We start from the raw sequence: 55,916 nt of genomic DNA on the forward strand, positions 1-55,916 counted from the left end.
GAATGGATTTTCGTTGAGCTGATTGGCGTACATCCATAGAATCTGGAATTTTTCCCATCGCGGACCTGGACGTTGGTATTCGGCCTTCTGCGCTTTTTATCGGAATGGCAGGATGGTTTTCAGGGCGGATTCGCCGGAGCCGGTCAGGCGGACGGCCCGGCCGGAACCGATCCGGGTCAGCCAGCCTCGGGTGAACAACGCGGCGCACAGGCGGGCGCCGGCCACCCCGGCCAGGTGAGGGCGGCGTTCGGTCCAGTCCAGACAGGAGCGGGCCGGTGGGCGCCGGCCGGCGGTCAGTGAGTCCACGCCGAGTTCGGTGGCGAACCAGGCGCGACCGGCTGCCGTCACCGCGAAACCACTCGAATGATCCAGCAGACCGTTCCCGATCATCGCATCGGTGATCTGCACGCCGAGTCGGCCGGCCAGGTGGTCGTAGCAGGTCCGGGCCCGCCGCAGCGCCTCGTCCGCGGTGGCCGCGCGCAGTCCACGGACCGGTTCCCGGCGTGCGTCAGGAGCACCGGCTGGTCCGGTGTGGCCTGGTTCCGGGGGAGTGGGCAGGCCTCCGGCCAGGTCTTCGAGTAGTTGGGCGACGGCCGGGCCGGTCAGGCGGACGTATCGGTGCCGGCCCTGACGTTCCTCCACCAGCAGTCCGCTATTGATCAGGCGGTTCAGGTGTTCGGTGGCGGTGGAGCGGGCTACGCCGGTGTGGACGGCCAGCTCGCCGGCGGTCCAGGCGCGACCGTCCAGCAGGGCCAGGCACATCGCGGCCCGGGTCCGGTCGGCCAGCAGGCCGGCCAACGTCGCCAGGTCGTCCGCTGCGGTCACCGGCTCACCTCGAGTTCTGTGCAGTAGCTCCCGCGCGGCTGCGCCGTGGCCCGTCATCCGAACCTCGCCTCGCTCCCACGCGATCCACGAACCTACCGGCGGGTCGGTTCGGCGAAGACCGAACAATCGCGGCCGTACGGTCGCCGCATGCTCGAAATCACCGACCCCGCTGCCGTGCGTGCCGTTCTGAACGATCCCGCGTTCGTGCCGCCGCCGGTGCCGCCCGCCTCGACCGGGATCGGGTGGTTGCGGGCCACCGTCGGCCGGTTCGCGGGCGGTGCGGTCCACGCCCGGCGGCGCGCTCTCCAAGTCGCCGTCCTCGACGGGATTCCGCCGGCCGTGCTGCGGGACGGTCCGCCGGCGCATCCGGTGGCGACACTGGCCCGGGCCATGGGCGCTTCTGATGTGCCGGTGGATCAGGTTCGGGAGGTGGCGCGGGCCTACCAGCCGGGCACCGGTGACGACACCCGAGCCGATGTCGCGGTGGAAGCCCTGGTCCGGGTCTTCGGCGGGGTTCACGACGAGGCGACCGCGGCCCGGATCGGCATCCTGGTGCAGGCGTGCGACGCGACCGCCACCCTGATCGAGCGGGCCCGGGAACGGGCGGTCGGTGACGTGCTGCGCGACGATCCGCCGGTGCCGGCCACCAAACGGCAGGCGGGCCCGGGGGCGGCACTGGACGTCGAGGCCGGAACGGTGGTCCGGGTCCGGTTGGCCGGCGACCTGGCGTTCGGCGCGGGTCCACGCCGCTGCCCGGGCCGGGAGCACGCGCTGGCCCTGGTGGACGCCGCCGCTCCCCGGGCCACCTGAGACATCGACCCCGGCCACGCCGGCCCGGCTGGGATCCGGCCACGCCGGCCCGGCTGGGATCCGGCCACGCCGGCCCGGCTGGGGCCGGCCACGCCGGCCCGGGTCAGATCCTGGCGCGCCTACGTCGGAGCGCCACGCTCGCGACAGCGCCCACCGCGAGTGCGATCAGGGCCCAGGGGCTGGCCGCGGCGGCCTAGGGGACGGGGAGACCGCCCCGGGCGCCAGGGCCGTTCACCTGCGGAGGAATGGATTCGATCATGATCGTGAGTATGACGGGGGAGGTCCAGGCGGCCGCGGTGTGACCGAGGCTCCGTCATCGGACCGGGCTCGGGGCCGCCGCGCGGGGCCGTCGTCGCCGTCGCTGGTACCGGTGCGGAGTTAGGGATCCAGCGCGGCGCTGAGCGTCGGGAACGTGCGCTCGGCGGCATTCCGGATCTCGGTGCGGACGGTGTCGGCGGGTTCACCGAGTGAGATGCGGCGCCGGATCTCGGCGTGCAAGGCCCGGTCCACGCCCGCGATCACCGCCGCGGTGGCCCGGGGTGCCAGCTGATCCGCGGTGCCCAGGACCACCCGCTGTACCAGCTCGGCCTGTTCGATTCCGGTTGTCGGCCCAAGCCCGCGGCCGCCATCTACCAGGGGCTGATCAGGGAGCTGAGTGTGGCGCCGGCACCGCGGAGACCATGGGAGAGCACTGTCGCAGCCCGGCCGCGACGGCGACGCCACCAGCGTGTTCACGCGGGCGGTCCGCCCAACGTAAGTGACGATATCAATGGTAATCGGCTCTTCTGGGACTTAAACACTTTTTGTCATATCCACGCGTCCCCTGACGGGTGTCCCTCCGGGCAGACAGCGGACTCACAGGAAGTGTGTAGTTTTCGCACGTAGCCTCCAGGGTCAGTGCGGCCAGGGGACGGTCGCCGGCTCGGAACGAGAGGGACGATCGCTGCATGGGTGGCATCACCGACTGGATCACCGAATGGGTCTTTCGACTGGTCGATGCACTCGGCGCGATAGGCGTCGGTCTGCTGCTCTTCCTGGAGACCGTGATCCCGCCGATCCCGTCCGAGCTGATCCTGCCGCTGGCCGGGTTCCACGCGCGCGACGGTGACATGAACGTCTTCGCCGTCTGGGTCACCGCCACCATCGGTGCGGTGTCCGGCGCGGTCGTCCTCTACTACGTGGGCGCCCTGCTCGGCTACGACCGGCTGCACCAGCTGGCCGGCAAGCGCTGGTTCGTGCTGGCCACCCGGGCGGACGTGGAGCGTGGTTACGCGCTGTTCGAGAAATACGGCACGTGGCTGGTTCTGGTCGCCCGGTGCATTCCGATCATCCGGAGCCTGATCTCGCTGCCGGCCGGTGTGGCCCGGATGCCGCTGGTCAAGTTCATCATCTTCACCACGATCGGCAGTGGCATCTGGAACGCCGCGCTGATCGGTGCGGGTTACGCGCTCGCCGACAACTGGGACCGGGTGGAGGGCTACCTCAGCCCGTTCAGCAAGGTGGTGCTGGCGCTCGGCATCATCTTCGTGATCTTCCTGGTGGTGCGCCGGGTGCTGGCCCGCAAGCGGGCGCTGGCCGAGGGTGTGGACCCGGCCGAGGCGGACGTGGACGGCCACGTGGCCGCCGACTTCGACGGGCTGGGCAGCCCGAACCACTACCCGACCCACCCGACCCACCCGGCTCGCGGCGTGGCCCGGGTGTCCGACCGCGAGCACTGAGCGAGAGTCCCCGGCCGGGATCGTGGCGGTCCCGGCCGGGGGATCAGAGCTGGGCGTTCAGGCCCGCTCCCGCAGCCTGCCGTCCAGCCAGATCCGTGCCTCGTCCAGCAGGGCGGCCGCGAGCGGGGTGGTGGCGGCCCAGTTCTCGAACCCGTGTGCGGCTCCGGGCACGATCGTCAGGGTGGTGTCCACGCCGGCGGTGCGCAGCCGGCCGGCGTACTCCACGATCTCGTCGTGGAACAGCTCGATGTCACCGGCGTACAACCAGGCCGGGGGAAGCCCGGTCAGGTCGGCGCGGCGGGCCGGCACCGCGTAGGCGGGCACCTCCGCAGCCCCGGCCGTCTGCCCCAGGTAGGAGGTCCAGCCGAACCGGTTCGACCGGTTGTTCCAGACGAAGTGGTCCAGTTCGTCGAGTTCGCGGCGGGCGGCGGTCCGGTCGTCGAGCATCGGTGCGAACAGCCACTGCGGGACCGGTTCCGGCCCGCCCGTGTCGTGCAGCCGCTGGACCAGGCTCGCGGCGATGCCCCCACCCGCGCTCTCCCCGCCGACGGCCACCCGGTCCGGGTCCACACCGAGGCCGGCGGCGTTCACCCGCATCCACTTCCACACCGCCGACACGTCGTCGAGGGCGGCGGGGTACGGCGATTCGGGAGCCAGCCGGTACTCGGCGGACACCACCCGCTCACCACCACGACCTCCCGGCTGCCCATCGGATGACGGCGCGGGAAGTAAGGCCGTCGATGAGACGGTCACCGCTGCGGGGGCTTCGGGCTCCCTAGAATCGGGGCATGGGTATCGACTTCGCCCCATCGGAACGGTCGGGTTTGGGGATCGAGTGGGAGGTTGCCTGCGTCGATCGGCGCAGTGGCGAGCTCACCGCCGCAGCCCCGGAGCTGATCTCCCGGATCGGCGCCACCAGCACATTTCCGCGTGTGACCAACGAGCTGCTGACCAACACCGTCGAGATCATCAGCGCGCCGCACCGGCGGGTCCGGGACGCGGTCGGGGATCTCACCCGGCTCGCTGAGCGGGCCACCACCCTGGCCGAACCGATGGGTGTCGATCTGTTGTCGTCCGGCACCCACCCGTTCAGTCAATGGTTCCGCCAGCAGGTCACGCCGGGGAAGCCGCGGTACGACACCCTGATCGACCGTACCCGCTGGTGGGGCCGGCAGATGATGATCTGGGGCGTGCACGTGCACGTCGGGGTCGAGGATCGCCGCAAGGTGCTGCCGATCATCGACGGACTGCTCACCTGGCTGCCGCACTTCCAGGCGCTCAGCGCGTCCAGCCCGTTCTGGGCGGGGGAGACCACCGGGTACGCCTCCAACCGCGCGCTGATGTTCCAGCAACTGCCGACCGCGGGGCTGCCGCCGCAGTTCAGCGACTGGGCCCAGTTCGAGGGGATGGTGGCCGACCTGATGCACACCGGGGTGATCGAGGAACTCAACGAGCTGCGCTGGGACATCCGCCCGTCGCCGTCGTGGGGCACGATCGAGGTGCGCACCTTCGACGGCATCCCGACGGTCCGGGAGATCGCCGCGCTGGCCGCCCTGACCCAGTGCCTGGTCGAGCATCTGTCCCGGGAGCTGGACGCCGGCCGGGAGGTGCCCCGGATGCAACCGTGGTTCGTCCGGGAGAACAAGTGGCGGGCCGCCCGGTACGGCATGGACGCGATCATCATCCGTAACGCCGCCGGTGACGAGCAACTGGTCACCAAGGATCTGGAGGAGCTGCTGCTGTCGCTGGCGCCGATCGCCGAGTCGCTGGACTGTGCCGCCGAGTTGGACTCTCTGCGGGAGATCGTCACCCATGGCGCCAGCTACCAGCGGCAGTTACGGGCCGCCGCGGCCAGCGACGGCAGCCTCAAGGCGGTGGTGTCCTCTCTGGTCCGGGAGATGCGCGACGATCTGGGCCGGGGCCGGTGAGCCCCACGACATCGATCCGTCGGCGAATCGGTCTGACACCGACCTTGCACGCTTCCGGCGGCCGGCCTCCAGTACCTTGATCGCTTCGAGCACATATTGATCATGGGGAGATCCTTTGCGACTGACTCGTACCGCGTTTCTGCTCGCCGGGCTGACCGCGGCCACCGGCGCGATCGTGCTCCCGGCCTCACCGGCGTCGGCGGCGATCACGGTGACCGCCCCGGTGGCCATCGCTCCCGGGCTGGGCCTGAGAACCGTGAACGGCACTGGAGCCCAGCTGAAGGTGCAGGTCTTCGAGGCGGACCTGACCACGCCGACGCTGGGGGTCAGATACCTGTCCGGGGCGACCGTAAGCCGCAGCACCGCGCAGGTGTCCACGATGGCGGCGGCCGCCAAGGCGGTGGCCGCGGTCAACGGCGACTTCTGGGACGGCAACGTCGACGGCCACACCGACGCGCCGAACGGCATGGCCATCAGTGACGGGACGCTGCGCAGCGGGCGTGCCCTGACCACCGGCGACTACCACGGGGTGGCGGCCTTCACGCCCAGCGGCACCGGGACGCTGGCCGAATACGTGAAGCTGTATCTGAAGGCGAGCGTCACACCGGCCGGTGGGGCGCCGATCGCCGCGGACCAGCTCAACGCGCCGCTGCTGATCAAGAACGGCGTCGGTATCTACTCCGAACTGTGGGGCAGCGCCGACCGGGCGGTCACCACCTCGGGATCCACGCCGGTCCGTGAAGTGGTCATCACCAACGGCGTGGTGACCAAGGTGAACAACAGCGCCGGTGGTGCCGTGGCGCCCGGATCGGTCGTCCTGGTCGGCACCGGCGCCGGGGTCGAGAAGCTCGCCGGGCTCGTCGCCGGCACCGCGGTCACCGTCGACTACCGGCCGGTCACGGCGTCCGGGGCACCGGCCTCCGCCACGGTCGCGATCGGCGCCAGCGACGAGTGGATCCTGCTGGAGAACGGGGCGGTGAAGACCTTCACCAACACCACGACCCGGCCGCGTACGGCGATCGGATTCTCCGCCGACGGCACGAAGATCTGGATGCTCGTCGCCGACGGCTACACGGACAAGAACACCAAAGTGCAGTACGGCATGACGTTCGCGCAGGCGGCTCAGGCGCTGAAAGCCCTCGGCGCGGATGACGCGATCAGCCTCGACGGCGGCGGCTCGTCCAAGATGGTCGCCCGCCAGCCCGGCGCGACGGCGGTGTCGGTGATCGGCGGGGACACCCTCGAACAGCGTGAGGTGCCGAGCGGCCTCGGGCTGACCTCGTCGGCGCGCTCGACCGACTGCTCCGCGAGCGCCAACATCTTCGCCGTCAACCCCGACGGCACGATGCTGATCTACGGGCTGAAGCAGCCGTCGATCCTGACTCCCACCTGGGAATACGTCAATGGCAAGAACCCGGTCGGCTTCGGCTGGAACCAGTTCGGCAAGATCCTCGCCGGACCGAGGAACCAGGTCTTCGGCATCAACGCCGGAGGGCTGTTCCACTACGTCTGGAACGGTGAGGGCGTGGCCTGGACCAAGACCAAGGACACCATCGGCGCGCAGTTCGCCCCTTACGCGCTGCCGGAGTGGAAGGACAAGATCACCGTTGACCGGGCGGGTGACTTCTACCGCGTCGACGGCTCCGGCAACCTGATCCGGTCGCGCCTGGACGCGACGACGCTGACCTGGACGCTCGAGGAGAGCATCGACACCGGCTGGGACCAGTACGACAAGGTGATCGCCGCCGACGCCGGTGTGCTCTACGCGCGGGCCAAGTCCGACGGCAAGCTGTACCGGTACCACTACGACACCACCACCCGTTCCTGGGTGACCAAGGGGTTCCAGGCCGGCGCCGGCTGGCAGCAGTTCCAGAGTGGTGTGTTCTCGGCCGGAGGCAACACCCTGTTCGGCATCGTCCCCGACGGGGCGACGAATGAGGGCCACCTGCTGCAGTACCGCCACCGTGAGTGGAACAACGCGTGGGCAATCACCGCCAACAAGATCGGCAACGGCTGGCAGGATTTCGCTGACGTCGCCGCCGCTCCGGACGCTTGCCGGCTCACCGCCGACGTCTATCGCCCCTGATGCGAGTTTCCGCGTGCCGATTAGTGGCTCGAATCGAGCCACTAATCGGCACGCGGTCTGAGCTCGGTCACCGGCCGCGCTGAGCGGTAGATCTCCAGCAGCCGGTCGCGGAAGATCTCCGGGGAGTAGGCCTCGGCCGCCCGCCGGCCCTCGCTGATCACCCGGGCGCGCAGGGACTCGTCGTCGAGCATCCGCAGCAGGGCGGCGGCGAAGGCGTCCGGCTCCGGCTCGCACGTGAAGCGGTCGCCGCCGACCCTGCCGGGGCGGGTCGCCAGGCCGCGGTCGGCCAGCACCACCGGCAGGCCGTGGGCTTCGGCTTCGGCGAGGACCAGACCCTGGGTGTCGGTGGTCGAGGCGAAGGCCAGCACACCCGAGGACCGATAAAGATCAGAGACTTGCCGGTACGGCACCGGAGGCTGGATGTCCACGTGCCCGCCGAGCCCCAGCGCCGCGACCCGGTGGGTGAGGTGACGGCGCTGCCGGTGGACGCCGAGCAGGATCAGCCGGGTGGCCGGCCGGGACGCCACCACCTTGGCGAAGGCCTGGAGCAGCAGTTCCGGGTTCTTCTCCGGTGTGCCCCGGCCGACCGACAACACCACGTTCCGGTCCCGGTGCTCAGCGAACGCCGGATCGACGGACACCGGGGTCGGCAGGACGTGGACCGGCACAGTCGGCTGGAAGGCGGCGAATCCGGCGGCGGTCTTGCCCGACGGGGCGATCGCCACCGCCATCCGCGCGAACAGGGCCCGCCCCAGCACCTCCAGCCGACGGCGGCGGACGGCGCCGGGCCGGGTCAGCTCCCGGTACTCCCGAGGGGTCCAGCCGAGCCCGAGGGACCGGGCGCACCACGCGGCACCGGCCGGGATCTCGGCGAACAGGTCGGCGTACGCCAGCAGATCGGTGTGCCAGGTGACGACCAGCGGGACCCGCCACGCGGCGGCGGCCCGGAATCCGGTCACCCCGATCGGGCCACTGGTGTGCGCGTGGACGATGTCGGCGGGGCGGGCCCGGAACGGCAACCCGACCCGGACCTGCCGGAACGGGACCGGAACGCTCGGCACGGTGCCGGGCCGGTACAGGTCGACGGGCAGCCCGGCATCACGCAGCAGGGCGACGGTGAGTTCGGTGGAGCGGATCACCCCGTCGGGGCGGCCGGTGTGGCTGTCGCAGAAGTGCGCGATTCTCACGGCAGGGAAGATAGTCTCGGGTGGATGTGCGGGGGAAGACGGGCGCTGTCCTGGTTCGGGGTGCTCGCCGCCGTGCAGATGATCGTGGTGAGCACGGTGGACGGGCTGACCAGGCCCGGTTATGACGAGTTGCGCAACTGGGTGAGTCAGCTGGCGCTCGGCCCGGACGGCTGGCGAGGCACCGCGAACCTCGCCCTGTGCGGCCTGTGGCTGGTGCTGTGCGGGCTCGGGCTCTCCCGGAGACCGGTCGTGTGGTGCGGGCTGTTGCTGGTGGCGCTGGCCGTGGTGCGTACCGACGCGGGTCTGGGTTTTCCGCCCGGGGTTGCCGAGGAGCACACCACGCGCGGCCTGATCCACCAGTCGATCGCCGTGGCGCTGGCGGTGGTGGCGCTGGTCGCGGTGCGGAACCGGCTGGTCGCCGCGGTGATGGCGGTGTCGTTCACGGCGGCGACGGTGCTGGTGCTGCTGGACGCCTGGGGTGTGCTGCCCGGCACGCCGAGCGGGCTGCTGGAGCGGATCGCGCTGTTCACCGGGTTCGGCTGGATCGGGCTGGTCAGCGGCCGGGCAGCATGGGATTCTTCCGGCCGCCGTCGCCGCGCAGAGCGGTCCACGGCCGGGGCTGACCCAGGGCGTACGCCAGGCGCAGCATCGGGAACAGCAGGAACTGAATCCGGGCGGTGAGCCAGGCCCGGCGGTACGCGTACCCATGTCGCTGGTAGGTCTTTTCGGTCATCAGCACGTACGCCCGGTAGTCGCGGAACCGGTTGGCGATCCGCCGGGCCGAGGTGCCCGCCCGCATGCCCGGTGCGAAGACCGTGGCCGAGCCCTCCCGGTGCAGGTGGATGCCGAGGTCGATGTCCTCGTGCACGCCCGCGTCGGCGCACAGTCCGGGCCGGATCCGGTGCCAGGCACTGGCCCGGATCGCCATGTTGGCGCCGAGCAGCCAGTCCAGGCGGGCGCCGCCCCAGACCCGGCGGAACAGCGCGTCCCCGCCGTCGATCACCCGGGCGAGGGCCACGTCATAGTAGGTGACCGGCCCGGTGACGGCCTGCACCGCAGGCTCCGCGAACGTCTCCCGAACCCCCTGTGACCAGCCGGGACGCAGTCGGGTGTCGGCGTCGATCCGGCCGATCACGTCCCCGCCGGCCGCGTCCAGGCCACGGTTGCGGGCGTGCTGGACACCCCGGCGCGGTTCGTGCAGCACGATGATCCGGCCGGCGTACGCGGCCAGTATCCGCTCGGTGCCGTCGTCGGATCCGTTGTCCACGACGATGATCTCGTGGACCGGTTCCCGCTGATCGAGAACGGACTCCAGACAGGCCCGCAGAAAACGTTCCTCGTTGTAGACCGGCACCACCACGGAGATCAGCATCACTCGATCCTCACAGACCGCAGCCTCCGGGCCGGACCGGTCAGCACGAGGACGACCGCGTGCCCAGGCTCATCACGGTGGCCGGCAGCAACGGCCGCACCCCGAGCAGATGGGTGGTCATCACGGAGCTGTGAGCTGGGACTCTGTCTCAGCGTCCTGTCAGCGGTGGCCGCTACCTTTGCCCGGGTGACGATCATGGAAGCGCCGCCCGAGAAGAGCCCGGCCCGGCGCAGAGTGTCCGTGTCCGTCCTGGTCTGGCTGCTGGTGGCGCCCGGTGTCCTGTGGTTCCTGGGCCGGGCCTTCGGGCTGGAGCGCGGCCTGCTGATCATGCTGTTCGCGGGTACGCCGTATGTCGCGGCCTGGACCGTGATCCCGCTTCTCGTGGCCGCGCTGGCCCGGCGCTGGACGGCCGTCGCGGTGGCCGCGGTGGTCGCCGCCGGGATGGCCGCCGTCGTGCTGCCGCGCGCGGTCGCCGACGCCGACACCGGTCCGTCCACCGGCGTCGAGCTGCGGGTGCTCACCGTCAACATGTTGTACGGGGCGGCCGACCCGGACCAGATCGTCCAGCTGGTCCGGGACAACGACGTGGCCGTGCTGGCCGTGCAGGAGTTCACCCCGCAGGGCGCGGCGGCGCTGAAGGCGTCCGGTATCGATCAGCTGCTGCCGCATCAGGAGCTGTCGCCGAAACCGGAGGCCGACGGCTCCGGCGTCTACTCCCGCCATCCGATGCTGACCCAGTCGTCGCGCCGCAACGTCGGTGGCTTCCAGCAGGCGTTCGCGACGATCCAGCCGCCCGGCGCGGTCCCGGTGCACGTGGAGTCGGTGCACCCGCAGGCGCCGGCCGGGGCGGACAAGTTCCCGCAGTGGAGGACCGACATCCAGAATCAGACGCCCGCCGGTACGGCCGGACCGCTCCCGATCCTGCTCGGCGACTTCAACGCCACCCTGGACCACCGGGTGATGCGCGACCTGCTCGACACCGGTTATCGGGACGCGGCCGCCGCGGTCGGCGAGGGCCTGTCCACCACGTGGCCGTCCCGGAACGGTTCGGACGGCCTGGTGACGATCGACCACGTGCTGGCCGACGACCGGATCGGCGTCCGCGAGGTCCAGGTGTGGGACGTCAACGGCTCCGACCACCGGGCCGTCTTCGCCGCCCTGACCGTCCCGACAGCCTGACAACCGCGTGGTGACATCCGGCGCGGAGCGCGCCGGATGTCACCACGCGGGTTCCTGCCGCGGGTTGTGTGGCGAGTTCGGGCGCGGAGCGCACCGAAACTCGCCACACGGGTTGACCTAGCTGCCGTGCGGGCGGCGGGCCACCGCGAGCAGGTGGGTGGTCGGCCAGTCCAGGGGGGTGCCGTCCAGGGCTGCCAGAGACGCAACGGGGGCGATCCGGTTGTCGATCACCCAGTCGTTGCGGATCGGGGCCGATGCCGGGTCCAGTTCGAAACCGACCTCGGCCAGCAGGTCCGACCACTCCGGGAAGGACAGGCCGCAGAACTGTTCCTTCGTCTCGGACAGCCAGTTGTCGGTGTAGTCCTTGCGGGTCAGGAAGTCCATCGCCGGTCCCAGCTCGACACGGACCGTGCCGTCGCCGGCCGCCTCGAAGGTGAACGGGAAGGCGAAGTCGACGGCGAACTGGTCCAGTCTCGCCCGGGTGGACAGGCCGCCGACATACTCCCGGACCTCGTCCGACGGCAGTTCGGCCAGATCGTGCCGGGGCCGGGCGGGGTTCGCGCCGTCGTCGGCGGCCAGGGTCAGCAGCACCGGACGGGTCCGGTCGGCGGGGCCGCACACGTCACTGTTGATCCAGACGCCGCCGGGCGCGGTGTGGTCGAAGATCCGGCGCGCGAACTGGAGCAGCGACTCGCGCTGACGGCCGTACGACCAGATCTCGTGGGTCAGGGCGAACGTCAGCGTGGTGTCCACCGAACGGTCCGCGAAGATCGCCCCGCCGAGAACGTTGCGCTGGTAGAAGTAGACGTTCGCGTTGCGGAAGACACCCTGCGCCTTCTTGTGCACACACTCCTGGTAGAGATGCCGGGCCACCTCGACGCCGATCAGGTCGCTCTCGTGCAGGCCCGGCTCCCGGTCGGCCAGCTCCAGCAGCGAGCCGGCGCCACAGCCGATGTCCACGATCCGGCCCGGCCGCACATGCCGGTGCACCGCCGTCCACTTGCGGTCGGCGGCGTCGGCGAAGGCCTCCACGTACGTCCGGTAGTCGCGTGTCGCGGTCAGCCCACCCTCGTCTCCGACCAGCGGATCGTTGACCACCGTGCGGACCGTGTCGACCAGGCGGTACCTGTCGAAGACGTCGACGGTCGCCGGATGGGCCAGCTTGCGCCACGACTCGTCCCCGGCCGCCAGCCGCAGCAGCACGTCCCACGGCCGTTCCGGGACGGTACGCAGCAGCGGATCGTCCTCCACCGGCACGATCGCGAAACCCAGCCGCTCGTACAGCTTCGCCACCTCGGGAGTGGAGCAGGCGACCACGGTGTCGGACGGGGTGAGCTCGATACCCGTACCCACCATGATGCTCTTGAGGGTGACCTCGGCGAACGCATCGGTCGGTGCGGCGTCGAAGACCGGGACCACCAGCGACCGCAGCCCGCTGCTCAGGCTGAACCGTTCGATGGCCGCCTCCCGCCGGTGGTACGGCACCGGATTGCGCCGGGTGTTGTCGTGGTTGGCCGAGGTGACCGCCCAGACGACGGTGGCGCCGCTGCCGGACGCGAGACGGTGCAGAAAATCCGCCTGGAACCGGGTCAGCAAGTGGTGACGCCCGGGAAACAACACGAAACGGGACGGCGCGGAAATGAGATCACCCCAGGGTTGAGCAGCACGAACAGGGTTCGGATGATACCCGCGGCCGTGGGGTGACACTACGATCACTATTCGTGGCTTCCGATCCCTACACTCTCGACGGCGCGCGGCGCATCCTGGCCGACACCCCGAAGGTCATCGAAAAGCTGGATCGCCTGCTGGGGCTGACGATTCTGGCCAGCGGCGCCGGCTATCTGGCGACCGGCGTCACCGAGCTGGTCACCGTCTTCGGCTGGGTGGACCAGAAGAACGAGACGATACGCCTGCTCGACGGCCTGGTCTCGGCCGGCTACGAGCGGCTGCGCAAGGGCGAGCGCCGGGAACGGTTCGAGGTGCTGGCCGCCACCCACACCGCGCTGGTGCACGGCTCGTTCTTCACCGCGATGCGCGAGGTGCTCGGCCCGGCCTACGACCGTATCGACCTGGGTGACGAGGACCTGACCCGGCTGACCACCACGGCGGCCGGGGAACGCGCCGTCGGGCTGGTCGCCGCGGGCCGGGTGCCGATGCCGGACGCCACCTGTGGCCTGCACCGGAGCATCACCGACCGGATCGAGCCGTTCTACCGGGAGCTGACCCGGGCGAGTCTGGAGTTCTTCGCCGGTTTCGACGGCTGGCCCCGCGACGCCGACGTCCGGCCGTCCGACCCGCTGGTGCAGCTGATCGTCGAGCGCGCGGCGCGCCGGTACCGGGCGGAGTACGTACGCCTGGCCACCGAGGTCCGCGAGTTCGAGATCTGGGCGACCCTCGGCGAGCACGCCGCCACCCAGGAGCTGGCCGGTACGTCGCTGGCCCGGCTGGAGGAATGGGTGTGCGCGATCGTCCGGAACGACGACCGGCGTACCGCCCGGGTCCTGAGCACCGTCGGGGAGCTCAACCGGGAGGTGCTGGCGGCGACCCTGATCCCGGTCGGTGAGGCCGGCGACCTGGGCGGGGTCACGCTGCCCACGGTGGAGGCCGGATATGTGAGCCCGCGCTTCCGATGGGCGATCGCCGACGAGGAGGCGCGCCCGGGGGACGAGCGCTGGTGGGCCGGCCGCCCGGCCGGGGACGACATCGAGACGTTCCTGGCCGGGCATGTCGCCGGCCCGGCCAGCACGGAGAAACCGCTCGTCGTCCTCGGCCATCCGGGATCGGGGAAGAGCCTGTTCACCAAGGTCTGCGCGGCCCGGCTCGCCGGATCCGACCGATTCACGGCGGTACGCGTCGCCCTGCGTGATGTGGCAGACCCGTCGGTGCCTCTGCACGCCCAGCTCAGCGCGCCGCTGGAGCGGAGCACCAACGGCCGGGTCAGCTGGACCGACCTCTGCGCGGCCAGTGAGGAGACCGTCCGGGTGCTGTTCATCGACGGCCTCGACGAACTGATGCAGGCCACCGGCTCCACCCAGTCCGGCTATCTCGCCGCCGTCGCCGAGTTCCAACGCGTCGAGCGGATCACCGGCAACCCGCTGATCGTCGTCGTCACCGCGCGCACCATCGTCGCGGAACTCGCCGGCATCCCGGACGGCTCGCTGATGGTCAAGCTGGAGGACTTCTCCGACGATCAGGTGAGGCAGTGGCTGCGGACCTGGCGGACGGTGAACACCGACGCGGAGCTCCCGGACCCGGAGACCGTCCTGGGGCTCGGTGACCTGTCACATCAGCCGCTGCTCCTGCTGCTGCTCGCGGTCTACGCCGCACACCGGCCACTGCCGAAGCAGAGTTCGGCCGCCGACCTGTACGGCGCACTGCTGCAGGACTTCATCACCCGGGAGCTGGCGAAACCGGTGAACGCGCCGGCGGGCACCGCCGCGCAGCGACGCCATGAGGCGATGTGGCAGCTGGGCGTCGTCGCCTTCGGCATGGTCAACCGGGGCCGGCTGCATCTGGGCGAGGACCAGTTGCGGCTGGACCTGGCCGCGCTCAGCCGCCGGCACGCCGACCCGGTCCTCACTCCGGCGGGCGCTCTGGATCCGGCCCGGCGGGTCATCGGGCGGTTCTTCTTCATCACCGCGGCGGAGGCCGACGGCGGCAGCGCCGGGCGCAGCTACGAGTTCCTGCACGCGACGTTCGGCGAGTACCTGATGGCGTACCACCTGATCAATCAGCTGGTCGACCTGCACCGGGCGTGGATGCGACCGGCCTCCCAGCAGTGGGACGACGACCTGCTGTTCGCGCTGCTGTCCCATCGCCTGGTCGCCGCCGGGGCGGCGCAAGTCATGCCGTTCGCCCGTCAGCTGTTCGACGCCGAGGACGAGGAGACCCGGGAGGGGGTGGTGGCCGTCCTCAGCCGGGTCATCCGGTCGGCGCCGGATCGGTGGGGGCGTGGCGCGTTCGCCGGTTACGACCCGTCCGGTGGCCGGTACACCGATCGGATGGCGACGTACACCGCGAACCTGGTGCTGCTGCTCACCCGGCTGGTCGACGATCCGGTGCCGCTGGCCTACCTGGCGCCCGCCGACGTCGACCCGGAGGAGCAGTGGATCACCCTGATCGGGCTCTGGCATGCCGGTTTCCAGCGCGACCGGGGTGAGGAGTGGCGTCATCTGCTCACCCTGCTGGGTCGATCCGCGACCAGTTGGGCGACGGTGGAGGCGCGCAACGACCCGATCGCGAACACGTTCGTCCACCGGCTCCGTCTGGAGACCGCGAACCGGGTGCGCGGCGCCGCCTACAACGCCGGCATCGGCATGATGACCGGCGGCTTCCGGCTCACCCCGGTGGACGGTCCGGAGCAGTTGGCCGGTGAGCTGGCGGCGACCCTCACCGAGCCGGTGCCCGGCCGGATCAGCGGCGTCGACGACGAGATGACGCGGGCGTTCCTCGCCGCCGGGGAGACCGCCGAATGGCTGAGCCGGCCGATGCTCGCCCACCTCTGCCGGTTCGGCGAGAACATCCCGGTGGAGCTGTTCCGGCAGGTGGTCGCGGCCCTGCTGCACTCCCGGAGCCGCCGGTACGACCTGGGGCCCGGGCTGGCGCTGCTGGTCGCGCTGTTTCCGGCGCTGCTGCCGTACCTGCCGGAGGCGTCCGCGGAACTGTTCGTGACGGTGGACTCCGGCGAGGCCGTGATGACACTGACCGCGCGGGACACCCGGGTCGAAACGATCCTGGTGATCGGCGAGGCGGTCTGGCAGCGCTCCGATCGTGAGCTGTACGGCCACTCCTATCAGCACACCGCCGAGGTGGTCGCCTTCGTCCGGGGTGCCTGGCCGGCCGAGGACGCCGCGCGGCTGCCTGACGGAGCCGCCGGTTCGGCCCGGCGAGCCCTCATCCGGCAAGCGGTGGCGGAGATCCCGGAACTCTTCTGACCAGGGTGGACCCGATAGTGGGAAATCATTCTGTTTCGGCGCGGGTGGGTGCGGGGTAGTGATGTGGATGCGGGAGACACTCGCGGACGAAACGGAGCAAATGTCATGCTGGTTCTGGGACTCATTCTTCTGCTGCTGGGCATCCTGCTCAAGGTGTCGATCCTCTACACCATCGGCATCGTCCTCCTGGTGATCGGTGCGGTGCTCTGGATCCTCGGTGCCATCGGCAAGCCGGTCGGTGGTCGAAAAGTCTGGTTCTGACTCCCTCATCTAGACGCGGAAAGGGCGCCCCAACGGCGGGGCGCCCTTTCGTGTGCCCGCACCCCGGCCGGCCCGGCCGGCCCGGCCACCCCGGGCACCGAGGAGCTACGAGAAGCCGGCGCTGCTCGCGGTTCTCGGCACCGAGACCTCACGTCGTGAACAGGGTGAACGCCACCTCGTGCAGTTCGCCGCCGGCGCGGAACTGAAGGAACAGGCGTTTGTCGCCCCGTTCGGCGAACGCGGCGTGGAAGCTCAGCAGGCCGGGGCCGGTCGACGGCAGCGGGTGCAGGTGTTTCAGGCCCTGGGTGCGCACCTCGAAGTTCGACAGATGTGCGTACGCGCCCAGGTAGGGCTCCAGTTCGGCCGGCTGCCCGTCGCGGAGCACCTGGAATTCCAGGGCGGTCTGGGCGCCGGAGGTCAGGTCGGCGGTGCCGTCGAGGCGGCGCACCGTGTAGTCACCCGACGTCGCGGTCTCCTCCGGAGCGGGCACCGGGATCATCGCGGTGTCGCCGGGGATCACGAACGGCACCCCGAGCACCGTGGGGTCGGCGGCTGCCGGACGCCCTCGGGGAGTGAACTCGATGTACACCCGGTACGCGCCGCCGTCGTCGATGTCGACGGGAGCCGTCCACACCCCGTCGACGTCGACCGGATGTACGTGTTGATAGCCGGACAGGTCGTCCCGCAACACGTACATGTGCATGGGTTTGGTGTGGACCTCCTGGAAGTCGGCGGTCGGACCGGTGACCCGCAGGGCGATCGTGCCCGGCCCGCGACCGCCGGGCAGCGTCACCGGCTCGACGTGGAAACCGTCGTAGGTGTCGGACAGCCCGTCGCTGTTGTAGATCACAGCGGACGGCGAGGCGGCGGGACGAGCGGGCGCGGCCGGGGCGCGGCTGTCGGCGAACATCCAGGCGGCGGCGAGGAAGGCGGCGAGCGTCACCGCCGCGGTGAGGCGGCGGTGACGCGGGGACTCGCTGGTCAGCTGACTGCCGCCGTTCCGGTGGGCCGGACCAGGAACAGGCCGACACCGATGCTCTGTACGGCCACCACCCCGTTCTTCAGGTAGGGCAGGGCCATCCAGCTGCCGCTGTAGCCGCTGGAGTTGGACGACGGGTCGACGTCGAAGTAGCCGACCTCGGGCAGTGCGGCGGACGCCGCGTTGGTGGTGTCCAGGATCCGCAGGCCACCGCGGTAGGAGGCCTGGAAGTGCCGGTTGCCGACGGTGTAGCCGTTGTGGTTGACGAAGGTGCCGCGGGTCGCGATGTCCTTGCCGACGTACCGGGCGGCGTCCAGCTTCTCGATGTTGTAGACGAAGTCGGGGCTGCCACCGGCGGTGCTGATCGTCTCGTCGTTGACGATCATGTGCTTGAAGTCGCTGGTCCAGTGGCCCTGGTGGATGAAGCCGGCGCCGGGGTGGGTGACGCTGGACAGCACCTTGATGCTCGACTTGTTCGTCACGTCCAGGATCTGGAACGTCCGGCCCTGGCCGGTGTAGTTGAAGGCGATCTCCCGGCCGGTGTAGCGGGTGTCCGGCCCGGTGTAGTTGACCACCACCGACTCGTGCGAGTAGACCGCGCTGCTGTAACAGCCGGCCAGCGAGAGGGTGAGCGGGTTCTGGATGTTGTAGATGGTCAGGCCCTTGCTGCAGGTGTTCGCGCCGGACACGTACAGGAATCCGGTGGCCTGGTTGATCCACAGGGTGTGGCTGTTGGTGATGCCGGTGAAGCGGGCGGCCGCGGTGAAGGTCTGGGTGGTGGTGACGTTGCGCAGCTTGGTCAGATCGAAGATCTGGATGCCGTGCGAGACCGAGTCCTTACCGATGTACGCGTAGTTCTTGTACGTCCGGATGTCGCACCACGACGAGCTGACACCGTTGGCCGCGGGCAGGTTGCCCAGGTAGCGCGGGTTGTTCGGGTCGGTCACGTTGACGAACGAGACGCCGTTGGACCGGCAGTACAGGATGTACTCGCTGCCGTTGAGGCTGTCCGTCCAGTACCACATGCTGGATGATCCGCCGCCGCCCAGTGCGGACTGCGGGAGGAAGGCGAGCAGGTCGACGTTCTTGCACGGGTAGCTGCCGGCCTTGCCGTTGACGCAGGTGACCGTGGCGTCGGCGATGGCCTCGCCGCTGCGCCAGGTGGGCTCGTAGATCCGGAGCAGTTCCGCCTGTTCGGCCTTTCCCTCCGGGGTTCCCGGGTCGTGCGCGCCGGCCGGTGGGCCGGCGATCGCCAGTGACAGCAGCAGGGTGGCCGCGGCCAGCATGGTGCGACGTATGCCTCGGAGCATGTCGACGCCCTTTCGCGTGGGGATGACAACGCTAGGGACGGCTTTGATGAGCGTCAATGGAAGCGGGGCATATCAATTGATACATCTGTATCTATAGTCCTCCGAGGAGGTCAAGGAACGCACCGCCGACGACACCGCCGACGAGGAACCGAAACCCGAGCCGACCCGCCGCCCGCCGGGCCCCGGCACCGACCAGGACACCGACGAACGCGACGACTGCACCCGCAACGGCCAGGGCTGGGTCGAACACGGCGACACCGACGCCGGCAACGGCAACCGGGCCACCGGCGTGGAAGCCTGCCTCAGGACCCGGACCTGGCCGGCACGGATCCGCTGCTCATCCTGTGGGCGCTGGACTCGGAGGGCGACAACCTGTGCTGGGACGCCACCGACCCGGACCCGTCCCGCTGGCCGGTGCTGGTCTGGAACCGGGGCCAGGGCAACTGGAGCCGGTACGACGTCGGCATGGTGGAGTTCCTGCGCCGCCACCTGGCCGGGGCATTCCCGGCCTGCCCACTGGGTGACACCTACCTGTTCGGGCGGGGCGCCGCGATGTACCTGAACCGCACCGAGCACACCCGCCGCGTGCGCTCCGGGGTGGACCCGTGGACCGGCGAACCCGACCCGTACGCGGGTATGTACAACTACGGATAGAGGGACGGGCCCGGCCGGCGACGGCCGGGCCCGTCCTCTCAGCGGTGGGTCAGCTGCCGGCGGGGGCGGGGGAGACCGGGACCCGCGGTGGGGTGCGGCGCTTGCGGACCACGCTGATCAGCAGGTCCACCAGCAGGAACGCGGCCAGCGGGAGGCCGAACAGCGGCAGGGCCCAGGCCAGGCCGAACACCAGTGGTACGCCGACCACGATGCCCCAGGTGGGCAGCTGCTGCCACGCGCCGGGACCGACCGGTGGGGTGCCGACCGGGGCGCGGCGGCCGGCCCGGGTGGGGCGGCGCTGCCACCACATCCGGTAACCCCAGACGATGAGGGTGATCAGGCCGAGGGCCAGGGCGGCCAGCACGATCTGGTTGGCCGGGCCGAACAGCAGGCCCATGTGGGCGTTGATCCCCCACGACGTGAGTTTGGCCAGGAACGGCCAGTCGGCGAAGTCGACCCGGTCGACGACGGCGCCGGTGGAGTCGACGGCGAGGCTGTCCAGGCGTACCGGCCAGACGTTGTCGTTCTGGGTGACCGTCCAGGCGCTCGCCGTGTCGGCGGGCGGGGTGATCGCCAGCGGGCCGTCCAGGCCGGCGCCGCGGGCGGTGGCCAGCACGGTGTCGACGGCGGCCGGATCCACCGGGGCGGCGGCCGCGGACGAGCCGTGGTGACCGCCCGAGGAGGCGGCGGCGGTGCCGTCCAGGGTGGTGGTGACGTACGGGCGGTTGCCCTTCAACTCGTCCAGGGCGGCGGCGAAGTTGGCGCCGGCATACCCGGACCAGGTCAGGCCGGTGGCCGAGAGGATCAGCATGCCGGCGGCCAGCCACACCCCGAGGGCGGCGTGCCAGCTGCGGGTGCGCCGGACGCCCTTCTTGGCCGCCAGGTCCGGGGCGAGCAGGGACTTGGCGGTACGCCGGCCGCGCTGCCGCCGCCACCACAGGATCACGCCGCCGAGGGCGAGGATCCACAGCCAGCTGGCCGCGAACTCGGAGTACAGCTCGCCGGTCGGGCCCAGATGCAGGTCGCGGTGGAACTGGTCGAGCCAGGTGTTCAGCGGGGTGGCGCCCCACCAGGTGGTGAGCTGCCCGGCCGGGTCGCCGGTGTACGGGTCGACGTAGACGGTGTGCGCCAGATCAGGATTCGAGGGGTGGCTGAAGTCGACCTGGGTGGTGGCGTCGCCCTCACCCACCCGTACGGCGATCAGGTCTCCGTCGGGATGGGCGGCCCGGGCCGCGTCGATCTGCCGGGCCACCGGCAAGGTCGCGTCCCCGGTGGTGGCGACGGTCAGCTCGGAGCTGTAGACGATCTTGTCGAGGGTGGGGACCAGGGTGAACAGGAATCCGGTACTCGCCGCGATCAGGATGAACGGGGCGACCAGGATCCCGGCGTAGAAGTGCAGGCGCAGCAGCAGTGGGCCGAAGCTGCGGCGGCCGGCGGTTCTGACGGTCGGGACGGGTGTGGAGACATCGGTGCTTACCGCCATCGGTGTCCTCGCGGGGGTATCGGCGTTCGGGTCAGGGTGTAGTCGTCGCCTGCCGCCCGGAAGTTCCCAGCGATCTCTCAGTTCTTCGAAGAGCGGGAGCGCGGACCGGATGTGGACACATAGTCAATTTGCCATTAGACGATAATTTGTGAAAACGATTATCGTTCCGCTCCTCAGTGACAGGAGTGGAATCGATGAAGTACGGCCTTTTGTTCCGTGTCGCGGCCGTCGCCGCGGCCACCACCGTGATCGCCGGGTGCGGTGGCGCCGACCCCGAACCGGAAGCCGGGCAGCCCGCCGCGCCGGTGCCCAAGCTCGCCGTCGTCGCCACCACCCCGGAGATCGCCGACTTCGTCCGCACCATCGGCGGCGACGCGGTCAGCGTCACCCAGATCATCAAGCCCAACGTGGACCCGCACGACTACGAGCCCAACCCGGCCGACATGCAGGCCATCGCCACCGCCAAGGTACTGGTCAAGAACGGGGTCGGCCTGGAGGAGTGGCTGGACCGCACCATCGAGTCGGCCGGCTACACCGGCCCGGTCGTCGACTCCAGCACCGGCGTGACCCTGCGCGAGGGCGGCCACCACCACGAGGACGAGCACGGCCACGAGGAGGACGAGCACGGCCACGAGGAAGAGGAGGAGAAGCACGCCGAGGGCGAAGAGGAGCACGACCCGCACATCTGGCACGACCCGCGCAACGCCAAGATCATGGTCGAGAACATCCAGAAGGGCCTCGCCGCCGCCGACCCCGCCCAGGCCGGCGTGTTCAGCACCAACCTGACCGCGTACGCCGCCGAGCTGGACAAGCTGGACAGCGAGAACGCCGCCGCCTGGGAGAAGATCGCCAAGGCGGACCGCAAGCTGGTCACCGACCACGACGCGCTCGGCTACTACATCCAGCGCTACGACCTGGAGTTCGTCGGCTCGGTCTTCTCCACCGCCGGCAACAACGCCGAACTCTCCGCCAAGCAGGTCACCGACCTGGTCGCGAAGATCAAGGCCACCGGGGCCAAGGCCGTCTTCGCGCAGAGCTCCCTGCCGCCGGAGACCGCCGAACTGATCGCCCGGCAGGCCGGTGTCAAGGTCGTCGCCGGAGAGGACGCCCTGTACGGCGACAGCCTCGGTGGTCCGGGCACGCCCGGCGAGACCTACCTCGGTGCCGAACGGCACAACACCAAGACCATCGTCGACGCGCTGGCCGGCTGACGTGGCGACCGCTGTCCTGCACTACACCGGAGTCAGCGTCGGATACCAGGGCACACCCGTCGTCACCGGCGTCGACCTCGACGTGGATGCCGGGCAGCGGCTCGCCCTGATCGGCCCGAACGGCGCCGGCAAGACCACCCTGATCAAGTCCATGCTCGGCCTCACCGAAGTGCTGGCCGGCACCGCCACCGTCGCCGGGCGAACCCCCGCGAAGGCCCGTGGCCAGGCCGGATACGTGCCGCAGAGCGGCAGCCTGGACCCGGACTTCCCGGTCAGCGTCCAGCAGGTGGTGATGATGGGCCGCTATCGGCGGCTCGGTTGGTGGCGCCCTGCCCGCGCCACCGACCGGGCCGCTGTCACCGGCGCGCTGGAGCGGGTCGGGCTCGCCGACCGGGCCCGGCACCGCTTCGGCACCCTCTCCGGCGGCCAGCGCCAGCGGGTCCTGCTGGCCCGCGCGGTCGCCGCCGAACCGAGCCTGCTGCTGCTCGACGAACCGTTCAACGGCGTCGACGCGGTCAGCCAGGAGGCCATCCTGCGGGTGCTGCGCGAGGCGTCCGAGGCCGGCACCGCCGTCGTGTTCAGCACCCACGACCTGGCCGTCGCCCGCGACCTCGCCGACCGGGTGTGCCTGATCAACGGGCGGCAGTGGGCACTCGGCCCGCCGGCCGAGACCCTGACCGCGGGACCGTTGCGCCAGGCGTACGGCAGATCCGCTCTGGAAGTCTCCGACGGCCGGATGCTGCTGGTGGAACCGTGATCGAACCGTTCCAGCTGCCCTTCATGAGCCGGGCGCTGGCCGAGATCGCCCTGCTCGCGCTGATCTGCGGCCCGGTCAGCGTGTTCGTCTTCGTCCGCCGGCTGTCGTTCGTCTCCGACGCGCTCACCCACACCGTCTTCCCCGGCGTGGTGATCGGATTCGTCGCCTCCGGGGTGGACGGCCTGTTCCTCGGTGCGCTGCTGGCCGGGCTGCTGACCGCCGTGGTGCTCACCGTCCTCACCCGGGTGGTCGACCTGTCCGACGACACCGCCACCGCTGTCGTGCTGACCGCGATGTTCTCGATCGGGGTGATCCTGGTGTCGCGCCGGACCTCGTACACCTCGGATCTGACCGCCTTCCTCTTCGGCCGCCTGCTGACCGTGACCCCGCGACAGCTCGCCGAGACCGCCGTGCTCGCCGTGGTCATCCTGGTCGCGCTGGCCGTCGGCGCCCGGGTCCTGCTGTTCCGGGCCTTCGACCCGGCCGGGGCGGCCGCCGCCGGACTGCGCACCGGCTGGCTCGACCTGTGGCTCAACGTGCTGCTCGCGCTGGTCGTGGTCGCCGCGGTCCGGGCCGTCGGCACCATCCTGGTGGTGGCCCTGCTGATCGTCCCGGCCGCCGCCGCCCGGCTGGTCACCGGCAGGCTCGCGGTGATGGCGGTGGTCGGCACGGTCGCGGTGCTCGCCGCCGGGTACGCCGGCCTCCTGCTCAGCTGGACCGCGTCCCTGTCGTACGGGGTGGCCCTGCCCGCCGCCTCGTCGGTCGTCCTCGTGCTCGTGCTGTTCTACCTGCTGCTTCTACCGGTGCGGAGGGTTCGCGCGTGGACGACGTGATGCACCGCGCGATCGCCGAGGTGATCCTCGTCGGCGCGCTGACCGGCCTGATCGGGGTGCGGGTGGTGGCCCGGAAGCTGGCGTTCTTCACCATGGCACTCACCCACGCCACCTTCCCCGGGGTGGTCGCCGCCGCCATCATCGGTGTCAACCTGCTGCTCGGCGGGGTGCTCGCCGGTGCCGTGGTGGCGCTCGGGGTGGCCGCGCTGGCCCGCCGGCGGGGACAGGACGCCGCGGCGGCCACCGGAGTGCTGCTGTCCGGCGGGTTCGCGCTCGGCGCCGCCCTGGTCGCCACCCAGGACGGGTTCAACCGGGACCTGTCGTCGTTCCTGGTCGGCTCGATCCTCACGGTCACCGAGACGGATCTGATGATCACCGCGGGGGTGCTGGTCGTGGTGTCCGCCGTGCTGACCGTCGGCGCCCGGCCGCTGCTCTACACCGGATTCGACCCGGCCGGGGCCCGCGCCGCCGGGGTCGCCGTCGGAGTCTGGGATGTGATTCTGCTGCTCACCATCGAAGTGGTGGTGGTGACCGTGGTCCCGGCCGTCGGCACCATCCTGGCCCTGTCCCTGATCGTCGCCCCGGCCGCCGCGGCCCGCCTGTGGTCCCACCGGCAGGCCGTCGTCACCGGGCTGGCGGTACTGTTCGCGATCGGCGCCGGGCTGGCCGGGCTGTACGTGTCCAGCCGCTGGAACGTGGCCGCCGGCGCCAGCATCGCCCTGATCGCCACCCTGTTCCTCGCGGTCTCCTGGCCGCTGTCGCGAATGGCCCGGACGGTGGCGACGGCATGAGCATCGAACCGGACCACCTGGACCGGGCCGTGGAAGCCCTGCGCGGCATGGCCTACCAGCACCGCCTGCACATCCTGGTGCTGCTGCGGGCCGGAGAGGCCACCCCGGCGCAACTGTGCGAGGTGGTCGACGCCCACCCCACAGCGGTCGCCCACCACCTGCGCAACCTCGGCCACGCCGGGCTGATCAGCCGGGCGCGCCGGGGCCGCAACGTCTACTACGCGCTGCGCGACGACGCCACCGGGCGGCTGGTCGACGAGGTGCTGGCCTTCGTCTCAGACCGTCCGTAGGTCCAGGACCCGCCACCGGGCGTCACTGCCGTACCACCAGACGAAACCGTCGCGGCTCTGCGCGTCGTTGGCGTCCGGGGCCAGCTCGACGGTGTCACCGGTGCCGAGGTCGTGCAGCAGCAGGGCCGCGGTGCCGGTGGTGGCCGACTCCGGTCCCGGCTCGGCGAGGATCTCGAACCGGTCCAGGATCGCCACGTCCGGGACCCCGGTGCGGGCCGTGCCACCGGCGATCCGCCGCCGCTGCGACCCGTCCGGGCGCATCACGTCGATCCGGGCCAGATCATCGTCCGCCAGGACCATCACCCGGCACCAGGTGGGGCTGCACGCGGCGAACTCGGCCCCGGCGGTGGGCACGGTGATCTCCTGACCGGTGTCCCGGTTGCGCATCAGGGTGGCGGCCGCGCCGTCACTCGCCCCGTCGTCCAGCCACGGCCACGGCCCGAGCGTCCACTCACCGTTCTCCCGGGTGACCTCGACCCGGCCTCCGGTCAGTGCGACCGACCGGATCTCGGTGACCGTGCCGTCCGGGGTGCGGGCCGTCCAATACACCCGGCCGTCGTGGTGCACCAGGTCGTACTCGCTGCCGTACAGGGTCGCGTCCCCGGCGTCCTCGGTCAGCAGCCGGGGCTTCCCGGCGCCGCGACCGCTCGCCGCCCAGATCTGCGGCATCCGGGTGTTGTCCGCTTCCGACCAGACGATATCGTCACCGGCGACGATCAGCCCGTTGAACACCGGACGGTGCTCGACGGCCGCCCGGCGCAGCTCCCGCACGGACCCGTCCGGGCTGTGCCGCAGCAGCCGCAGAAAGCGGTCGTCGTCGCTGGCCGCCGTACCCACCGCGGTCCGGGTGTCGAGAAACAGCAGCGGTCGAAAAGCCAGGCTGGTGATCGCGATCTGTGGCGGCGGCCCGGCGGGCGGTGGATCACCCCCGCTGACGATCAGCACCGCGGTCGCGGCGATGGCGATCACAAGACCGAGATGCTTCATTCGTACGGCTTCCGAGGTGCTGGAATCCGCTGCCAATCGGTCACCTCGAGATACGGCACCGCCGCGTTGTTGACCGGATCCTTGTCCACCCGGCGGTGATAGCGCCCGATCACCTGCACCCAGGAGTCGGCGGGCGCGCCGACAGTCACCGCGCCGGTCAACCCCACCTTCACCGGGCGGCCGTCGGCGGCACAGCAGGCCAGCGTGATCCGGGCCAGCAGCGGGCGCCCGTCCGGGCCGGTGCTGACGAAACCGATCAGCCGCAGGTTGCGCCCGGAGAGACTGCGGCCCTCGTCGAACACCGCCCGCGACGCGTAACTCATCAGGCTCAACGGCACCGGATCACCCGGCGGCAGCGGCCCGAACTCCGACTCGGACGAAGCCCCCGCCAGGGCGGTGCCGGCCTGGCCCGCCGCGTACGAGCCGAGCGCCGGAGGCGACACCAGCAGCAGGCCGATGACCGGCAGGATCAGCAGCCAGCCGACCCGTGGTTCGTGGTGGGCGTGCTCGGCGTCGCCGGTGGGCCGCAACTCGTGGTAGAGCGTCATCACCGCGGCCACCACCAGCAGCGCCCCGGCGATCAGGAGGAACGGGCGGAGGCCCTCCTTCACGTACCGCAGATGGATGTCGGTGAGACCCGCCTTCAGGACCGCGCCGCCGAACAGCAGCATCACGACCGCCTGCGCCTGCCGGTTCACCAGACCACCACCCCGAACGCGGTGCCCACCACGACCGCCGTCACGAACGTGGCCGGCGCGAACCGGGACGCGAACACCCGGCCGAACATGCCCGCCTGCATCGAGATCAGTTTCAGGTCCACCATCGGTCCCACCACCAGGAACACCAGCCTTGACGTCAGCGAGAACTGGGACAGCGAGGCGGCCACGAACGCGTCCGCCTCACTGCAGATCGACAGCAGGACGGCCAGAATCGCGAGCGCCAGGATGGACAGCAGCGGTTCGGCGGCCAGCGCCCGCAACCACGACTCGGGGACGATCACGTTGATCGTCGCGGCGGCGGCCGCGCCCACCACCAGGAACCCGCCGGCGTGCATGACGTCGTGGCGGCAGGACGCCCAGAACGCCCGTGACTTCGAATCGCCGTCCAGGTCCGGGCGGCGCGGCAGTTTGATCCACTCGGTCTTGCCGAGCCGCAGCCACAGCCAGCCGATCCCCACCGCCACCACCAGGCTGGCCAGGCCGCGGGCCACCACCATCTCCGGATCGTCCGGGAAGGCCACCGCCGTCGCGGTCAGCACGATCGGGTTGATCGCCGGGGCGGCCAGCAGGAACGCCAGCGCCGCCGCCGGAGTCACACCCCGCCGGATCAGCGAACCGGCGATCGGCACACTGCCGCACTCACAGCCCGGCAGCACCACCCCCGCCAGGCTCGCCGCGGGCACGGCGGCCGCCGGATGCCGGGGCAGCGCCCGCGCCCAGAACGACCGCGGCACGAACACCGCGATCAGCGCCGACAACACCACCCCGAAGACCAGGAACGGCACCGCCTGTACGAGCACCGACACGAACACCGTCGTCCACGTCTGCAATCGCGGATCGGAGACCAGCCCGCCGATCGGCCCGCGGAAGACGACCAGGAGCACCAGCAGCAGCGCCAGCCACTCCACCGGCCCGAACGTGCGGGTCTCCGGGTCCGTGCGTGTCTCGATCACCGGCGCGCTCCCATTTCGCACTCACGGACATCGATCAAAATACCGATTCCCGAGACGTGCACAATGGCGACTCATGCTCAGCCGTCTATGTGTTTACTTCATGCGGGAGGAACTGCCGACCGTAGTTCGACCTCCGGAGCCGGGTGCCCCTCCGGGGCGTAGTGGGCGAACTCGCGGTTCAGGCGGACCAGTTCGACGCGGATCGTGTCGGCGGTGTCTCCTGTCCGCTCCGGCGTGAGCTCGGCTCCCGACGCCGACTCCACCACCGCGGACAGGCGGCGGTCCCGGTCGGCGTCCTCGACGGTCCGCAACGGGGTCACTGTCACCGGCCCCGGGCGCTCCTTGACTGTTCAGGCCTTCTGGCGCAGTCGCTGCGCCACCACTGTGGTGATGGCGAGCAGCGTGTCGTCCAGTTTTCCGGAACCGCTGTTGCGCAGTTCCACCTTGGTCAGGGCGTTGCCCTTGGCGACGTACGCGTAGCAGTTCTTCCCGGCTTTGCGGTCCGGGCCGTTCTTCACCCTGGCGCAGTGCGCGAAACCCGCCACCTCCGGGTACGTGGGCAGCTTGATCTCGGGAGTGAAGGCGATCAGGTCCTGGTTCATGCTGAACGGTTCGGTGCACGCGGCTGTCGCGTCCCGGAGCCGGTCGAGCATCTGTGTGCCGGAGTGGTTCGTCCAGGCGAAGGTGGACACCTGCACGAACCAGGCGTCCGGGTCGACCCAGGTGCGGGTGAATTTGGCGCTCAGGCCCAGGTCGGGCGTGCCGACCGGCTCCCGGCAGATGAAGGACACCCATCCGGCGCCGAGTTCGTCGGGCCAGCCGGGCTTGGCCGGGCCGCCGGCGTCCGTCAGACTGTCCTCCGGGATCATCACCGCCTGGACCAGGGCTTGCACGTCGATCGGCGGTGGTGATGACGACGCGGCGCTCGGCGGTGCCGTGGCGGTGGCCGGCGGGGTCGCCGAACAGCCGGTGGCGAGCAGGACCGCAGTGATCGAAACAGCGAACGAGTGCCTCATCCGTGCCACCTCTCCCGTGGTGATCGCGGAAGGGTATCGGGCCGGGATCCCGGCATACACCTGGATCGGCGTCCTGACAGGATCCACGTTGATCGCACTCTTCGATCCGGGGATGACTCATGTTTGACAGGCGGGATCTGGTCCGGGCCTACCTCGGCGCCCAGCAGCGGGGATTCGGCGGGTACTACCCGGAGTCGCCTACCTTCAACGCCGCGCTGCACGCGCACTACGTGTCGTTGCTGGCGGGGCTTCAGCAGCTCTTCGAGGTGCGCCTGGACGGCGGTGCGGGCGCCAACGCCAAGCCGGTCCTCTTCATGTTGTTCCGGTCCACCGCCGATTCGCTGCTCGCGTTGCGGACCCCCTATTCGAGTTTTCTGGAGTCCAGCCTCATCGATCGGAAGCTGCGTGACGAAGGGGAGCGGGGCGCCCGCGTCGACCGCGCCTTCAACCGGATCAGGGTCGCCGTGGCCGAGGCCCGGGAGGGGCACCTGGAGATGCTCGACGCCCTGATGGCGGCGATGCTCGGCGACCGGGCCGACCTGACGGTCACCGACGAGGACGTGCGGGCCGCGGGAGTGGACATCCGTCCCGAACCCGATCCGGCGAATTTCGAGCTGTACGACGCCTGACGCCCCGTCCAGCCGTCGCTGAGCGTGACCGGTAGGTAGTTGGTGTGGGGTTCGCCGCCTTCGACACCCCGGCCGGCCGGATCGGCATGCTGATGGACGACGACAAGACGTTCCCCGAGTCGGCGCGCGCCCTGGCGGTGGACGGCGCGCAGATAGTCGCCTGCCTGTCCGCCTGGCCGACCAGTTACACCAACGCCGCCGCGAAACTCTCCCAGGACCGGCAGTCGCGCCTGTTCGGCCTCTACGACTGCGCCCGTGCCGCCGAGAACCAGATCGTCGTCGTCTCCTCGAACCAGACCGGCGTCGCCGGTGGCATGCGGTTCCTCGGACAAGCCAAGGTGGTCGGACCGGCCGGCAACATCCTTGCGCGTACGTGGGGGAAAGCCGGCCTGGTCGTGGCCGAGCTGGACGTGGCCGTTCCCGGACGTACCGGACGAGGGGGTGGGTCCTCGGATCCTGCGGTCGATCGCGGTGCTGCGGGCCGCGTTCACGCCCGGCGAGTACGACATCGTGCACGCCCAGGACTGCATCAGCGCCAACGCCGTCGACAGGTGTGTGCGCACCATCCACCACCTGGACCAGTTCACCACTCCGGAGCTGGCGGCCTGTCACGAGAAGGCGATCGTCCGGCCGTTCGCGCATCTGTGCGTGTCGGCGGCTGTCGCCCGCGAGGTCCACGAGGGGTGGGGGCTGTCACCGACGGTGATCCCGAACGGTGTCGACGCCGCACGGTTCGCCACTGCCGTGCCGTCGGGCGCTCACGGTCGCTACATCCTCGCGGTCGGCGGTATCGAGCCGCGGAAGGGGTCGATCGAGCTGCTGGAGGCGTACGGCAAATTGACGGGTTTGACGTTGGTCATCGCCGGCGGCGAAACGCTCTTCGACTACCGCGACTACCGCGCCGAGTGGGAGACGAAGGCCGCTGAGCTGGGAGTTAAGCCGATCGTGCTGGGACCGGTCGACCACGATGTGCTGCCCGGACTGGTCGCCGGGGCCGCGGTCTTCGCCTTCCCGTCCACCAAGGAGGGTTTCGGCCTGGCCGCGATGGAGGCCCTGGCCGCCGGTGTCCCGGTGGTGACCCGCGACCTCCCGGTGCTGCGCGAGGTCTTCGGTGACACGGTGCTGTACGGCACCGATCCGTCGTCGCTGGCGGTGGCGCTGCGTGACGCCGTCGACCATCCGTCGCCGTCACGGGCCGCAGCCGGACGGGCCCTGGCCGCGGCCCACACATGGCGTGCCGCAGCCGAACGGCACGCCGACTTCTACCGGACCCTGCTTTAGGTCCTGTGCGGTAGACCCCCGGGGCACTTTCGCGCCGGGTTTCTCCTCGTGGACGGCCTGGCGCAGCTCAGCGGACACCCACACCACATGGGTCGGTGCGACGAGCGGTGACGCTGCACCCATCCTTCGGACGGTAGCTGTCGGGGCCGATCGAGGTACGGACATGGGTTTGCAGGCTCCAGCGGCCTGTTCCGCCGGCTGACTGCCCGTATCGCCGAAGAGCATCCCGAGCTCGCGCCGGAGATGCCGGTCCGGGGCGGGCCGGTTCATCCACCACGTGCCGGACGATGACCCGGCCGTGTCGACCGTCCGGGTGAAGCTCGCCGACGTCGTCGCCGCCATCACGCGGCCGGCTACCGGGTCGACACCGAGCTGTGGCCGCTGGAGACCCGCAGCGACTGCTCACAGTGTCACGCCGGATGCCACGACACCCCCGCGAAGTAGCCGCCAGCCGGTGGAGGCGGGGCGTAGCGTGATCGGCGCTCTGCCCCCACCGCGACGGAGGATGCGTGCCCCGGTTCCACTGGCATCAGCTGCCCTCCGCCGCCCGCTCGGCGGTCGAGGCCCGGACCGGGGCGGTCGGCCGGGTGCTGCCGGTGCGGGCCGGGTCGGTCGCCGACATGACGGCCATTCTGCACACCGAGCGTGGTGAGGTGTTCTGCAAAGCCGTCCGGGAGACGCACCGGCTGGCGTGGCTGCACCGCCGCGAAGCCGGGCTCAACCCGCACCTGCCCGCGTTCGCGCCGCGGTTGCGGTGGCATGTCGAAGCGGTCGGCTGGATCCTGCTCGGTTTTGACAAGGCGCCCGGGCGTCACCTCGATGTGACGCCCGGATCGCCGGACCTGCCGCGGCTGGCCGGCACCCTGACCGCGATGGCGGGCATCCGGGCACCGCGACCTCCGGTACGGATCCAGCCGGCGACCACGCGCTGGGCCGGATACCTCACCTCGGACGTCGTCGACGGTGACACCCTCGTCCATACCGATATGAACACCGCCAATTTCCTGGTCGATCCGATGTCGATCGCCGTCGTCGACTGGGCGATGCCCTGCCGTGGGGCCGCTTGGATCGACACGGCGCTCATGGTCGTCCGGCTCATCCGTGCCGGTCACACGCCGGAGGAGGCGGAGAAATGGGCAGCGAGTGTGCCCGCCTGGCGCAACAGTCCACCGAAGGCCGTCACCGCGTTCGCCGGGGCCTGTGCCGTCCGGGGCGAGGAATGGGCCGAGCGATCTCCGGCGCCGCACTTCCGTGAACTCGCCGATGCCGGCCACGACTGGGCCCGCTTTCGGCGTCAGCAGTGAGGGCGCACCTCAACCCTCGCGCCCCGGTCAGTCCCGGCCGTGGTGGGGCATGTCCTCTTCCAGGCGGGCCACCACCCGGTCGGAGATGGCGGCCAGGGCGGCCAGCTGGTCGGCGGAGAGGACGTCGCCGAAGTAGCGGGCCACCGCCGCCTCGTGGCAGTCGCGGGCGGCGGCGATCTGCTCGCGGCCCCGGGCGGTCAGGTGGATGATGGCTCCGGGGGATTTCTCGATCAGGCCGCGCTGCTCCATCCGGCGCAGCTGGTGTGACAGACGTGACTTCTCCCAGGCGAGTCCGCAGCGTAGGGCCACCGAGCGGACACTGGTTTCGGCGGACTGCTCCAGGAAGAACAGGATGTCGTAATCGGCTTCGGACAGCCCGGTGGTGCGGCCCAGCTCGCGGCTGATCTGCCCGTTCAGCAGCACACGCATGCGCTGATAGGCCTGCCAGGCGGTGGAGACGTCCGGTGTCGCGGTCACGGGTCGAATATTACGTCCGTTTGCTGATCGGGCCATGGTTGATGTATCAACGAGTTGACACATCAACCGTCGGGAGACGTCATGACACATCGGGTGCGATTCGGCGCGCTGGTCACCTCGGTGGCCGCCGCCCGCCAGGCCGAACAGCTCGGGTACGACCTGGTGGCGGTGCCCGACGGCCCGGAGACGGACAGCTGGACCCTGCTGACCTGGATCGCCGGCCAGACCGAGCGGGTCGGCCTGGCCACCATCGGGCTCCCCACCGACGGCCGGGAGCCGACAGTCATCGGCCGGGCCGCCGCCAGCCTCGACCTGCTCTCCGGCGGCCGGCTGCATCTCGGCCTGATCGGCCGGCACACCGGTGAGGTGACACAAATCGTGCAGGGCATCCTGGACGCCGGCGAAACCGGGCCGTTGCGGTTCGCCGGGACCCACCACCGGGTGCCCAAAGCGCAGCGTGGCCCCCTGCCCGCCCACCGCGTCCCGATCTGGCTGTCCGGAAACGATCCGGAGAGCCTGCGGACCGCCGGGCGGCACGCCGACGCCTGGCTCGCCGACCTCGCGGTGCTGAGCGCCGACGATCTCGCCACCGCGCACAAGACGATCGACCAGGCCGCGGCCGACGCCGGCCGGGACCCGGGCGAGATCCGCCGGATCCTGATCGTCGAGCCCGGCCTCGGCCCCGACGAGCTGCTCACTCTGGGTGCTGACACTTTTCTGGTACGCGCGGAGCAGCTCCCCACCCTGGACGCCTGGTCGTCGTTGCGCGACACCGGCCCGGCGACCGTCTACCGGCCGCCGTCGGTGCTGGCCAGACGCCGCGACGGCATCGACTACGACGCGATCCCGGCCAGTCTCGCCGAGACCGCCGTCGAACCCGGTGACCTCGACTACGCGCGGGTCCGCAACACCTACATGCGCGGTGGCGCCCCCGGCCTGGTGCTGCGGCCCCGTACCACCGCGGAGGTCTCTGACGCCCTGGCCTTCGCCCGCGCCCACCCGGACCTGCCGCTCGGCATCCGCAGCGCCGGGCACGGCATCAGCGGCCGGTCCACCAACAACGGCGGCATCGTGATCAGCCTGGCCGCGATGAACGGCATCGAGATCCTGGACCACGGTCAGCGCCTGATCCGGGTCGGTCCCGGCGCCCGCTGGATGGACGTCGCCCAGTTCCTCGCCCCGCACGGCTGGGCGCTCAGCTCCGGCGACTACGGCGGTGTCGGCGTCGGCGGCCTGGCCACCGCCGGTGGGGTCGGCTGGCTGGCCCGCGAGCACGGGCTCACCATCGACCACCTGCGCGGCGTCGAGATGGTGCTGGCCGACGGCTCGGTGGTGCGCGCCTCGGCCGGCGAGAACTCCGACCTGTTCTGGGCGGTCCGCGGCGCCGGCGCCAACCTCGGCGTCGTCACCTCGTTCGACTTCGCCGTCGACGAGGTGGGTGACGTCGGGTTCGCGCAGCTGGTGGTGGCCGCCGACGACCCGGCCGGGCTGCTGGTCGACTGGGGCCGGGCGATCGAGGCCGCGCCACGCACCCTCAGCGGGCAGTTGATCATGGGTGGGCGGCGGCCCGGTCAGCCGGCGTTCGCCCAGCTGATGGCCATGGTCGACAGCGCCGACCCGGAGACCATCATCGACACGTTGCAGCCGATCGCCGCGGTCGCGCCGCTCTACCAGCAGAACGTGACCCTGCAGCCGTACGCGTCGGTGATGTCCAACGCCGCCGACGGCTACCACCAGGGGCAGGGTGATCCGGTCTCCCGGTCCGGGCTGATCGAGCACCTCACCCCGGAGTTCGCGGCGGCCGCGGCGGCGCTGATCGCGAGCGGGGCGGTGCACTGGTTCCAGATCCGGACGGTCGGCGGCGCGGTCGCCGACGTGGACCCGGCCGAGACCGCTTACGCCCATCGTACGGCCAACTTCTCGATCGCCGTGATGGGATCGTCGAAGCGCCGGGTCGACGAGGGGTGGGCGGCGCTGCTGCCGCACTTCGACGGGCTGTACCTGAGCTTCGAGACCGATCCGTCCCCTGCACGGGTCGCCGACGCGTTCCCGGGGGCGACCATGGAACGGCTGCGCCTGCTGAAGCGGCGCTACGACCCGACCAACCTGTTCCGCGACAACTTCTTCGTGGAGGCCTGAGCATTATGACCGATTACGGACACGACCTTCTCTTCGGTACGTTCATCACCCCCACCGCCCAGCCGGTCCATCAGGCCGTCGAGCTGGCGGTAGTCGCCGACCGGGCCGGACTCGACCTGGCCACCTTCCAGGACCACCCGTACCTGCCCCGATTCCACGACACCTGGACCCTCATCTCGTACGCGGCGGCCCGTACCGAAAAAATCCGCCTCAGCGGCAACGTGCTCAGCCTCCCCCTGCGCCCGCCGGCGGTGCTGGCCCGCAGTCACGCCAGCCTGGACCGGCTCACCGGCGGCCGGATCGAACTCGGTCTCGGCGCCGGCGCGTTCTGGGACGGCATCGAGGCGATGGGGGCCCGCCGGCTCACCCCCGGCCAGTCGGTCGCCGCCCTCGGCGAGGCGATCAAGGTGATCCGCGCGGTGTGGGACGACGGCCGTCCCGGGCCGGTCAACGTGCAGGGCACCTACTACCAGGCGGACGGCCTCAAGCGCGGTCCGGCGCCGGCGCACGACATGAGCATCTGGGTGGGCGCCTACAAGCCGAAGATGCTGCGCCTGATCGGCCGGGCCGCCGACGGGGTGCTGCCGTCGCTGTCCTACCTTTCGAACGGCCCCGCTGATTATGCCGACATCAACAAACACATCGACGACAGTGCGGCCGAGAACGGACGGGACCCGGCCGCGGTACGGCGTCTGCTCAACATCAACGGCCAGTTCAGTTCCTTCGGTACGTCGTTCCTGAACGGTCCCGCCGAACAGTGGGCCGAAGACCTGGCCGGACTGGCGCTGGAGCACGGGATCAGCGCGTTCATCCTGGCCAGCGACGACCCGTCGGCCATCGAGGAGTTCGCCGCCGAGGTCGCCCCCGCCGTCCGCGAACTGGTAGCCGCCGAACGGGCCGGGTGATCAGATCCGGGCGTGCTCCTGAACCAGGCGCAGCATCTCGGTCACCGATCCGGCCGGGTCGGTGACCGGGAACTGGACCGCGCGCACCGTCGCGGCCCGGTCCAGCAGCAGGGTGGCCCGTTTCAGCCGGTCGGTGCCGGCGGCCCGGAAGGTGGGCAGCAGCAGCGCCGCGGTGAGCCGCCCGTCGGCGTCCGACAGCAGCGGGAACGGCAGGGCGGCGTGTTCGGCGAAGGCGGCCAGCTGGTCCGGGCGCTGGGTGCTGACCCCGTGCACCCGCGCCCCGGCGGCGGCGAAGTCGGCGGCCCGCTCGGCATACGTCCGGGACTCCAGAGTGCAGCCGGGGGCGCCGGGAATGTCCGACCAGTACGGTGGCAGGCCCTGTGCTCCGGGGACGAACGCGCCGGGGAAGCAGTAGAGGACCGTCCACGCGTCCGGGTCGGCGGGCGGAACGGCTGAGCCGTCATGACGTACCACAGTCAGGTCCGGGATCTTCCGTCCGACCAGGGCGTGCATCCGGCGTGCCTCCGCGGAGCCGGCCGCCGCCGTGGCGGTGAGTGATCCGTCGCCGAGCACGTGCCGGTCGCCCCACTCCTGCAACGCGATCAGCACCGGCAGCAGCCCCTCGCCCTTGGCGGTGAGCAGGTAGTCGTAGCGCGGCGGCCGGTCGGTGTAACGCCGCCGGCGCAGCACGCCGTGCTCGGTGAGGGCGGCCAGGCGCTCGGTCAGCGCGCGGCGGCTCATGCCGAGGCCGCGTTGCAGGCCGTCGAAGCGGGTCACCCCACCGGCGATGTCCCGGACGATCAGGAACGTCCACCAATCGGTCAGCACCCCGAGGGACTGGGCGATCCCGCAGTCCGCGTCGGCGAGGTCGACTCTTCTCACCCTCATCACTATAGTCAGTTCCATTATGGAACTCAGTGTGTTCTGGCGCTGGTGGGCCGCCGGCGCGACAAGTCATCTCGGCTCCGCGGTCGGCACGGTGGCCCTGCCGTTGACCGCGCTGACCGTGCTGCACGCCTCGGCCTTCGAGATGGGCCTGATCACCGCGGCCGGCTATCTGGCGTACCTGCTGATCAGCCTGCCCGCCGGAGTGATCGTGCAGCGGCTGCCACTGCGCGGCATGCAGGTCGTCCTCGACCTCACCCGGGCACTGGCCATCGGGTCCGTACCCCTGGCCTGGTGGTTCGAAGTCCTGACCGTGGCCCAGCTGGTCGCCGTGGCGCTGGTGGTCAGCTTCGCCAACGTGCTGTTCGACGTGGCCAACCAGACCTTCCTGCCGGAACTCGTGCCGCCCGCACAACTACAGGCCCGCAACAGCCTCAACTCCGGCACCCACGCCGTCACCCAGCTCGGCGGGCCGTCCCTGGGCGGATTCGCCGTGCAGGCGCTCGGCGCGGTGCCCACCCTGTTCGTCAACACCGCCGGATATCTGATCTCCGCGCTGCTGCTGCGCACCCTCCCGGCCCGGCGGGTGCGGCAGCCGGCCGAACGCCCGCCGATGGCCACCATGATCCGCGAGGGCTGGCACTACGTGGTGCGGCACCCGATCATCGGGCCGGCCATGTGGGACGCCACCGTCACCAACTTCGTCTGCGGCGCGATGCTCGCCCTGTTCCCGTACTACCTGGTCCGCGAACTCGGCGCCTCGCCGCTACTGGTCGGGGTGCTGCTCGCCGCCGACGGCCTCGGCACCCTGATCGGCGCCGCGCTGACCACCCGATTCACCGACCGGGTCGGCACCGCCCGCGGCCTGATCATCGCCGCCGCGGTGAGCGTGGCCGGGGCGCTGATCATCCCGCTCGGCACCGGCGTCACCGCCTATGTCGCCTTCGCCGCCGGCAACCTGATCCTGGCCACCGCCACCGTCGTGCTCAGCGTGACCACCCGCACCTACCGGATGCTGGCCAGCCCACCCGAACTGCTGTCCCGGGTGATCGCCACCGTCAAGTTCGTCTCCTGGGGCGCCATCCCGCTCGGCGGCCTGCTCGCCGGCGCCCTCGCCGGCCCACTCGGCGCCCGCACCACCCTGCTGATCTTCGGCGCCCTGACCATCGCGTCCCCGCTCATCTACCTGTCCACCCCGATCCGCGGCATGCGCGACCTCCCGCTCACGCCCGCCCCGCAGCCGGCGGATAGATGATCGCGTTGGCGCGTTGCAGGACGTCGATCTGGGACTTGTTCAGCAGCTCCACGACCGCGTGCAGCAGGACCGGCTGGGTGGACGGATCGCCGCCCGACTGCACCCGGTCCACCGCCGCGCCCAGCACCGGATTGGCGTCCATGTCACGGCGGATCTCCACGGCGTAGCGCTCGGCCAGATCCTGCCGCGCCTCGTCGGAGGCGTCGTCGGTCAGCGCCTGGAACTCGACCGCCTGCGGTGACGGCGGGCCGGCCTCCATCGTGCGCAACACGTCCATCACCTCCGGACCCAGGACCCGGGAATTGAGCAACATGAACGTACGGTCCAACTCGGTCAAGCCGTCCGCGTGCGCCTCGAAACCCGGCGGCGCCCCGACCAGATCCGGGCGCCGCAGCAACTCGGCCAGCTGGTCGCGCATCCGCTGCTGGCGTTCGATACTGGCGGCCAGCTCGGTGTCGAGGGCGCGAAGCGTCTGCTCCGCGCCCTCGGGCGACTCCTGAACGGCGGCGATGTCGGCGAGCGGCACCCCCACGTCGACCAGCCGGCGGATGCGCATCAGCTGGAGCAGGTGCGGGATCCCGTACTTCTTGTAGCCGTTGGTGTCCCGCTCCGGCTCGTCGAGCAGCCCGATCCGGTGATAGTGCCGGACCGTCTTCACCGTCGTGCCGGTGAACTCGGCCATCTCACGGGTGCTCCAGCCGCCCCTCATCCGCATGCCGCCATTCAACACCGTCTCAGTTACGGCAGGTGGTGTCCCGGGCCGGCATCCGGCCGTCGACCAGGTACGCCGTCGTCAGCTCCAGCGCACAGGCGTTGTCGCTGAGCACGTACACGCCGTGGCCGCTCTCCTCGGCGGTGACCAGCTTCGCCCGCTTGCCGAACCTCTCCTGCAACAGGGCCGCGTTGACCGCCGGGGTGACCGGGTCGTGCCGGTTCTGCAGCAGCAGGATGTTCGCCGCCCCCTGCTTGCTGATCGGCACCGGCGGCTCGGCCGGCTCCCACTTCCAGTGCGCGCACGGCAGGATGTTCGCGGCCGCCGCCCCGTACAGCGGATAGCGTTTCCGGTCCGCGGCCACATCCCGCTGGTAGGTCGCCAGATCCTCCGGCCAGTCGACGTCGTTGCAGGTCGTCGCCAGGTAGACGGTCAGCGCGTTGTCGACCGGATGCGGCGTGCCCGGCTCCACCGGCGGGGCCTCGACGGTGGCCGGGCCGAGCAGCGACTGCCAGATGTGGGCGGTCCGGCCGTACTGCATCGGGTGGTAGACGCCGGCGAAGGTCAGGTAGCGGAAGTGCGCGCCGGTCGTCCCGTCCGCCGCCGGGGCCCGGTCCAGGCGCTCGGCGATCGCGAAGTACGTCTTACGGACCTGCGCGGCCGTCCGGCCCAGGCCGTAGGAGCCGTGCCGTTCGGCCGCCCACTTCGCGAAGTCCGGGAACGTCTCCTCGAAGCCGTGCGCGTACCGGCGCAGTGAGGCCCGGTCCAGGTGCGTGTCGGCCATGTTGCTGTCCAGCACGATCCGGTCGGTGGACTCCGGGAACAGCGAGACGTACGCGGCACCCAGCGCCGAACCGTAGGAGGCCCCGTAGAAGCTGGCCTTCTCCTCGCCCAGCGCGACGCGGATCCGGTCCAGGTCACGGGCCATGTTCGCGGTGGTGATGTGCCGCAGCCGGCCGTCGGAGTCGTTGCCGGCGCAGCGCTGGGCCACCTCGGCGGCGAGCGCCGACTGCTCGGCCACGGCGGTGGTGTCGTTCAGCGCGTACGGCGGAATGTTGGCCCAATAGGCGTCGTCGGCCCGGAAACCGCAGCTCACCGGCGACGAATGGCCGACCCCGCGGGTGTCCATGCCGATCAGGTCGTACGAGTCCAGCACGCTAGCCGGCATGCCCCGGTTCGCCAGGAACGCCGGCTGATCGAGCCCGGTGCCGCCCGGCCCGCCCGGGTTGAACATCAGGATGCCGCGCCGCTTCTCCGGCTTCTTGCTGGCGATCCGCGACACCATCAGTTCGATCGTGGCGCCGTCCGGGTCGCTGTAGTCCAGCGGAACCTGAACCTTCGTGCACTGTGCCGTGTGCGGCGCCGTGATCACTGTCGCGGGGCAGGCCTCCCACACGGGTTCGGCGGCCGCCTGTGCCGGCGGCATCACCGCGATGAACGTTCCGGCCAGGCCGAGCGCCCCCAGCAGGGCGATGCCATGCCGTCGTTTCATGTCCAGCCTCCATGGTTCGTCCGGTTCGTACCGTCCGTTCCATGTGACTCCGTGCCCTTAGGGCACAGTCAAGCGCCGTTCACCGGAACCCGGGCGCGGCCCGCCGGGTGTCGCGCATCCGGGACGTGATGAAGTGGCCCTCGGGGCGGATCTCCAACCACCCGTCCGCGGCCACCACCACCCACATCCGCCTTCGGTGACCGCGGAGACCACACCAACGGCGAACGATGCCCGGGACACCTCCTTCCCGATGTCCGCGCTGTTCAGGGGTCGGGCCGGGACGCTCCGGGGTGCCTCCTGGAGAGGATCGTCATCCTCCGGCGGCAGGGCCGGGTGGCCCCTCTACCCGTCGTCGGTGAGTCTCGGGGTGACCGGTTCGTCCTGGGAGGACAGGGCGGTGGAGACCAGCGCCGCCGGGACCGGTTCGATCGCGAGGGCGTCGTCGGTGGAGCGCATGCGCGGTGCCGCGGGCATCCACGGTTTGAGGTTCTGGATGACCTGTGAGTAGAAGTCGTCGATGGCGTTCAGGACCGAGTCGATGAACGCGCCGCGCCCGGTACCGCGTTTGGTGCCTGCCGGGGCGGTCAGGGCCACCCGGAAGGTGCGCAACTCGCGGGCCGGGTCACTGATCAGGACCGCCGGGTTCTCCCGGACGGCGTGTAGTAGTTCGGCGCTGCCAGCGCCGCGGGCGTGAGCGGCGTACGACTCCAGGCGAACCGTGTCCGGCGCGTCCTTGAGCTGCCGGACCAGCCAGTTCACCCGGGTCGTCGGCCGGCCCTCGCGGGGCGCCTCGATGTCGACGTGGCAGGTGATCTTCGCGGCGCGCAGGTCGGCGGTGATCGACAGGGTGCCGACCGCGCCGGGGATGCGCAGTGCCGCGGTCATCGAGCCGGTGGTGGCGAGTTGAGCTACCAGCGTCTGGGTGCGGATCAATGGTTCGGCCTGTTCCCGGCGGGTCAGTGCGGGGACGACGTCGGTGCCGAGTCGCCGCCCGAGCTTGAGCCCGGCGTACCGGACCAGGGCGTCGAAGCGCCCGGCGATCTCGGGGGCGGCCGCGTCGGTGGGGCGCAGAGTTCCCGCGCCGACCGCGTCCCGGCCCGGAACCCAGGAGGGGCCCATGTCGCTGAACTCCAGGGCGCCGGATTTGGGATGTTCCAGGTAGCGGATGAGTTCGCCGAGGATCCAGGCCTGGTCGGGGTCGGCGACGCCGCGGTACTCCTTCTGCAGCACCGCCATGGTCAGCACCTGGGACCAGGGGATGTGGTGCAGGGCGACCTTGCGCAGTTTGCGCTTGTCGATCCGGGTCGGGTGTTGACCGGCCATCGGCGGGACCTCGTTGGAAATGGTGATCAGGGCGTCGAAGCCCTGCTCCCGGGCGATGTCGAGGTAGCGTTCCAGCTGCTCGGCCTGCAACTCGTTGGTGCCGGTCTTGACTTCGACCAGGGCGGTCCACTGGCGTTGGCCGCGGGTCACCCGGATCAGCCCGTCGGGGAATGACTTGCCGTCACCGAGGGTGAACGGCACCTCGATCCAGGTCTGCACCGGGCCGGCCGGAGCGCCGTAGGGCTGGGTCAGTGCCCGCCCGAACTCGCGGACCGCGCTCATCACCGCGAGCAGCGCTGATGTGGCCCGCCGTTCCTGCTCGTCGGCGCCGTTGATGCCGGAGGTCGGGATCAGTCGTGCCGCGTGCCAGGTCTCTTCCGCCATGATCACCCCTTGTCACGAAACTCTGGCGAAACCTACAGCGGGTGAGGGGTGCGGAGCGGTCGGTCACCGGCGTCGAACGGCTCCTTCTGACCGGCCATGTCGCTGCCGTCCACAGTGAACGGAGGAGGCATTCCGTGACGTTTGTGTTACCGGCGGAAACCGAATCGGTCGTTCAAACGGTTGCCTTAACGTGTTCCGCGTCATAGTCTCCAGTCGTTCAAACGATTGAACACCGGATGGAAGCGAGCACACCGTGGTCTTTGATCTGCTGTCCCGGCTTGGCGGAGATGAACCCATGGCGGCCGTCTTCTCGCAGGAGCGCACCGTGCGTGACTGGCTGCTGGTCGAGGCGGAGCTGGGGCGGGCGCTGGCCGACGGCGGCGTCATCGACGAGGCCACCGGTGAGCGGATCGCCGGGGCCTGCCGGCTCGACGTGGTCGACCTGGAGCGGCTGTGGGCCGAGTCGGCCAACGTCGGCTACCCGATCTTTCCGCTGGTCAAGCAGATCTGCGAGGCGCTCGACGACCGGGACGCCGCCTGGGTGCACTACGGCGCCACCACCCAGGACATCATGGACACCGCCCTGGCCCTGCAACTGCGCGACGCCGCGGACCGGCTGCTGGTGCTGCTCGGTGAGGTCGGTGACGGCCTGGCCCGGCTGGTGGCCGAGCACGCCGGCACGGTGATGGCCGGCCGCACCCACGCCCAGCAGGCGGTGCCGACCACGTTCGGCGCCAAGCTGGCGGTGTTCCTCGGTGAGGCCACCCGGCACCGGGACCGGCTGCTGCGGGCGCGGGCCGCGGTGGCCGTGGTGTCGCTGTTCGGCGCGGGCGGCACGTCGGCCGCCCTCGGTGACGTGGCCGGCCGGGTCCGCACCGGCCTGGCCGCCCGGACCGGGCTCGCCGACACCCTCGCCCCCTGGCACGTCTCCCGGGACACCATCGCCGAGCTGACCCAGGCCGCCGCGCTGGCCGCGGCCACCTGTGTCCGGCTGGGCCGGGAGATCGTCGACCTGTCCCGCACCGAGATCGGCGAGGTGGCCGAAGCCGACGGGATGTACCGCGGCGCCTCCTCGACGATGCCGCAGAAGGCCAACCCGATCTCCTCCGAGCTGGCCGTCGGCTTCGGCGTGATGGCCACCTCGCACGCGCAGGCCGTGCTGCGGGCGATGGAGGTGGGCCACGAGCGGGCCGCGGGGGAGTGGCAGGTCGAGTGGCAGGCCGTGCCCGGTGCGCTGGTGGCCGCGGCCGGCGCGCTGCGGGCCGCCGCCGCGATCACCGGCGGGCTGCGGGTCTTCCCCGATCGGATGGCGGTCAACCTGACCGCCGACGGCGGCCGGCTGATGGCCGAGGCTTACATGATCGCCCTGGCCGCCGAGCTGGGCCGGGACAAGGCACATGAACTGGTGTACGGCGCGGTCCGCGACTCCCGGGCGACCGGGTCGACGCTGCGTGACGCCGTACGCGCCCGGGTCGGTGACGGCGCGTGGTCCGCGATCGCGGAGACCCTGCCCGAACCGGCCGGATACGTGGGTTCCACCCGTGAGATCTGTGACGCCGCTGTCCTGCGGTGGCGCGACGCCAAGCACTGAACCACACGCTCTTAACCGTCCAGACAGGAGCATTTCGTGAAATCGATTCGGACCCTTGCCGCCCTCGGACTCGTCCTGGCCGGCCTGACCGCCTGCAACACCGAGTCCCCGGCCGAGACCACCCCGGCCGGTGACACCACCAGGAAGCTCACCTTCGGCCTGGCCAACCAGCAGGAGTCGGTGACCTTCCCGGCCGCGCTGGCCAAGGGCGCCAAGGCCAAGGCCGACGAGCTGGGCATCACCCTGGTCTCCCTGGACTCGCAGGGTGACCAGCAGAAGCAGGCCAGCCAGGTGCAGGACCTGATCGCGCAGAAGGTGGACGGCATCATCCTGGTGCCGCTCTCGCCCGGCCCTGGTCAGGCGCTCGTCGACCAGGCCGCGGCGGCGAACATCCCGATCGGCACCGCACACGGGTACGTCGGCGCGAACCGGGACGTCGAGACCCCGTACGAGAAGCTGAAGTTCATCGTCACCGAGAACGAGCGTGGCGCCGGGGCGACCGCCGGTGAGATGGCGCTCCGGGTGGTGCCGGACGGCGGCAAGGTCGCGGTGATCACCGGGGCGGCCGGCTTCGACGAGAACACCACCCGGGTGGAGAAGTTCACCGCCGCGCTGGAGGCCAAGGGCGGCTACGACGTCGTCGCCACCCAGCCCGGCAACTGGACCAAGCAGGACGGCCAGTCGGCCTGCCAGAACCTGCTGGCCGCCACCCCCGACCTGGCCCTGATCTACGCCATCTCCGACGACATGGCGGTGGGCTGCGCGGCCGCGGTCAAGTCGGCGAACTCCACCGCCAAGATCCTCGGCGTGGGCGGTTCGGCGGCCGGCATCGCGGCGATCAAGGACGGGACCCTCGCCGGCACGGTCTGCTACAAGCCGTACGACAGCGGTGTGATGGCTGTTCAGATGCTGCACGACGCGGTCACCGGCAAGCTCAGTGGCGCCCCGGCGACCACCTTCTACGACACCCCCGGGGTCACCAAGGACAACGTCGACTCCTGCACCCCGCAGTGGTAGCCGGCGCGGTCCTGGCCGTTCGGGACGTCGAGAAGACCTACACGAGCGGCACCCGTGCCCTGCGCGGGGTGACGATGAGCGTGCGGCCGGGCACCGTGCACGGGCTGATCGGCGCGAACGGCGCCGGCAAGTCCACCCTGATCAAGATCCTCTCCGGGTGGCAGCAGGCCAGCGCCGGGACGGTGGAGTGGAAGAGCCGGCCGGTCGACTGGTCCCACCCGCGGCAGGCCCTGGCCGCCGGGATGGCCGCGGTGCACCAGCACACCCCGCTGGTGGACAGCATGTCGGTGGTGGAGAACGTCTTCCTCGGCCGGCGCGAGACCCGCCGCTGGGACGCGGGCGCCCGGCGGGCCGAACTGCTCGCCCTGTGCGAGCGGATGGGCTACCACCTGGAACCGCACCAGGCGGTGGCCGAACTGTCCGTCGGCGCCCGCCAGATGGTCGCCATCCTGCAGGCCCTGGCCCGTGACCCGGACGTGGTGCTGCTCGACGAACCGACCGCCGCGCTGTCCCCGGCCGAGAGGGAGGTCCTCTTCCGTTCGGTCCGGCGGCTGCGCGACACCGGCACCACCTTCGTCTACACCTCGCACTTCCTGGACGAGGTGATGGAGCTGACCGACCACCTGACCGTGCTGCGCGACGGCCTGGTGGTGGTGGACGCGCCGACCGCCGACGTCACCATCGACGGCCTGGTCACCGCGATCGTCGGCAAGGAACTCGCCCGCGAGCAGCGCGAGGGCCACACGGTCCGGGAGGTCGGCGCCCCGGTCCTGCAGGTGCGGGAGCTGACCTCCCCGGGCAGGTTCGGGCCGGCCGACCTGACCGTGCACGCCGGTGAGGTGGTCGGGATCGCCGGCCTGCTCGGCAGCGGGCGGACCGAGCTGCTGGAGGCGATCTACGGCGCCGATCACAACACCACCGGCTCGGTGCACGTCGACGGGCGGAAGGTCAAGAACTCACCCCGTTCCGCCGTACGGGCGGGGCTGGCCCTGGTCCCGGAGGATCGCGCCAGACAGGGCTTCCTCCGGGACTGGGAGATCTGGCGCAACATCTCCCTGCCGTACCTCGGTGGGATGTCCTGGCGCCGTCTGCTGCCCAGCGCCGCCCGGGAACGCGAACTGGCCCGCCGGGCCATCGCCGACCTCGGCATCGTCGCCGGCTCCACCGAGTCTCCGGTCGGGGAACTGTCCGGCGGCAACGCCCAGAAGGTGGTCTTCGCCAAATGGGTGTACGGGCCGGCCCGGGTGCTGCTGCTCGACGAACCGTCGGCGGGCGTCGACGTGGGCGCCAAGGCCGACATCATCCACCTGGTACGCCGGATGGCCGACGACGGGCGCGGCGTCCTGATGGTCTCCAGCGAGTTCGAGGAGCTCCTGACCGCCTGTGACCGGATCCTGGTGGTACGCCGCGGCCGGATCGTCGCCGACCTGCCCGTCGCCGACACCGATCTGCATGACATCACCGCCCGCGCGAGCGGTTTGACGAAAGGTACGCCATGAGCACCACCTCCGCGCCCGACCACGGCTCCTGGCGCCGCTCGCTGGCACCACGCGCCGCCGGGGTCGTGTACGCGTTCATCGCCCTGGTCGCGATCCTCACCATCACGTCCAGCGTGCAGGGCCGGCCCAGCTATCTGAGCAGCGTCAACCTGAGCAACATCCTGGACCAGTCGGCGCTGATCGCGATCCTGGCGACCTTCATGACCACGGTGCTGATCAGCGGCAACTTCGACCTGTCGGTGGCCTCCACGGCGGCACTGGCCGGCACCGTCGCCCTCAAGATGATCGACGACTACGGCCCGGTGATCGGCACCCTCGCCGCGCTGATCACCGGGGCGCTGGTCGGGCTGCTGAACGGGGTGCTCGTCCAGAAGGTGGGGGTGAACGCCTTCATCGTCACCCTCGGCACGCTGACCGCGGTCCGGGGCGTGGTGCAGGCCATCCTGGACGGGCAGTCCATCACCGCGAGCGACACCACCCTGATGGACATCGCGACCGCCCGCTGGCAGATGCCGATCGTGGTGGCCGTGGTCCTCGGTGTGCTGCTGCTGGCCGGCGCCGGCTGGCTGATCCGGTGGGCCCCGCACCGGGGCGCGGCGGTCCGGTCCACCGCCGGGCTGTGGGCGAGCGGGCTGGCGCTGCTGCTGCTCGCGCTGTTCCGCCCGCTGATGCTGGAACAGACCGCCCCGGTCTGGATCATGCTGGTGCTGGCCGTGCTCACCGCGCTGACCCTGCGGTACACGGTGATCGGCCGGAACCTGTACGCGGTCGGCGGCAACGCCGAGGCGGCCCGGCTGTCCGGCATCGACGTGGACCGCTACCGGATGGTGGCGTTCGTGGTGAACGGGACGGTGGCCGCCCTGGTCGGCGTGCTGTACGCGGGCCGCTTCAACTCGGTCGACCCGACCGTGCTGACCGGCGGCGAGCTGACCGTCATCGCGGCGGCCGTGCTCGGCGGGACGTCCCTGTTCGGCGGCTCGGGTTTCGTCACCAAATCGGTGGTAGGAACATTGATCCTGTTCACCCTGAGCAACGGCTTCAACGTGCTCAACATCGGCTCCAACTACCAGAACGTGGTCCAGGGCACCGTCCTGGTGGCAGCCGCCTCCCTCTACACGGCGACGAGCGGCCGTGAACGCCGCAAGCTGCGACAGGCCCTGAGGAAGGAGAAACCCCCGGCCCCGGCCGAACTGGTCAGACAATGAATGAAGCCCGGTGGCCGACGGCCACCGGGCTTCATCACGGGGTCAGCCAGATCTCGATCTGCAACGAGTGGGAGGCGCGCCGGATCAGATGACGGCGGGACCCCGCCGGCCGGGCCGGCGGCTCAGGTCGTCGAGCAGGGCGGTCAGGTGGGCCGGGGCGGTCAGGTGGGCCAGGTGGCCGCAGTCGTCGAGCTGGTGCACGGTCGCGTGGGGGAGGCGGCGGGCCACGGCGTGGAACGAGGTCCCGTACGGGTCACTGCCCGGGTCGCGGTTGTGTTCGCCGACGATGAGGTCCACTCGGCAGGCCGGTTCGGTCAGCTGCGGGGCCTCGTTGATCGCCCGGGTCTCGGCGTGGACCGGAGTGCCCAGGCGGCGCATCCCGGACCAGATCTCCTCCTTGGCGCGCAGCGCGGCGATCTCCTCGGTGGGCATGCCGGCGACCTGGCGGAGGGCGACCTCGATCCGGGCGTCGGCGTCGCCGGACTCGTGGGCGCGCCGCAGCTCGGGCAGGGCGGTGGCGCCGAACGGGGCCGTCACCGGCTCGTAGGCGATGACCTGGGGAATCGGGATCGTGGTCGCCAGGTGCAGGGCGATCAGGCCGCCGTAGCTCCAGCCGAAGAGGGTGCGCACGTCGGTGAACTCGTGCAGGACCGCGGTGGCGTCGGCGATCTCGGTGGCGATCGTGTAGTCGGCGGGCAGTGGCCCGGAGGGGTGCCGGCCTCGACGGTTGACCACGGCGACCGTCGGCCAGGCCGCCGAAGCGGCGGCCACCGGGCGCCAGGCCGCGGCGTCGGAGAGGACTCCGGGGATCAGGACGATCGCCGGGCCATCCGGGTCGCCGTAGACGTCCACGGTCACCTGACCGTCGGCCACCTGGACTGATTTCTGAATCGTTTGCTCCACAACTGCATTGTGCAGCGAACGCTCTAGAATTGCCAGATGGTTTCGAGATCCGTGGGACGCCCCCGGGCGTTCGATCGTGACGACGCGCTCGGCAAGGCGGCGTTCCTGTTCTGGCGGCACGGCTACTCCGGCACGTCGACACGCATGCTGACGGGGGCGCTCGGGATCTCGAGTTCGAGTCTGTACGCCGCGTTCGGGACCAAGGCCGAACTGTTCGACGAGGCGGTGCGCACATATGCGTCGCGGTACAGCGCGATCTATGAACGGGCGGTCGCCGAGCCGTCGCTGACCGGGGTGATCGAGCGGGTGCTGATCGACTCGATCGCCGAATTCACCAGCGCCGACGACGGCCACCCGGGGTGTCTGACCAGCAGCGCCGCCATGGCCGACACCTCGGCGACCCTCGACGTCCGGTCCTATGTGGCTTCGCTGCGGCGGTCCGACGAAGCCCGCCTCCGGGAGCGCCTCGACCGGGAGACCGGCGACGGTGCCGCGCTCACCGCGTTCGTGCAGACCGTGTGGCAGGGGCTGTCCGCGCGCTCCGAACTGGGCGCCACCCGCGCCGAGCTGACCGAGGTCGCCGCGCTGGCCCTGGACCTGATCGCCGCCGGCCACCGCGTTCGGCCCGGCGGCCGCGGGTCGGTCTCGACCCGCGCCGGCCTCGCGTCGTAGCCACGCCCAGGTGTGGCCCGGCGAGGGTGTGACCGGCGCCGGGCACCACGATTCTTGTCATGCCCGCGAGAGGGTGTCAGCCGCCCGGACGTGACGTGACATGACCGGCGCCACCTTCGGGTTCAGAACCTCCGCACCTGGCCCGACTCGATCGAGGCGTAGCAGGCCTCGACCAGCTGGAGGGTGCGCAGGCCGTCGGCGGCCGTGGTCGGGGCGGGGCCGTGGCCGGCGATCTCGCGCAGCAGCGCCCGCATCGGGCCGGCGAAGGCGTCCGGGATCCACCGGGTGGTCACCGGGTAGGGCATCCAGCCGTCGGTGGGCAGCACCGAACTGTGCACCTCGACGGTGTCCGGGCGGCCGTGCGGGTAGTCGTACAGCAATCCGATCGTCCCCCGGATCGCACCGTGCGATCCGTCGATCCGGAACGTCGCGGACTGGTCGCCGGTGTGGTTCTCGTGATTGACCTTGATCAGGGCACGCCGGCCGTCCTCGTACGTCAAGGTGGTGAAGGTCCTGGTCTCGCCGGCCACCGCCTGGCCGGGACGGCGCCCGCCCGCGCAGTACACCGAGTGCGGGTCGCCGAGCAGCGCGCGGACCGTGTCCAGGTAGTGGATCGAGTGGTACATCAGGTCCAGGCGCGGCGAGGTGACCAGCCAGTCCCAGGCGGTGAAGTCGGTCTCGATGTCGACGTCCACGGTGACCGCGGTGACCTCGCCGATCCAGCCGGCCTCGGCCATCGCGCGGGCGGCGGCCATCCCCTCGCCGTAGCGCATCTGATGGTTGACCACCAGCGACAGCCCGGCCGTGCGGGCCTCCTCGACGAGTTCGGCGCCGATCGTGGAGTCCACCGCGAGGGGTTTCTGGGCGAGCACGTGCTTGCCGGCGGCCAGCGCGCGCCGGATGATCGCGGGCTGGGCCTGCGGGACGACCGCCACGTCGACGACGTCGATCGCCTCGTCGGCGAGCATCTCGTCGAGGGTGTAGGTGCGGGGCAGGCCGAACTCGCCGCGCAGCTGTTCGGCACGGTCGAGGTCGAGGTCGCAGACCCCCAGGACCTCAAGACCGGCTTTGCGGTACGCGGGCAGGTGCGCGACGCGGGTGATGGCGCCCGCCCCGACGACTCCGATGCGCCGTCGCTCGGCGTCGGGGACGGTCAGGTCACAGGCTTCGGCGATCGGCTGCAGCTGGTGGAGCACGGGATTCTCCAGGTTGTCGAGGCGGAACTGTTTCCTATGTCACCATCGCGTGTAACATTAGTCAATCGTTTGAATGACGTACGGAGGCCTCTGATGACCCTGCACCTCTTCGGTCGTGCTTTCGACGGCTTCGAGCGCAGTCTCACCGACCAGCTCGCCGGCCTCGACGCCGACCACCGGCTGCTGGAGATCGAGGACCTGCAGCACGAGGTGGTCGACGGCACCCTCGCCACCGACGGCCGGGCCGACGTGCTGATGCTGATCACCGACTGGCTGCCGTCGCTGATCGCCTCCGGCAGGATCCTCCCGCTGGACTTCTCGACAGCGGCGCCGCAGGGCTGGCCGGACGCCTGGGCGCCCGCGCTGCGCGAGTTGCAGACCGGCGCCGACGGGCGGGTCTACGGGGTGGCCTACCACGACGGCCCGATGCTCTTCCTCTACCGCACCGACCTCTACGAGTCCGCCACCGAGCGGGCCGGTTTCCAGGAGCGGTTCGGCTACCCGCTCGCGCCGCCCACCGACTGGGCCCAGTTCCGCGACCAGGCCCTCTGGTTCGACCGGCCCGAGCAGGGACTGCGTGGCACGGTGCAGGCCGGATACCCGGACGAGCACAACAACGTGTACGACTTCCTCACCCACCTCTGGAGCCGTGGTGGTGAGCTGATCACCCCCGACGGCGGTTCCGGGCTGGACAGCCCCGCGGCTTCCGCGGCCGTCGACTACCTGCAGGGGCTCTGGCACGTCGATCAGGTCGTCGACCCGGCCGCCGCGGCCTGGGACAGTGTCACCTCCGGCGTGCACTTCGCCGCCGGTGAAGCCGCCATGATGGTCAACTGGGCGGGCTTCGCCACCATGTCCGCCGACCCGGCCTCACCCACCCACGGCCTCGTCGGCTGCGCGCCCGTCCCCGGCGGCGCCACCATGAACGCCTACTGGGTGCTCGCCGTCCCGGCCGGCGCTCGCGACCCGCAGGCCAGCCTCGACCTGATCCGGCGGCTCACCACCCATGACATGGACGTGCGCACCGCCCTGGCCGGCGGATCCGCCACCCGCCGCGACAGCTGGGCCGACCCGCGGGTGCGCGCGCTCGCCCCGTACTACACGGTCCTCGAGGACGCCCACCAGAACTCCCGGTCGGTGCCGGTGGACCCGCGCTGGCCGCGGATCGCCGCGGTGCTCAACGAGATGATGCGCGCCGTCGTCGAGGACGGCGCCGGACAGTCCGCCCTCGGCAAGGCACACGTGGAGCTCGGCGCGCTGCTGGCCCTGGGCCGATGAGGTTCCTGGTCCACCTGGAGACCGGCCTGCCCCCGGACATGCCCGATCAGGAACGGTCAGCGCTGCTGGACGCCGAACGGACCCGCGGCGCCGAACTGGTCCGGGACGGCACCATCGAACACCTGTGGCGCCTGCCCGGCCGGCTGGCCAACGTGGGCGTCTGGCGGGCCCCCGGCCCCGACGAGCTGCACACCGCGATCAGCTCCCTGCCACTGTGGCGGTGGATGACGGTACGGGTCGAGCCGCTGGCCACCCACCCGCTCGATCCATCTAGGACGTAGGCTCGGCGCCGTGCAGATGATCGAGCGGCCCTGGGGTGTCACCGCGTACGGCGCGGCCAGTGTGAAGTCGAAACCGGAACTGGTGCGCACCCAGTTCCGGGTGGTGCGGTTGGAGCAGACCCCGTCGGACGCGTTCGCGGCGGCCAACGAGGCGGTCCGGGCGGTGCGCCAGACCTTGCGCCGGCACGACGTCCCGGACAGCGCGGTGGAACGGTCCCGGCTGGACCTGACCAGCTCCTGGGACGGTTACGGGCCGAACCGCAAATTCCTCGGCTACCGGTGCCAGGCCGCGTTCGTGGTCGAGACCGGCAACCTGGAGGACATCCAGCAGCTGCTCGTCGACATCGTCGCGGCCGGCGCCAACGAGATCGAGTCGGTCGACTTCGACGTGGCCGGCAAGGGCGAGATGCGCGCCGAGGCCCGCCGGAGAGCGGTCGCGGCGGCCCGGCGCAAGGCGGAACTCTACGCCGAGGCCGCCGGAGTCCGCCTCGGCCCGGTCGTGCACATCGAGGACGTCGACCCGGACCGGGTCGGCAACGAACGCTACCGGGGCCACGGCTCCGGCGGCGCCGCGTCCGGCGAGGACCTGGCCCCCGGTCACGTCGTCGTCTCGGCCGCGGTGACCCTCGGCTTCGCCCTCACCCACGACTGAGCCGCGGATCTACAGTGGTGGGCGTGATCACCGTGCCCACGCCGCTCGTCGACAACCTGCCCCGCTACTTCGGGGAGCGTGGGCGGGAGTGGGTCGCCGCCGCACCCCGGGTGGTCGAGCGGAAGCTGGCCGAGTGGGATCTCACCGTTGACGGGCCGGTGATGAACGGGGTGGTCGCCCTGGTCGTGCCGGTGCGGTCGGCGGGCGGTACGGCCGTGCTCAAACTGCAGATCGACGACCCGGAGCATCCGGGGGAGGCGGCCGCGCTGCGCACCTGGGACGGTGACGGGGCGGTGCGCCTGCTCCGCGAGGACCCGGACGCCGGCGCGCTGCTGCTGGAGCGCCTCGACTCCGGGTCCGATCTACGCGGGGTCCGCGACGACGTCCGGGCCGTCCAGATCACCGCGGAATTGCTGGTACGCCTCAACGCCCACCCGGCACCCGACGGTGTCCGCGGCCTCGGCGAGATCGCCGCCGGGATGCTCGCGTCGGCGCCCACAGCGGCGGTGAGACTGACCGACCCGGGCGAGGCGAAGCTGATCCGGGACTGGGCGGCGGCCGTGCGGGAGGTGGCCGGCGAGTGCGGTGACCGGCTGCTGCACTGGGATCTGCACTTCGAGAACGTGCTGGCCGCCGACCGTGCGCCCTGGCTGGCGATCGATCCGAAACCGCTGGCCGGGGACCCGGCGTTCGAGCTGCTGCCGGCCCTGCACAACCGCTGGGACGAGGTGCTGGCCGCCGACGACCCGCTCGGTGCGGTCCGCCGCCGCTTCGACGCGATGGTGGAGGTGATGGGGCTGGACCGGGAGCGGGCGGTGTGCTGGACGCTGGGCCGCACCCTGCAGAACTCGCTGTGGACGATCGAGGACGGCGGCCACATCCTGGAACCGGAGCAGGTCCTGGTCGCGGCGGCACTGGCCTGATCGGTGGCCACCGCATTCGCCCGGCGGTCGCGGGTCGGCGGTGACCCCTCGCCGGCCTCGCGGGGTAGCCACGGGAGGTGTGGTTCGGCGAGGGGCCCGCTGGCGTATCAGAAACCGGTGTTGATCTTGCCGACGCCGCCGAAGAGGCACGGTCGATCAACAGCTCCACTCGCCGGGCGGCACCACCGCGTAGATCCCGTCGAGGGCGGCCTGATCCTGGGCGCTCACCCACAGCCACACCCAGTCCGGGCCGTGTGCGCGCAGTAGCTGCCCCGGACCCGAATACCACCGCACCGGCGACGCCTCCGCCTCGATCCACATCGGCAGATCAGGCAGCGGCACCCGATCGAAAGCGGCCACCACCGGCCCGGCCAGCTCCGGCGACAGTTCGGCCGCGTTGCACAGCCGGCCCTCCTCGTCCTGCACGACAGCGGTCATCGCGATGTCGACGCAGGCGAGCGAGACCCGGTCGAGATAGGGCTGCCAGCCACTCCCGGTGTTGATCACCACGGGCGGATCGGGGTGGTCTCGCTCTTCGGCCCGCACGCCCCACAACGTGTCGGTGACCGTCTGATCGGCACCGTGAAAGACCAGCACATCGCCGTCCCGATCAAGCCAGGCAGGATCAAGAACACCCCCGATGGTGTACGCCTCCCGTAACGCCACCGGCATCCCCTCCACCCGGGGCATCGGCGCCGGCCCGGCCGCGAGCCCCCACGCCGCGGTGAACAGCCGCAGAAACTCCCACGTTCGTTCCCGGTCCCCGGCCCGCACCCGCAACTCGGCCGCCGTATCGAACCCCGTCATGAGCGCCAACGGTAGACCAGCCCGGAAACGGCCTCGACCGGCTCGGCAACGATCAGGCAGGGGAGCGGCCCACCACCAGCCGCCGGATCCACGTCGAAGGCGACGACATGCGCGAAGGCGTAGGAGGCTCAAGCCCTCTCGGGGATGCGCGGGACGGCCGCGCGACGGATCATGGCCACATGCCAGTCGTTGAAGCCACAGTCGTGGTGCCGGTGCCGCCGGACGTGGCGTTCGCGGTGTCCCAGACCACCGCGCCGCTACGGTACCGATGGGATCCTTTCGTGCGCGAACAGCGGTTGCTCGACGGCGCCGGCCGGCCCGGCAAGGGCGTACGGACGTTCACCAGGTCCCGCCACGGCTTCACCATGATCAGTCAGTACGTGTCGTTCGCTCCTCCGACCAACGTCGGCATGAAAATGCTTCGAGGCCCGTGGTTCTTCGAGATGTTCGCCGGAGGATGGCGGTTCACCGCTGCCGAGGACCCTCCCGGCCACACCCTGGCGACCTGGCGGTACAGCTTCCGCTGCCGCCCCGCGTTCCTGCGTCCGGTGGCCGAGCGCCTCGGCCACCGGCTCCTCGGCCACGACATCAACCGGCGGATCCACGCCTATGCGCGCGGCTGCACCGACCCGGTCGTCCTGGCAGCGGCAAGGCAAGCCCTGACGGACGGCTACGGTCCGGCCAGCCGGCCTCACCTCTACCCATGAGACCACATCCGGATCTGCCGCAGGCAGGGCATGTCCTGTCTCAGGCAGACGTCACCGTGCGAGAAACGTTGAGGCCGCCGACGACGCGTGGGGTTTGCAGGCGTTACGGTCGCCGGCGTGAAGGCTGCGGATCTGGCTCGACGTTTTCGGAACTATGACGGATGGCTGCCGCCCGTGGTCGCTGACCGGTTGGCCGAGAACGGCCATCTCGACGAGTTGCGGCGTCTGGCTGAGCGAGGTGACTGGTGTTGTGCCGATCGGCTGGGGCGTGCGCTGTTCGAGCGGCACGAACCCGAGGCCGCCATTCGAGCGCTCCGGCCGTTCGTCGACACCGGCTGGTGGCCGGCGGTGCGGGTGCTCGTGGACTTCCACGACTCGCGCGGCGAGACGGATGCCGCGATCGCGCTTGTGCGGGGAGCGTTGGGTAAGGGCAGTCCCTATGGGATCGAGCGGTTGGCGGCGCTGCTGGCCAAGCGGGGGCGGGTGGATGAAGCCATGACGCTGCTCCGGCCGCATGCCGGTGAGCACGTGGTGCTTAATGCGCTGGTGGAGCTGGCCGGGCACGGCTACGACGGCGAGCTAACGGTGATGGTCCGCGAGCAGATGGAGGCCGACAGCCTCGCGCGGTCTTGGAACCCTGCATGGTCCCGGGACGCCGCGCTGGTGCTCGCCACGCTGCTGGAGCGACAAGGACAGGTGGACGAGGCGCGGGAGGTGCTCACCCGGAGCGCTTTCGGTGAGCACTGTGTGTACGTCAACGCCGTCGAGCAGCTCGCCGACATGCTGGCCCGGCACGGTCAGGAGCGGCAGCTTCGCGATGTGGTTGCCGGCGATGGTGGCGAGCACGCTGTCTTCCGGTTGGCCGTCTGGTTGGAGAGCCACGATCGCGTCGACGAGGCCGTCGAGGCGATGCGGCCCTTCGCTGCGGACGGTTCGCCGAACGCTGCCGCCGCCCTGGCGGAACTGTTGACCAGACACGGCCGCGCCGACGAGGCGATCGAGGTCCTGCGGCCGGTACCCAGGCTGATGGGCGGCGACCCGGAGTGGCTCGTCGGAATGCTGTGCAGGTTCCTGGTCGACCAGGGCCGGGCCGATGAGGCTCTCGCGGCGATCGATGACCTTGCGGCGCGGTACGGCCACATGTGGATCGGGCTGCTGTTCGAGCGCCTCGAGGTGCTCGCACGGTCGGGGCGGGTCGAGCAGGCGATCGCCGAGCTGCACGCTCACCCGGAAGGTGCCGACTGGTACGGAAGCTCGAGACTGGCCGGCCTACTGGTCCTCGCGGGTCGCCCGGACGAGGCGATCCGGATGCTGGAGTCCGCCGGCGACTCCGCCGACCTGGCCGTGCTCCTGATCGACCAAGGCCGTGTCGATGAGGCGCTGGCGCTGTTCGCGACCGAGGAGGCGCCGGCCAGCCAGGAGAACACCGCGTTCTGGCGGCAGTTCCACCGGGAGGGCCGTGCTGGTGACTGACCAGCTCACTCGTTCGGCGGGACCGTGATGAAGCCTTCAGCCCACCGATCTTCGTCGAGGGTGTACCGGTCGATGAGAAAGCAGTTTGGTTCGTCGCGGAAGCCGGGCGACTCCCGGGCTGACACGAGGCGCTGCTGGGCCTTCTGCTCAGAGGAATAGGCACCCAGGATCTTCAGATCGTCGCCCTCCTCCTCATCCCAGATCAGTTCACCGTCCTCGCCGTGATGTTCAGTCGGCCGACCGTCGAGAAACGGCGCATGACGGACGTGCCAGAGGAGGTAGACATCCACCTGTTGACCGTATAGGCAGGGAATCAAGCGGCCGCCGGCCGCCATCGACCAGAAGTGACCGATTGTGACCTGCGAGGCTTGCCGTAGGGGCGCGGCTGTGTCGGCAGTGTCGAACGCCGGCAAGGCGTACCTACAAGCCGATCAGCACGAACACGGCGAAGAGGAACAGCCGCATTCGCCCGGCGGTCGCCGGGCGGTCCGGAGTGGCGCCGGGCTCGCGGTGTAGTCAGTGGAGGTGTGGGTCGGCGAGGGGCTCGCCGGCGTACAAAATCGGGGGTGGGGAAGTTGATTCTCGGGGGACCAGCTCCATGGACGCGCTGACCACCTCGGTCACCTGCTCGTCGGAGGATCGG

Annotated in this window: 54 protein-coding genes and 2 pseudogenes (1 of these 56 only partly in view); 32 read left to right on the forward strand and 24 right to left on the reverse strand. The window is 70.8% G+C overall.

Features of this window, described 5'->3' with window-relative positions; translation table 11 throughout:
- Window positions 1–96: 96 nt before the first annotated feature.
- Window positions 97–825, reverse strand: coding sequence for an ArsR/SmtB family transcription factor (locus ACQ0O7_RS10340; RefSeq protein ID WP_430781682.1), 729 nt, complete (start codon window positions 823–825; stop codon window positions 97–99).
- Between the two features lie 147 nt (window positions 826–972).
- Here ACQ0O7_RS10340 and ACQ0O7_RS10345 point away from each other — a divergent pair, with 147 nt between their 5' ends.
- Window positions 973–1,635 (forward strand): hypothetical protein, encoded by a 663-nt coding sequence (locus ACQ0O7_RS10345; RefSeq protein ID WP_430781683.1) that lies wholly within the window; start codon window positions 973–975, stop codon window positions 1,633–1,635.
- Window positions 1,636–2,013: 378 nt separating this feature from the next.
- Here ACQ0O7_RS10345 and ACQ0O7_RS10350 read toward each other — a convergent pair whose 3' ends face one another.
- A complete protein-coding gene (locus tag ACQ0O7_RS10350) occupies window positions 2,014–2,205 on the reverse strand; it encodes a hypothetical protein (protein ID WP_430781684.1) in 192 nt (63 codons plus the stop codon).
- Between the two features lie 377 nt (window positions 2,206–2,582).
- Between ACQ0O7_RS10350 and ACQ0O7_RS10355 the strand changes: the two genes are divergently transcribed.
- Complete coding sequence (locus tag ACQ0O7_RS10355; RefSeq protein ID WP_430781685.1) at window positions 2,583–3,353, forward strand: DedA family protein; 771 nt, start codon at window positions 2,583–2,585, stop codon at window positions 3,351–3,353.
- A gap of 57 nt (window positions 3,354–3,410) precedes the next feature.
- Here the strand turns inward: ACQ0O7_RS10355 and ACQ0O7_RS10360 are convergent, their stop codons facing one another.
- Window positions 3,411–4,028, reverse strand: coding sequence for an alpha/beta hydrolase (locus ACQ0O7_RS10360; protein ID WP_430781686.1), 618 nt, complete (start codon window positions 4,026–4,028; stop codon window positions 3,411–3,413).
- 113 nt (window positions 4,029–4,141) lie between these two features.
- On the opposite strand from ACQ0O7_RS10360, the gene ACQ0O7_RS10365 reads away from it, so the two are divergent.
- Entirely contained in the window at window positions 4,142–5,281 is a 1,140-nt protein-coding gene (locus ACQ0O7_RS10365; protein ID WP_430781687.1) for a glutamate--cysteine ligase, read from the forward strand.
- 115 nt (window positions 5,282–5,396) lie between these two features.
- Window positions 5,397–7,367, forward strand: a complete 1,971-nt coding sequence (locus ACQ0O7_RS10370; RefSeq protein ID WP_430781688.1) for a phosphodiester glycosidase family protein — start codon at window positions 5,397–5,399, stop codon at window positions 7,365–7,367.
- A gap of 41 nt (window positions 7,368–7,408) precedes the next feature.
- On the opposite strand, the gene ACQ0O7_RS10375 is transcribed toward ACQ0O7_RS10370, so the two are convergent.
- Window positions 7,409–8,554 carry a glycosyltransferase gene (locus tag ACQ0O7_RS10375; RefSeq protein WP_430781690.1) on the reverse strand — a complete coding sequence of 382 codons (1,146 nt, stop codon included), beginning with the start codon at window positions 8,552–8,554 and terminating at the stop codon, window positions 7,409–7,411.
- Between the two features lie 24 nt (window positions 8,555–8,578).
- On the opposite strand from ACQ0O7_RS10375, the gene ACQ0O7_RS10380 reads away from it, so the two are divergent.
- On the forward strand, window positions 8,579–9,235 hold the full coding sequence (locus ACQ0O7_RS10380) for a DUF998 domain-containing protein (RefSeq protein WP_430781691.1): 657 nt from the start codon (window positions 8,579–8,581) through the stop codon (window positions 9,233–9,235).
- Between the two features lie 19 nt (window positions 9,236–9,254).
- Here ACQ0O7_RS10380 and ACQ0O7_RS10385 read toward each other — a convergent pair.
- Window positions 9,255–9,926, reverse strand: a pseudogene (locus ACQ0O7_RS10385) (glycosyltransferase family 2 protein); the annotation flags it as partial.
- 195 nt (window positions 9,927–10,121) lie between these two features.
- Here ACQ0O7_RS10385 and ACQ0O7_RS10390 point away from each other — a divergent pair.
- Window positions 10,122–11,105: an endonuclease/exonuclease/phosphatase family protein gene (locus ACQ0O7_RS10390; protein WP_430781924.1), complete on the forward strand. Its 984-nt coding sequence runs from the start codon at window positions 10,122–10,124 to the stop codon at window positions 11,103–11,105.
- A 117-nt stretch (window positions 11,106–11,222) separates the two neighbouring features.
- Here ACQ0O7_RS10390 and ACQ0O7_RS10395 read toward each other — a convergent pair whose 3' ends face one another.
- On the reverse strand, window positions 11,223–12,701 hold the full coding sequence (locus tag ACQ0O7_RS10395) for a class I SAM-dependent methyltransferase (protein WP_430781692.1): 1,479 nt from the start codon (window positions 12,699–12,701) through the stop codon (window positions 11,223–11,225).
- Window positions 12,702–12,826: 125 nt separating this feature from the next.
- Here ACQ0O7_RS10395 and ACQ0O7_RS10400 point away from each other — a divergent pair, with 125 nt between their 5' ends.
- Both ACQ0O7_RS10400 and ACQ0O7_RS10405 read left to right on the forward strand, forming a co-directional pair.
- Entirely contained in the window at window positions 12,827–16,039 is a 3,213-nt protein-coding gene (locus tag ACQ0O7_RS10400; protein ID WP_430781693.1) for an NACHT domain-containing protein, read from the forward strand.
- 105 nt (window positions 16,040–16,144) lie between these two features.
- On the forward strand, window positions 16,145–16,300 hold the full coding sequence (locus ACQ0O7_RS10405; protein ID WP_430781695.1) for a hypothetical protein: 156 nt from the start codon (window positions 16,145–16,147) through the stop codon (window positions 16,298–16,300).
- Between the two features lie 148 nt (window positions 16,301–16,448).
- On the opposite strand, the gene ACQ0O7_RS10410 is transcribed toward ACQ0O7_RS10405, so the two are convergent.
- Together ACQ0O7_RS10410 and ACQ0O7_RS10415 are read right to left on the reverse strand one after the other, a co-directional pair.
- Window positions 16,449–17,243, reverse strand: coding sequence for a hypothetical protein (locus ACQ0O7_RS10410; RefSeq protein ID WP_430781696.1), 795 nt, complete (start codon window positions 17,241–17,243; stop codon window positions 16,449–16,451).
- A 38-nt stretch (window positions 17,244–17,281) separates the two neighbouring features.
- Window positions 17,282–18,589, reverse strand: coding sequence for a choice-of-anchor B family protein (locus tag ACQ0O7_RS10415; protein ID WP_430781698.1), 1,308 nt, complete (start codon window positions 18,587–18,589; stop codon window positions 17,282–17,284).
- A gap of 414 nt (window positions 18,590–19,003) precedes the next feature.
- Here ACQ0O7_RS10415 and ACQ0O7_RS10420 point away from each other — a divergent pair, with 414 nt between their 5' ends.
- Window positions 19,004–19,243, forward strand: a complete 240-nt coding sequence (locus tag ACQ0O7_RS10420; RefSeq protein ID WP_430781699.1) for a hypothetical protein — start codon at window positions 19,004–19,006, stop codon at window positions 19,241–19,243.
- A 49-nt stretch (window positions 19,244–19,292) separates the two neighbouring features.
- On the opposite strand, the gene ACQ0O7_RS10425 is transcribed toward ACQ0O7_RS10420, so the two are convergent.
- A complete protein-coding gene (locus ACQ0O7_RS10425) occupies window positions 19,293–20,726 on the reverse strand; it encodes a PepSY-associated TM helix domain-containing protein (protein ID WP_430781700.1) in 1,434 nt (477 codons plus the stop codon).
- 194 nt (window positions 20,727–20,920) lie between these two features.
- Here ACQ0O7_RS10425 and ACQ0O7_RS10430 point away from each other — a divergent pair, with 194 nt between their 5' ends.
- From ACQ0O7_RS10430 to ACQ0O7_RS10450, 5 genes are read left to right on the forward strand one after another with little or no spacing between them, the layout of a single operon-like run.
- The gene (locus tag ACQ0O7_RS10430; protein WP_430781701.1) at window positions 20,921–21,937 is read left to right on the forward strand and encodes a metal ABC transporter substrate-binding protein; all 1,017 of its coding nucleotides are present in this window, start codon (window positions 20,921–20,923) and stop codon (window positions 21,935–21,937) included.
- Window position 21,938: 1 nt separating this feature from the next.
- Window positions 21,939–22,694 carry a metal ABC transporter ATP-binding protein gene (locus tag ACQ0O7_RS10435; protein WP_430781702.1) on the forward strand — a complete coding sequence of 252 codons (756 nt, stop codon included), beginning with the start codon at window positions 21,939–21,941 and terminating at the stop codon, window positions 22,692–22,694.
- Window positions 22,691–23,527: a metal ABC transporter permease gene (locus ACQ0O7_RS10440; protein ID WP_430781703.1), complete on the forward strand. Its 837-nt coding sequence runs from the start codon at window positions 22,691–22,693 to the stop codon at window positions 23,525–23,527. Before ACQ0O7_RS10435 ends, ACQ0O7_RS10440 begins: the two co-directional genes overlap by 4 nt.
- Complete coding sequence (locus tag ACQ0O7_RS10445) at window positions 23,515–24,318, forward strand: metal ABC transporter permease (RefSeq protein WP_430781704.1); 804 nt, start codon at window positions 23,515–23,517, stop codon at window positions 24,316–24,318. The genes ACQ0O7_RS10440 and ACQ0O7_RS10445 overlap by 13 nt, the downstream gene beginning before the upstream one ends.
- A complete protein-coding gene (locus tag ACQ0O7_RS10450) occupies window positions 24,315–24,608 on the forward strand; it encodes an ArsR/SmtB family transcription factor (RefSeq protein WP_430781706.1) in 294 nt (97 codons plus the stop codon). Before ACQ0O7_RS10445 ends, ACQ0O7_RS10450 begins: the two co-directional genes overlap by 4 nt.
- On the opposite strand, the gene ACQ0O7_RS10455 is transcribed toward ACQ0O7_RS10450, so the two are convergent.
- The 5 genes from ACQ0O7_RS10455 to ACQ0O7_RS10475 all read right to left on the reverse strand — a co-directional run bounded on the left by ACQ0O7_RS10455 (window position 24,594) and on the right by ACQ0O7_RS10475 (window position 28,283).
- Window positions 24,594–25,595, reverse strand: a complete 1,002-nt coding sequence (locus ACQ0O7_RS10455; RefSeq protein WP_430781708.1) for a hypothetical protein — start codon at window positions 25,593–25,595, stop codon at window positions 24,594–24,596. The two genes, ACQ0O7_RS10450 and ACQ0O7_RS10455, sit on opposite strands and share 15 nt — an antisense overlap.
- Complete coding sequence (locus tag ACQ0O7_RS10460; protein ID WP_430781709.1) at window positions 25,592–26,293, reverse strand: TIGR03943 family putative permease subunit; 702 nt, start codon at window positions 26,291–26,293, stop codon at window positions 25,592–25,594. The genes ACQ0O7_RS10455 and ACQ0O7_RS10460 overlap by 4 nt, the downstream gene beginning before the upstream one ends.
- The gene (locus tag ACQ0O7_RS10465) at window positions 26,290–27,267 is read right to left on the reverse strand and encodes a permease (protein ID WP_430781710.1); all 978 of its coding nucleotides are present in this window, start codon (window positions 27,265–27,267) and stop codon (window positions 26,290–26,292) included. The genes ACQ0O7_RS10460 and ACQ0O7_RS10465 overlap by 4 nt, the downstream gene beginning before the upstream one ends.
- 98 nt (window positions 27,268–27,365) lie before the next feature.
- A complete protein-coding gene (locus ACQ0O7_RS10470; protein WP_430781711.1) occupies window positions 27,366–27,593 on the reverse strand; it encodes a hypothetical protein in 228 nt (75 codons plus the stop codon).
- 24 nt (window positions 27,594–27,617) lie between these two features.
- Window positions 27,618–28,283, reverse strand: coding sequence for a hypothetical protein (locus ACQ0O7_RS10475; protein ID WP_430781712.1), 666 nt, complete (start codon window positions 28,281–28,283; stop codon window positions 27,618–27,620).
- 119 nt (window positions 28,284–28,402) lie between these two features.
- Here ACQ0O7_RS10475 and ACQ0O7_RS10480 point away from each other — a divergent pair, with 119 nt between their 5' ends.
- The 4 genes and pseudogenes from ACQ0O7_RS10480 to ACQ0O7_RS10495 all read left to right on the forward strand — a co-directional run bounded on the left by ACQ0O7_RS10480 (window position 28,403) and on the right by ACQ0O7_RS10495 (window position 31,497).
- Window positions 28,403–28,912 (forward strand): hypothetical protein, encoded by a 510-nt coding sequence (locus ACQ0O7_RS10480; protein ID WP_430781713.1) that lies wholly within the window; start codon window positions 28,403–28,405, stop codon window positions 28,910–28,912.
- 92 nt (window positions 28,913–29,004) lie between these two features.
- A pseudogene (locus tag ACQ0O7_RS10485) lies at window positions 29,005–29,268 on the forward strand (carbon-nitrogen hydrolase family protein); the annotation flags it as partial.
- An 85-nt stretch (window positions 29,269–29,353) separates the two neighbouring features.
- Complete coding sequence (locus tag ACQ0O7_RS10490) at window positions 29,354–30,193, forward strand: MSMEG_0565 family glycosyltransferase (protein ID WP_430781714.1); 840 nt, start codon at window positions 29,354–29,356, stop codon at window positions 30,191–30,193.
- A gap of 509 nt (window positions 30,194–30,702) precedes the next feature.
- Entirely contained in the window at window positions 30,703–31,497 is a 795-nt protein-coding gene (locus ACQ0O7_RS10495; RefSeq protein ID WP_430781715.1) for a phosphotransferase, read from the forward strand.
- Between the two features lie 27 nt (window positions 31,498–31,524).
- On the opposite strand, the gene ACQ0O7_RS10500 is transcribed toward ACQ0O7_RS10495, so the two are convergent.
- Window positions 31,525–31,974, reverse strand: coding sequence for a MarR family winged helix-turn-helix transcriptional regulator (locus ACQ0O7_RS10500; RefSeq protein ID WP_430781716.1), 450 nt, complete (start codon window positions 31,972–31,974; stop codon window positions 31,525–31,527).
- A gap of 81 nt (window positions 31,975–32,055) precedes the next feature.
- Here ACQ0O7_RS10500 and ACQ0O7_RS10505 point away from each other — a divergent pair, with 81 nt between their 5' ends.
- Both ACQ0O7_RS10505 and ACQ0O7_RS10510 read left to right on the forward strand, forming a co-directional pair.
- Complete coding sequence (locus ACQ0O7_RS10505) at window positions 32,056–34,113, forward strand: LLM class flavin-dependent oxidoreductase (protein WP_430781717.1); 2,058 nt, start codon at window positions 32,056–32,058, stop codon at window positions 34,111–34,113.
- A 5-nt stretch (window positions 34,114–34,118) separates the two neighbouring features.
- Window positions 34,119–35,018 carry an LLM class flavin-dependent oxidoreductase gene (locus tag ACQ0O7_RS10510; RefSeq protein WP_430781718.1) on the forward strand — a complete coding sequence of 300 codons (900 nt, stop codon included), beginning with the start codon at window positions 34,119–34,121 and terminating at the stop codon, window positions 35,016–35,018.
- Here ACQ0O7_RS10510 and ACQ0O7_RS10515 read toward each other — a convergent pair whose 3' ends face one another.
- Window positions 35,019–35,900: a winged helix-turn-helix transcriptional regulator gene (locus ACQ0O7_RS10515; protein WP_430781719.1), complete on the reverse strand. Its 882-nt coding sequence runs from the start codon at window positions 35,898–35,900 to the stop codon at window positions 35,019–35,021.
- A gap of 25 nt (window positions 35,901–35,925) precedes the next feature.
- Here ACQ0O7_RS10515 and ACQ0O7_RS10520 point away from each other — a divergent pair, with 25 nt between their 5' ends.
- Window positions 35,926–37,158, forward strand: a complete 1,233-nt coding sequence (locus ACQ0O7_RS10520) for an MFS transporter (RefSeq protein WP_430781721.1) — start codon at window positions 35,926–35,928, stop codon at window positions 37,156–37,158.
- On the opposite strand, the gene ACQ0O7_RS10525 is transcribed toward ACQ0O7_RS10520, so the two are convergent.
- From ACQ0O7_RS10525 to ACQ0O7_RS10535, 3 genes are all read right to left on the reverse strand, one after another.
- Window positions 37,127–37,873: a MerR family DNA-binding transcriptional regulator gene (locus ACQ0O7_RS10525; protein WP_430781722.1), complete on the reverse strand. Its 747-nt coding sequence runs from the start codon at window positions 37,871–37,873 to the stop codon at window positions 37,127–37,129. The two genes, ACQ0O7_RS10520 and ACQ0O7_RS10525, sit on opposite strands and share 32 nt — an antisense overlap.
- Before the next feature lie 19 nt (window positions 37,874–37,892).
- A complete protein-coding gene (locus ACQ0O7_RS10530) occupies window positions 37,893–39,362 on the reverse strand; it encodes an alpha/beta hydrolase (RefSeq protein WP_430781724.1) in 1,470 nt (489 codons plus the stop codon).
- 342 nt (window positions 39,363–39,704) lie between these two features.
- Complete coding sequence (locus ACQ0O7_RS10535; RefSeq protein ID WP_430781726.1) at window positions 39,705–41,069, reverse strand: stress response protein; 1,365 nt, start codon at window positions 41,067–41,069, stop codon at window positions 39,705–39,707.
- 295 nt (window positions 41,070–41,364) lie between these two features.
- Here ACQ0O7_RS10535 and ACQ0O7_RS10540 point away from each other — a divergent pair, with 295 nt between their 5' ends.
- From ACQ0O7_RS10540 to ACQ0O7_RS10555, 4 genes are read left to right on the forward strand one after another with little or no spacing between them, the layout of a single operon-like run.
- Window positions 41,365–42,660 carry a lyase family protein gene (locus ACQ0O7_RS10540; RefSeq protein ID WP_430781728.1) on the forward strand — a complete coding sequence of 432 codons (1,296 nt, stop codon included), beginning with the start codon at window positions 41,365–41,367 and terminating at the stop codon, window positions 42,658–42,660.
- Window positions 42,661–42,696: 36 nt separating this feature from the next.
- Window positions 42,697–43,677, forward strand: a complete 981-nt coding sequence (locus tag ACQ0O7_RS10545) for a sugar ABC transporter substrate-binding protein (RefSeq protein ID WP_430781730.1) — start codon at window positions 42,697–42,699, stop codon at window positions 43,675–43,677.
- Entirely contained in the window at window positions 43,671–45,176 is a 1,506-nt protein-coding gene (locus tag ACQ0O7_RS10550) for a sugar ABC transporter ATP-binding protein (RefSeq protein WP_430781731.1), read from the forward strand. The genes ACQ0O7_RS10545 and ACQ0O7_RS10550 overlap by 7 nt, the downstream gene beginning before the upstream one ends.
- Window positions 45,173–46,381, forward strand: a complete 1,209-nt coding sequence (locus tag ACQ0O7_RS10555; protein ID WP_430781732.1) for an ABC transporter permease — start codon at window positions 45,173–45,175, stop codon at window positions 46,379–46,381. The genes ACQ0O7_RS10550 and ACQ0O7_RS10555 overlap by 4 nt, the downstream gene beginning before the upstream one ends.
- An 84-nt stretch (window positions 46,382–46,465) precedes the next feature.
- Here ACQ0O7_RS10555 and ACQ0O7_RS10560 read toward each other — a convergent pair whose 3' ends face one another.
- Complete coding sequence (locus ACQ0O7_RS10560) at window positions 46,466–47,284, reverse strand: alpha/beta fold hydrolase (RefSeq protein WP_430781733.1); 819 nt, start codon at window positions 47,282–47,284, stop codon at window positions 46,466–46,468.
- Window positions 47,285–47,320: 36 nt separating this feature from the next.
- Between ACQ0O7_RS10560 and ACQ0O7_RS10565 the strand changes: the two genes are divergently transcribed.
- Window positions 47,321–47,956 carry a TetR/AcrR family transcriptional regulator gene (locus ACQ0O7_RS10565; protein WP_430781734.1) on the forward strand — a complete coding sequence of 212 codons (636 nt, stop codon included), beginning with the start codon at window positions 47,321–47,323 and terminating at the stop codon, window positions 47,954–47,956.
- A 122-nt stretch (window positions 47,957–48,078) separates the two neighbouring features.
- Here ACQ0O7_RS10565 and ACQ0O7_RS10570 read toward each other — a convergent pair whose 3' ends face one another.
- The gene (locus ACQ0O7_RS10570) at window positions 48,079–49,152 is read right to left on the reverse strand and encodes a Gfo/Idh/MocA family protein (protein ID WP_430781736.1); all 1,074 of its coding nucleotides are present in this window, start codon (window positions 49,150–49,152) and stop codon (window positions 48,079–48,081) included.
- 93 nt (window positions 49,153–49,245) lie between these two features.
- Between ACQ0O7_RS10570 and ACQ0O7_RS10575 the strand changes: the two genes are divergently transcribed.
- The 4 genes from ACQ0O7_RS10575 to ACQ0O7_RS10590 are packed head-to-tail and all read left to right on the forward strand — an operon-like array spanning window position 49,246 to window position 52,286.
- Window positions 49,246–50,430, forward strand: coding sequence for an extracellular solute-binding protein (locus ACQ0O7_RS10575; protein WP_430781738.1), 1,185 nt, complete (start codon window positions 49,246–49,248; stop codon window positions 50,428–50,430).
- A complete protein-coding gene (locus ACQ0O7_RS10580; protein WP_430781739.1) occupies window positions 50,427–50,711 on the forward strand; it encodes a muconolactone Delta-isomerase in 285 nt (94 codons plus the stop codon). Before ACQ0O7_RS10575 ends, ACQ0O7_RS10580 begins: the two co-directional genes overlap by 4 nt.
- Before the next feature lie 16 nt (window positions 50,712–50,727).
- A complete protein-coding gene (locus tag ACQ0O7_RS10585; protein WP_430781925.1) occupies window positions 50,728–51,363 on the forward strand; it encodes an SIMPL domain-containing protein in 636 nt (211 codons plus the stop codon).
- 23 nt (window positions 51,364–51,386) lie between these two features.
- Complete coding sequence (locus tag ACQ0O7_RS10590) at window positions 51,387–52,286, forward strand: aminoglycoside phosphotransferase family protein (protein ID WP_430781740.1); 900 nt, start codon at window positions 51,387–51,389, stop codon at window positions 52,284–52,286.
- Between the two features lie 156 nt (window positions 52,287–52,442).
- On the opposite strand, the gene ACQ0O7_RS10595 is transcribed toward ACQ0O7_RS10590, so the two are convergent.
- Entirely contained in the window at window positions 52,443–53,093 is a 651-nt protein-coding gene (locus tag ACQ0O7_RS10595) for a hypothetical protein (protein WP_430781741.1), read from the reverse strand.
- Window positions 53,094–53,272: 179 nt separating this feature from the next.
- On the opposite strand from ACQ0O7_RS10595, the gene ACQ0O7_RS10600 reads away from it, so the two are divergent.
- Together ACQ0O7_RS10600 and ACQ0O7_RS10605 are read left to right on the forward strand one after the other, a co-directional pair.
- Window positions 53,273–53,800 (forward strand): SRPBCC family protein, encoded by a 528-nt coding sequence (locus ACQ0O7_RS10600; protein ID WP_430781742.1) that lies wholly within the window; start codon window positions 53,273–53,275, stop codon window positions 53,798–53,800.
- A 117-nt stretch (window positions 53,801–53,917) separates the two neighbouring features.
- Complete coding sequence (locus ACQ0O7_RS10605) at window positions 53,918–55,273, forward strand: tetratricopeptide repeat protein (protein ID WP_430781743.1); 1,356 nt, start codon at window positions 53,918–53,920, stop codon at window positions 55,271–55,273.
- 5 nt (window positions 55,274–55,278) lie between these two features.
- Here the strand turns inward: ACQ0O7_RS10605 and ACQ0O7_RS10610 are convergent, their stop codons facing one another.
- Both ACQ0O7_RS10610 and ACQ0O7_RS10615 read right to left on the reverse strand, forming a co-directional pair.
- On the reverse strand, window positions 55,279–55,563 hold the full coding sequence (locus ACQ0O7_RS10610) for a DUF7336 domain-containing protein (RefSeq protein WP_430781744.1): 285 nt from the start codon (window positions 55,561–55,563) through the stop codon (window positions 55,279–55,281).
- A gap of 226 nt (window positions 55,564–55,789) precedes the next feature.
- On the reverse strand, window positions 55,790–55,916 hold the end of the coding sequence (locus tag ACQ0O7_RS10615; RefSeq protein ID WP_430781745.1) for a LacI family DNA-binding transcriptional regulator. 947 nt of this gene lie beyond the right edge of the window; only the last 127 of its 1,074 coding nucleotides appear in the window; its start codon lies off the right edge, out of view — the gene reads right to left on this strand; its stop codon occupies window positions 55,790–55,792.

The organism is Actinoplanes sp. G11-F43, from assembly GCF_050589265.1.
GTDB lineage: Bacteria > Actinomycetota > Actinomycetes > Mycobacteriales > Micromonosporaceae > Actinoplanes.

Bases quoted from the DNA above. Each gene is read 5' to 3' on its own strand.
- ACQ0O7_RS10345 (WP_430781683.1), top strand. From the start codon at position 973: ATGCTCGAAATCACCGACCCCGCTGCCGTGCGTGCCGTTCTGAACGAT.
- ACQ0O7_RS10355 (WP_430781685.1), top strand. From the start codon at position 2,583: ATGGGTGGCATCACCGACTGGATCACCGAATGGGTCTTTCGACTGGTC.
- ACQ0O7_RS10365 (WP_430781687.1), top strand. From the start codon at position 4,142: ATGGGTATCGACTTCGCCCCATCGGAACGGTCGGGTTTGGGGATCGAG.
- ACQ0O7_RS10380 (WP_430781691.1), top strand. From the start codon at position 8,579: ATGTGCGGGGGAAGACGGGCGCTGTCCTGGTTCGGGGTGCTCGCCGCC.
- ACQ0O7_RS10390 (WP_430781924.1), top strand. From the start codon at position 10,122: ATGGAAGCGCCGCCCGAGAAGAGCCCGGCCCGGCGCAGAGTGTCCGTG.
- ACQ0O7_RS10405 (WP_430781695.1), top strand. From the start codon at position 16,145: ATGCTGGTTCTGGGACTCATTCTTCTGCTGCTGGGCATCCTGCTCAAG.
- ACQ0O7_RS10415 (WP_430781698.1), bottom strand. From the start codon at position 18,589: ATGCTCCGAGGCATACGTCGCACCATGCTGGCCGCGGCCACCCTGCTG.
- ACQ0O7_RS10425 (WP_430781700.1), bottom strand. From the start codon at position 20,726: ATGGCGGTAAGCACCGATGTCTCCACACCCGTCCCGACCGTCAGAACC.
- ACQ0O7_RS10430 (WP_430781701.1), top strand. From the start codon at position 20,921: ATGAAGTACGGCCTTTTGTTCCGTGTCGCGGCCGTCGCCGCGGCCACC.
- ACQ0O7_RS10450 (WP_430781706.1), top strand. From the start codon at position 24,315: ATGAGCATCGAACCGGACCACCTGGACCGGGCCGTGGAAGCCCTGCGC.
- ACQ0O7_RS10455 (WP_430781708.1), bottom strand. From the start codon at position 25,595: ATGAAGCATCTCGGTCTTGTGATCGCCATCGCCGCGACCGCGGTGCTG.
- ACQ0O7_RS10475 (WP_430781712.1), bottom strand. From the start codon at position 28,283: ATGAGGCACTCGTTCGCTGTTTCGATCACTGCGGTCCTGCTCGCCACC.
- ACQ0O7_RS10480 (WP_430781713.1), top strand. From the start codon at position 28,403: ATGTTTGACAGGCGGGATCTGGTCCGGGCCTACCTCGGCGCCCAGCAG.
- ACQ0O7_RS10505 (WP_430781717.1), top strand. From the start codon at position 32,056: ATGACACATCGGGTGCGATTCGGCGCGCTGGTCACCTCGGTGGCCGCC.
- ACQ0O7_RS10510 (WP_430781718.1), top strand. From the start codon at position 34,119: ATGACCGATTACGGACACGACCTTCTCTTCGGTACGTTCATCACCCCC.
- ACQ0O7_RS10520 (WP_430781721.1), top strand. From the start codon at position 35,926: ATGGAACTCAGTGTGTTCTGGCGCTGGTGGGCCGCCGGCGCGACAAGT.
- ACQ0O7_RS10525 (WP_430781722.1), bottom strand. From the start codon at position 37,873: ATGCGGATGAGGGGCGGCTGGAGCACCCGTGAGATGGCCGAGTTCACC.
- ACQ0O7_RS10530 (WP_430781724.1), bottom strand. From the start codon at position 39,362: ATGAAACGACGGCATGGCATCGCCCTGCTGGGGGCGCTCGGCCTGGCC.
- ACQ0O7_RS10535 (WP_430781726.1), bottom strand. From the start codon at position 41,069: ATGGCGGAAGAGACCTGGCACGCGGCACGACTGATCCCGACCTCCGGC.
- ACQ0O7_RS10540 (WP_430781728.1), top strand. From the start codon at position 41,365: ATGGCGGCCGTCTTCTCGCAGGAGCGCACCGTGCGTGACTGGCTGCTG.
- ACQ0O7_RS10555 (WP_430781732.1), top strand. From the start codon at position 45,173: ATGAGCACCACCTCCGCGCCCGACCACGGCTCCTGGCGCCGCTCGCTG.
- ACQ0O7_RS10565 (WP_430781734.1), top strand. From the start codon at position 47,321: ATGGTTTCGAGATCCGTGGGACGCCCCCGGGCGTTCGATCGTGACGAC.
- ACQ0O7_RS10575 (WP_430781738.1), top strand. From the start codon at position 49,246: ATGACCCTGCACCTCTTCGGTCGTGCTTTCGACGGCTTCGAGCGCAGT.
- ACQ0O7_RS10580 (WP_430781739.1), top strand. From the start codon at position 50,427: ATGAGGTTCCTGGTCCACCTGGAGACCGGCCTGCCCCCGGACATGCCC.
- ACQ0O7_RS10585 (WP_430781925.1), top strand. From the start codon at position 50,728: ATGATCGAGCGGCCCTGGGGTGTCACCGCGTACGGCGCGGCCAGTGTG.
- ACQ0O7_RS10595 (WP_430781741.1), bottom strand. From the start codon at position 53,093: ATGACGGGGTTCGATACGGCGGCCGAGTTGCGGGTGCGGGCCGGGGAC.
- ACQ0O7_RS10600 (WP_430781742.1), top strand. From the start codon at position 53,273: ATGCCAGTCGTTGAAGCCACAGTCGTGGTGCCGGTGCCGCCGGACGTG.